The following is a 53,578-nucleotide window of genomic DNA, read 5'->3' as shown; positions in this document are numbered from 1 at the left end:
GGGTAACCCTTCAGGTTCGTTCCGCCAGGCTCGGCCGGGGCTTCACTGAAGCCCCGGCCGGGAACCGGCAGACAAACAGGAGATAGACGTGATCCAGCAGGAGTCGCGACTGCGTGTCGCCGACAACACTGGTGCCAAGGAGATCCTTTGCATCCGTGTTCTCGGTGGCTCCGGTCGCCGCTACGCGGGCATCGGTGACGTCATCGTCGCCACCGTCAAGGATGCGATCCCCGGTGGCAACGTGAAGAAGGGTGACGTCGTCAAGGCGGTCATCGTTCGCACCGTCAAGGAGCGCCGCCGCCAGGACGGCTCGTACATCCGCTTCGACGAGAACGCCGCCGTCATTCTGAAGAACGACGGCGACCCTCGCGGCACCCGTATCTTCGGCCCCGTGGGCCGTGAGCTGCGCGAGAAGAAGTTCATGAAGATCATCTCGCTCGCGCCGGAGGTGCTGTAAGCATGAAGATCAAGAAGGGCGACCTGGTCCAGGTCATCACCGGTAAGGACAAGGGCAAGCAGGGCAAGGTCATCGCGGCCATGCCCAGCGAGAACCGTGTCCTGGTCGAGGGTGTCAACCGGGTCAAGAAGCACACCAAGGCTGGCCAGAACCAGGCCGGTGGCATCGTGATCACCGAGGCCCCGGTCCACGTCAGCAACGTTCAGCTGGTTGTGGAGAAGGACGGCAAGAAGGTCGTCACCCGCGTCGGTTTCCGCTTCGACGACGAGGGCAACAAGATCCGCGTTGCCAAGCGCACGGGTGAGGACATCTGATGGCTACCACTCCGCGTCTGAAGACGAAGTACCGCGAGGACATCGCGGGCAAGCTGCGTGAAGAGTTCTCCTACGAGAACGTCATGCAGATCCCCGGCCTCGTCAAGATCGTCGTGAACATGGGTGTCGGCGACGCCGCCCGTGACTCGAAGCTGATCGACGGTGCCATCCGCGACCTGACGACGATCACCGGCCAGAAGCCGGCCGTCACGAAGGCCCGCAAGTCCATCGCGCAGTTCAAGCTGCGCGAGGGTCAGCCGATCGGCTGCCACGTCACCCTCCGTGGTGACCGCATGTGGGAGTTCCTGGACCGTACGCTGTCGCTCGCGCTGCCGCGTATCCGTGACTTCCGTGGCCTGTCGCCGAAGCAGTTCGACGGCCGTGGCAACTACACCTTCGGTCTCACGGAGCAGGTCATGTTCCACGAGATCGACCAGGACAAGATCGACCGTACCCGGGGTATGGACATCACCGTGGTCACCACGGCGACCAACGACGACGAGGGCCGCGCGCTCCTTCGTCACCTCGGCTTCCCCTTCAAGGAGGCGTAAGCGAGATGGCGAAGAAGGCTCTCATCGCGAAGGCTGCCCGCAAGCCCAAGTTCGGTGTGCGTGCGTACACCCGCTGCCAGCGCTGCGGTCGCCCCCACTCCGTGTACCGCAAGTTCGGCCTGTGCCGCGTCTGCCTTCGTGAGATGGCTCACCGTGGCGAGCTGCCGGGCGTGACCAAGAGCTCCTGGTAATTCCCTCCAGTCCGTAAGGACTTGGGGAAGTTCCAGAGACTCTCGGTAAGCATCTGGTCGGCGGATGCCCGGCCGCGCATGCCTTAGGCTTGTGTGGTTGGGCGTCCGCCGCCCATAACGACTTACTACGCCGTAGGTCCCCGCACCGCACCCGTCCCGCCTCTGAGCGGGGAGAGGGATGGCGCATACAGGAAACCCCGGCGAGAGAGGCCGAAGGCCACTTCATGACCATGACTGACCCGATCGCAGACATGCTCACGCGTCTGCGTAACGCTAACTCGGCGTACCACGACACCGTCGTGATGCCGCACAGCAAGATCAAGTCGCACATCGCGGAGATCCTCAAGCAGGAGGGTTTCATCACCGGCTGGAAGGTCGAGGACGCCGAGGTCGGCAAGAACCTCGTCCTCGAGCTGAAGTTCGGGCCGAACCGTGAGCGCTCCATCGCGGGCATCAAGCGGATCTCGAAGCCCGGTCTGCGCGTGTACGCGAAGTCCACCAACCTGCCGAAGGTCCTCGGTGGCCTGGGCGTGGCGATCATCTCCACGTCGCACGGTCTCCTGACCGGCCAGCAGGCAGGCAAGAAGGGCGTAGGTGGGGAAGTCCTCGCCTACGTCTGGTAGTCGGGAACGGAGGAAAAGCAATGTCGCGAATCGGCAAGCTCCCCATCCAGGTTCCCGCCGGTGTGGACGTCACCATCGATGGCCGCACGGTTGCGGTGAAGGGCCCCAAGGGTCTGCTCACCCACACCGTCGCCGCGCCGATCGAGATCGTCAAGGGTGAGGACGGCGTTCTGAACGTCACCCGTCCGAACGACGAGCGTCAGAACAAGGCCCTGCACGGCCTGTCCCGCACGCTGGTGGCGAACATGATCACCGGCGTGACCCAGGGATACGCCAAGGCCCTCGAGATCAGCGGTGTCGGTTACCGCGTGGCCGCGAAGGGCTCCGACCTGGAGTTCCAGCTCGGCTACAGCCACCCGATCCTGGTCACGGCGCCCGACGGCATCTCGTTCAAGGTCGAGTCCCCGACCAAGTTCTCGGTCGAGGGCATCGACAAGCAGAAGGTCGGCGAGGTCGCCGCCAACATCCGCAAGCTGCGGAAGCCCGACCCGTACAAGGCCAAGGGTGTCAAGTACGCCGGCGAGGTCATCCGCCGCAAGGTCGGAAAGGCTGGTAAGTAGCCATGGCATACGGTGTGAAGATCGCCAAGGGCGACGCGTACAAGCGCGCTGCCAAGGCTCGCCGCCACATCCGCATCCGCAAGAACGTCTCGGGTACGGCGGAGCGTCCGCGCCTCGTCGTGACGCGTTCGAACCGCAACATCGTTGCTCAGGTCATCGACGACCTCAAGGGTCACACCCTTGCGTCGGCGTCGACCCTGGACGCTTCGATCCGCGGTGGCGAGGGCGACAAGAGCTCCCAGGCCCAGGCCGTCGGCGCGCTCGTCGCCGAGCGTGCCAAGGCCGCGGGTGTCGAGACCGTCGTCTTTGACCGCGGTGGCAACCGATACGCCGGGCGCATTGCCGCTCTGGCTGACGCCGCCCGCGAAGCCGGGCTGAAGTTCTAAGCCCCGGTTCCGGGACTCACGGACGTAACAGAGAGAGGTAATCCAATGGCTGGACCCCAGCGCCGCGGCAGCGGTGCCGGTGGCGGCGAGCGGCGGGACCGGAAGGGTCGCGACGGTGGCGCTGCCGCCGAGAAGACCGCTTACGTTGAGCGCGTTGTCGCGATCAACCGTGTCGCCAAGGTTGTCAAGGGTGGTCGTCGCTTCAGCTTCACCGCGCTCGTCGTGGTGGGTGACGGTGACGGCACCGTAGGTGTCGGTTACGGCAAGGCCAAGGAAGTTCCCGCGGCCATCGCCAAGGGCGTCGAGGAAGCCAAGAAGAACTTCTTCAAGGTTCCCCGTATCCAGGGCACCATCCCGCACCCGATCCAGGGCGAGAAGGCGGCCGGCGTTGTCCTGCTGAAGCCTGCTTCCCCCGGTACCGGTGTTATCGCCGGTGGCCCGGTGCGCGCCGTTCTGGAGTGCGCCGGCGTTCACGACATCCTGTCGAAGTCGCTCGGCTCCGACAACGCGATCAACATCGTGCACGCGACCGTGGAGGCCCTGAAGGGCCTGCAGCGTCCCGAGGAGATCGCGGCTCGCCGTGGTCTGCCGCTCGAGGACGTCGCCCCCGCGGCCCTGCTTCGTGCGCGCGCTGGGGCGGGTGTCTGATGGCCCGCCTCAAGATCACGCAGACGAAGTCGTACATCGGCAGCAAGCAGAACCACCGCGACACCCTTCGTTCGCTCGGGCTCAAGCGCCTGAACGACGTGGTCGTCAAGGAGGACCGCCCCGAGTTCCGCGGAATGGTGCACACCGTCCGCCACCTCGTGACGGTTGAGGAGGTTGACTAATGGCTGAGACCAATCCGCTGAAGGCCCACAACCTCCGTCCCGCCCCCGGCGCCAAGACCGCGAAGACCCGTGTGGGTCGCGGTGAGGCGTCGAAGGGTAAGACGGCCGGTCGTGGTACCAAGGGCACGAAGGCCCGCTACCAGGTTCCGCAGCGCTTCGAGGGTGGGCAGATGCCCCTCCACATGCGCCTGCCGAAGCTGAAGGGCTTCAAGAACCCGTTCCGCACCGAGTTCCAGGTTGTCAACCTGGACAAGCTCGGTGCCCTCTACCCCGAGGGTGGAGAGGTCACGGTGGCCGACCTGGTCGCCAAGGGCGCGGTTCGCAAGAACAGCCTCGTCAAGGTCCTGGGCCAGGGCGAGATCTCCGTGGCGCTGACGGTTTCGGTTGACGCCGTCTCCGCCTCCGCCAAGGAGAAGATTGCCGCCGCAGGCGGCACCGTGACCGAGCTCGTCTAAGACGAACTCTGTGACAAATAGCTAGAAACCCGACCGGGGATGCCTCACATATGGGGCATCCCCGGTCGGTCGTTCCACGGGGGGCGCAGTCGCCGGTAAGGTGGCCTGCACCTTTGCTCGTACGTATTCGTCGATCCTTCAGACCGTCACCTCTGACGCAGTAGCGCGGGGGTCGCAGGAGGCACCGTGCTCACCGCGTTCGCCCGGGCGTTCAAGACGCCCGACCTGCGCAAGAAGCTGCTCTTCACGCTCGGCATCATCGTGCTGTATCGGCTCGGGTCCCACATCCCGGTACCCGGCGTGAGCTACAAGAACGTTCAGATCTGTGTGGACCAGATGGGGAGCAGCAACAGCCTCTTCGGCCTGGTCAACATGTTCAGCGGCGGTGCGCTGCTGCAGATCACGATCTTCGCGCTCGGCATCATGCCGTACATCACGGCGAGCATCATCCTGCAGCTGCTGACCGTGGTCATCCCGAAGCTGGAGAACCTCAAGAAAGAGGGCCAGTCCGGCACGGCGAAGATCACTCAGTACACGCGCTATCTGACGGTCGCGCTCGCGATCCTCCAGGGCACCGGCCTGGTCGCCACCGCGCGTACCGGCGCCCTCTTCGGCAGCTGCCCGGTCGCTCGCGAGATCGTCCCCAACCACTCGATCTTCACCACCATCACCATGGTGATCACCATGACCGCCGGTACCTGTGTCGTCATGTGGCTCGGTGAGCTCATCACCGACCGCGGCATCGGCAACGGCATGTCCATCCTGATGTTCATCTCGATCGCGGCCGGCTTCGTCGGCGCCCTCTGGACCATCAAGCTCCAGGGCAAGATCGCTGATGGCTGGGTGGAGTTCGCCGTCGTCATCCTGGTGGGCCTCGCGATGGTGGCCCTGGTGGTCTTCGTCGAACAGGCGCAGCGCCGGATCCCGGTCCAGTACGCGAAGCGCATGATCGGCCGCCGTGCTTACGGCGGTACGTCCACCTACATCCCGCTCAAGGTGAACCAGGCCGGTGTCATCCCGGTCATCTTCGCCTCGTCGCTGCTGTACATCCCGGCGCTGATCGTGCAGTTCAGCGGATCGACGGCCGGCTGGGCCAACTGGATCCAGAAGCACTTCGTCAAGGGCGACCACCCGTACTACATCGCCACCTACTTCCTCCTGATCGTCTTCTTCGCGTTCTTCTACGTGGCGATCTCGTTCAACCCCGAGGAAGTTGCGGACAACATGAAGAAGTATGGTGGGTTCATCCCGGGCATCCGCGCCGGCCGGCCCACCGCCGAGTACCTGAGCTACGTACTCAACCGGATCACCTGGCCGGGGTCGCTGTACCTGGGTCTGATCGCTCTTGTGCCGACAATGGCGTTGGCCGGCTTCGGAGCGAACCAGAACTTCCCGTTCGGCGGGACGAGCATCCTCATCATCGTGGGTGTGGGTCTGGAAACCGTGAAGCAGATCGAGAGCCAGCTCCAGCAGCGCAACTACGAAGGGTTCCTCCGCTGATGCGAATCGTCCTCGTCGGGCCTCCCGGTGCGGGCAAGGGAACGCAGGCCGCGTTCCTTGCCAAGAACCTGTCGATCCCGCACATCTCCACGGGCGACCTCTTCCGCGCCAACATCAGCCAGAACACCGAGCTGGGCCGGCGCGCGAAGGCGTTCATGGACGCCGGTGAGCTCGTCCCGGACGAGATCACCATCGGCATGGCCAAGGACCGGATGGAGCAGCCGGACGCCAAGGGCGGGTTCCTGCTCGACGGCTTCCCGCGCAACGTCGCCCAGGCCGAGGCGCTCGACGCCACGCTCAAGGAAGCGGGCATGAAGCTCGACGCCATCCTCGACCTGGAGGTCGAGGAGGACGAGGTCGTCAAGCGCATCGCCGGCCGGCGCATCTGCCGCAAGGATTCCGCGCACGTCTTCCACGTGATCTACGCGGCCCCCAAGGCCGAGGGCGTCTGCGACCACTGCGGCGGCGAGCTGTACCAGCGCGACGACGACTCCGAGGCCACGGTCCGCAACCGGCTGGAGGTCTACCACACGCAGACCGAGCCGATCATCGACTACTACAAGGCCCAGGGCCTGCTGGTGACCATCTCCGCCCTCGGCGAGGTGCAGGAGATCACCAAGCGGGCGATGGACGCCCTGAAGAAGTAGTCACTCCAGTTCGTGACCGACAGTACGGCCGCGGTGTCCTTCGGGGCGCCGCGGCCGTCTGCGTGGCACGGTGGCGTGTGACGTCAGCCAATAATTGAGGTACCACAGCGGAGAGCAACCACCTCCGCGAAAGCGGCGGCGGTTTGGCCGCAGAAGAGGGAAGGCCCAGTTTCATGGTTCAGCTGAAGACCCCCGAGCAGATCGCGAAGATGCGGGAGGCAGGGCTGGTCGTCGCCGCGATCCACGCGGCGACCCGTGAGGCGGCCGTGCCGGGCTCCACGACCCGGGACCTGGACATGGTGGCCCGGAAGGTGATCGCCGACGCCGGGGCGAAGTCGAACTTCCTCGGGTACGGCGGCTTCCCGGCGACCATCTGCACCTCGGTGAACGAGGTCGTCGTCCACGGCATCCCGGACGACAAGACGGTCCTGAAGGACGGCGACGTCATCTCCATCGACGCCGGCGCGATCGTGGACGGCTGGCACGGCGACGCGGCCTACACGGCCTTCGTGGGCACCGGTCACGCTCCGGAGCTGATCGAGCTGTCCAGGGTAACCGAGGAGTCGATGTGGGCCGGCATCGCGGCCATGAAGCTCGGCAACCGCCTGGTGGACATCTCGAAGGCGATCGAGGGCTACATCAAGCGCCAGCCGCGGCCGGCGACCGGTGAGCACAGCCTCGGCAAGTTCGGGATCATCGAGGACTACGGCGGCCACGGCATCGGTTCCGAGATGCACATGGACCCGCACCTGCTGAACTACGTCTCGCGCAAGCGGGGCAAGGGCATCAAGCTGGTCCCGGGCCTGTGCCTGGCGATCGAGCCGATGGTCTCCCTGGGCACCGCCCAGACGGAGGTCCTGGCGGACGACTGGACGGTCATCACCACGGACGGCACCTGGTCCTCGCACTGGGAGCACTCGGTAGCCCTGACGGAGGCCGGCCCGATCGTCCTGACCAGCCCGGACTGCGGCAAGGCCAAGCTGGCGGAGTACGGGGTCACGACCGCCCCCGACCCGCTGGGCTGAGCAGGAGGACCCCCTCGGGCGGTCCTCGGTTAATGATCTAGACTCATGGGCAAACTTTCCGGATTCGTCTTTCTGGGTGCCCTGACGTAGACTGACTCGTCGGCTCGCGTGCATTTCCATGCCTGTGAGCCGATCAAGGTAGCCGATTCGAAAGGCGAAGCGTGGCCAAGAAGCAAGGTGCCATCGAGATCGAGGGCACCGTGATCGAGTCCCTCCCGAACGCCATGTTCAAGGTGGAACTCCAGAACGGTCACAAGGTCCTCGCGCACATCAGCGGCAAGATGCGTATGCACTACATCCGCATCCTTCCCGATGACCGGGTCGTTGTGGAGCTGTCTCCGTACGACCTGACGCGTGGCCGGATCGTCTACCGATACAAGTAGATCTTGTCCTCACTCCTGCCTGGGCGTCCGTCCCGGTGCGGGTGGTGGCACTGACCCGGAGAACCTCACCAACATGAAGGTCAAGCCGAGCGTCAAGAAGATCTGCGACAAGTGCAAGGTGATCCGCCGTCACGGCCGGGTCATGGTCATCTGCGACAACCTGCGCCACAAGCAGCGCCAGGGCTGACGCACGCCGACCGACCTGCACTACGCAGTTCTTCGCGCGACGTAAGAAAACGTACATAAGCAGAACCCGCCCAGCCCCCAGGGGCCGGCGGCACCTCCGGCGGGGGCCGGGGACCCGGACGTACCACCACCCATTCGGGTGGTCGGCGGTCGGGAGCGGTTCTGTTGCAGACCCCCGAACACACAGGAGCCATTGAATGGCACGCGTTTCCGGTGTTGACATCCCGCGCGAAAAGCGTGTGGAGATCGCACTCACCTACGTCTTCGGTATCGGGCGCACCCGGTCCAAGGAGATCCTCGCCTCCACCGGCGTGAACCCGAACACCCGCGTTCGTGACCTGGCCGAAGAGGACCTCGTCAAGATCCGCGAGTACGTGGACGCCAACCTCCGTACCGAGGGTGACCTCCGCCGCGAGATCCAGGGCGACATCCGCCGCAAGATCGAGATCCAGTGCTACCAGGGCATCCGCCACCGTCGTGGCCTGCCGGTGCACGGTCAGCGCACCAGCACGAACGCGCGTACCCGCAAGGGCCCGCGTCGCGCGATCGCCGGTAAGAAGAAGCCGGGCAAGAAGTAGTCCTGTTCAGCGGTCTTGCGCTGTAGGACCGACCACCTCCCGTAGGAGTAAGAGATGCCCCCCAAGGGTCGTCAGGGCGCTGCCAAGAAGGTGCGCCGCAAGGAAAAGAAGAACGTCGCTCACGGGCACGCCCACATCAAGAGCACGTTCAACAACACCATCGTTTCGATCACGGACCCGTCCGGCAACGTGATCTCCTGGGCCTCCGCCGGCCACGTCGGCTTCAAGGGCTCGCGCAAGTCCACCCCCTTCGCCGCGCAGATGGCCGCCGAGTCGGCCGCCCGCCGCGCGCAGGAGCACGGCATGCGCAAGGTTGACGTCTTCGTCAAGGGTCCGGGCTCCGGCCGCGAGACCGCGATCCGCTCCCTCCAGGCCACCGGCCTCGAGGTCGGCTCGATCCAGGACGTCACCCCCACCCCGCACAACGGCTGCCGCCCGCCGAAGCGCCGCCGCGTCTGACGCAGCGGACGCACCTGTGCGTTCTTGAGTGTCCGGGCGGTGCGCTCCCTTCGGGGGACGTACCGCCCGTACCCTTGTAGTCCGCGGCCTCCCGGCCGCACCCGTCGGGCGTCAAATAGTGGGCGTCCACGACTGAAGGAACAGACATGCTTATCGCTCAGCGTCCTTCGCTGACCGAAGAGGTCGTCGACGAGTACCGCTCGCGGTTCGTGATCGAGCCGCTGGAGCCGGGCTTCGGCTACACCCTCGGCAACTCCCTGCGCCGTACCCTCCTGTCCTCCATCCCGGGTGCCGCTGTCACCAGCATCCGCGTGGACGGCGTCCTGCACGAGTTCACCACCGTGCCGGGCGTCAAGGAAGACGTCACGGACATCATCCTCAACATCAAGCAGCTGGTCGTCTCCTCGGAGCACGACGAGCCGGTCGTGATGTACCTGCGCAAGCAGGGTCCCGGCCTGGTCACCGCTGCCGACATCGCGCCCCCGGCCGGTGTCGAGGTGCACAACCCGGACCTGGTCCTCGCCACGCTCAACGGCAAGGGCAAGCTGGAGATGGAGCTGACCGTCGAGCGCGGTCGCGGCTACGTCTCCGCCGTCCAGAACAAGCAGCTGGGCCAGGAGATCGGCCGCATCCCGGTCGACTCCATCTACAGCCCGGTCCTCAAGGTCACCTACAAGGTCGAGGCGACCCGAGTCGAGCAGCGCACCGACTTCGACAAGCTGATCGTCGACGTCGAGACCAAGCAGGCCATGCGCCCGCGCGACGCCATGGCGTCCGCCGGCAAGACCCTGGTCGAGCTGTTCGGTCTGGCCCGCGAGCTCAACATCGACGCCGAGGGCATCGACATGGGCCCGTCCCCGACGGACGCCGCCCTGGCCGCCGACCTGGCGCTGCCGATCGAGGAGCTGGAGCTCACCGTTCGGTCGTACAACTGCCTCAAGCGCGAGGGCATCCACTCCGTGGGTGAGCTCGTCGCCCGCTCCGAGGCCGACCTGCTCGACATCCGCAACTTCGGTGCGAAGTCGATCGACGAGGTCAAGGCGAAGCTGGCCGGCATGGGCCTGGCCCTCAAGGACAGCCCGCCCGGATTCGACCCGACCGCCGCCGCCGACGCCTTCGGCGCCGACGACGACGCGGACGCCGGTTTCGTCGAGACCGAGCAGTACTGAGAAAGCTTGCGGGGGGCTCACGCCCCCCGCACCCACCCTCTCGCGACCGCCTGAGGGAACTGACACCGGTACCTGACACGGCCGGTGCAGATTTGAAGGAGTAACAATGCCGCGTCCCGCAAAGGGTGCCCGCCTGGGCGGCTCCGCCGCGCACGAGAAGCACCTCCTCGCGAACCTCGCGAAGGCCCTCTTCGAGCACGGCCGCATCACCACCACCGAGGCCAAGGCCCGCCGCCTGCGTCCCTACGCCGAGCGTCTGGTCACCAAGGCCAAGAAGGGCGACATCCACAACCGTCGCCTGGTGCTGCAGACGATCACGGACAAGAGCATCGTGCACACGCTGTTCACCGAGATCGCCCCGCGCTACGAGAACCGCCCCGGTGGTTACACGCGCATCACCAAGATCGGCAACCGTCGTGGCGACAACGCCCCGATGGCCGTGATCGAGCTGGTCGAGGCCCTGACCGTGGCCCAGCAGGCCACCGGTGAGGCCGAGGCCGCCACCAAGCGCGCCGCGAAGGACGCCGAGGCCGTGGCCGAGGCTCCCGCCGCCGAGGAGACCAAGGAGGCCTGATCCCGTCCCGGGATCGAGCTTGCTTGATCGGCTCTGAACGGGCCCGCCCCTTCCGGGGGCGGGCCCGTTCTGCATTGCTGTGCTTCTGAGAGGATCTGTCACGTGAGTGACGAGGTGGAGCCCGGGCACGTCCGGGTACGGCTGGACCTGAGCTACGACGGCAAGGACTTCTCCGGCTGGGCGAAGCAGCGCACGCTGCGCACCGTCCAGGGCGAGCTGGAGAGCGCCCTGCAGACCGTGATGCGGCTCAAGGAACCGGTCGAGCTGACCGTGGCCGGACGCACCGACGCCGGGGTGCACGCGCGCGGGCAGGTCGCGCAGTTCGACCTGGCCGAGGAGGTGTGGGCCGAGCACCACGACAAGCTGCTGCGCCGCCTCGCCGGCCGACTGCCGCACGACGTACGGGTGTGGAGGGCCGCCGAGGCCCCCGAGGGCTTCAACGCGCGGTTCTCGGCCATCTGGCGCCGCTACGCCTACCGCGTCGGCGACCACAAGGCGGGCGTGGACCCGCTGCGCCGCGGGCACGTGCTGTGGCACCAGTGGCCGCTGGACGTGGACGCCATGAACGAGGCCGCCGCCGCGCTGGTCGGCGAGCACGACTTCGCCGCGTACTGCAAGAAGCGCGAGGGCGCCACGACCATCCGTACGCTCCAGCAGCTCAGCTGGGAGCGCGGGGAGGACGGCATCGTCACGGCGACGGTGCGGGCCGACGCGTTCTGCCACAACATGGTCCGCTCGCTGGTCGGGGCCCTGCTCCACGTCGGCGACGGACACCGGCCGGTCGAGTGGCCCGGGCAGGTGCTGGCGGCCGCCGTACGGGACTCCTCGGTGCACGTGGTCAAGCCGCACGGGCTGACCCTGGAGGAGGTCGGCTACCCGGCGGACGAGCTGCTGGCCGCCCGCAGCAAGGAGGCGCGGAACATGCGCACGCTCCCCGGCAAGGGCTGCTGCTAAGGGCTGTCCCGTAATCTCCGGCGGGCACGGCACCTCGCTGCGTTGTCGGAACGCCCGAATACGCCCAGTACGGGGGCGCCCCTCCGCCTTGCGACGCACCGCATCCGACGCCGTGCGCCGATCCACCGGGGAGTACGGGACAGCCCTTAGCCGGACACCCCCCTAAACGGTTTGGGCCCGGCGCCGCCCGACCGGGACAATGCCCGGCATGGGACATCTCGAAGCCAGCCACCTGGAGTACTACCTTCCCGACGGGCGGGTCCTGCTCCCCGACGTCTCCTTCCGCGTGGGGGAGGGGTCGGTGGTGGCCCTGGTGGGGGCGAACGGCGCCGGCAAGACCACCCTGCTGAAGCTGATCTCGGGCGAGCTCCAGCCGCACGGCGGCGGGGTCGCCATCAGCGGCGGCCTCGGGGTGATGTCGCAGTTCGTCGGCTCGGTCCGGGACGAGACGACCGTACGGGACCTGCTGGTCTCGGTGGCGCAGCCGCGGATCCGGGAAGCGGCGAAGGCCGTGGACCACGCCGAGCACCTGATCCTGACGGTCGACGACGAGGCCGCGCAGATGGCGTACGCGCAGGCGCTCAGCGACTGGGCCGACGTACAGGGCTACGAGGCGGAGACCCTGTGGGACGTGTGCACCACGGCCGCACTGGACATCCCGTTCGACCGGGCCCAGTACCGCGAGGTGCGCACGCTGTCGGGCGGTGAGCAGAAGCGGCTGGTGCTGGAGGCGCTGCTGCGCGGGCCGGACGAGGTGCTGCTGCTCGACGAGCCGGACAACTACCTCGACGTCCCGGGCAAGCGCTGGCTGGAGGAGCAGCTGAAGGCCACCCGCAAGACGGTGCTCTTCGTGTCGCACGACCGGGAGCTGCTGTCCCGGGCCGCCGAGAAGATCATCAGCCTGGAGCCGAGCCCGACGGGTACGGACGTCTGGGTGCACGGCGCGGGCTTCGACACGTACCACCAGGCCCGCAAGGAGCGCTTCGCCCGCTTCGAGGAGCTCAAGCGCCGCTGGGACGAGGAGCACGCCCGCCTGAAGGCCCTGGTCCTGCGGCTGCGCAACCAGGCCGCGAGCAGCCCGGACATGGCCTCGCGCTACCGCGCGATGCAGACCCGCTTCCAGAAGTTCGAGGAGGCCGGCCCGCCGCCGGAGCCGCCGCGCGAGCAGGAGATCAAGATGCGGCTCAAGGGCGGCCGCACGGGCGTGCGCGCGCTGACCGTGGAGAACCTGGAGCTGACGGGGCTGATGAAGCCCTTCTCGCTGGAGGTCTTCTACGGCGAGCGGGTCGCGGTGCTCGGCTCGAACGGCTCCGGCAAGTCGCACTTCCTGCGGCTGCTGGCGGGCGAGGACGTCAAGCACACCGGCGACTGGAAGCTGGGCGCACGGGTGCTTCCCGGCCATTTCGCGCAGACCCACGCCCACCCGGAGCTGTTCGGGCGCACGCTCGTCGACATCCTGTGGACGGAGGCGGCGAAGCCGCTGGGTCCGGCCATGGCGGTGCTGCGCCGCTACGAGCTGGAGCGCCAGGGCGAGCAGAAGTTCGAGAAGCTCTCGGGCGGCCAGCAGGCGCGTTTCCAGATCCTGCTGCTGGAGCTGGCCGGGACGACGGCGCTGCTGCTGGACGAGCCGACGGACAACCTCGACCTGGAGTCGGCGGAGGCCCTGCAGGACGGCCTGGAGTCGTACGAGGGGACCGTGCTGTGCGTGACGCACGACCGCTGGTTCGCCCGGACCTTTGACCGTTATCTGGTCTTCGGTTCGGACGGTGTCGTGAGGGAGACTCGGGAGCCCGTCTGGGACGAGCGCAGGGTCGAGCGCAAGCGCTGACCGGGTGCCGTGTCCGGCGGACGGGGTCCGGCGCGGTCGGCCGAAGCCGCTGAGGCCCCTTGGGGCCGAGGGGTGCGAGGGTGGCGGTGTGGATGGGTCTCGGGAGCCCGTCCGGGACGAACGCAGGGTCGAGCGCAAGCGCTGAGGGGGAGTGCCGTGGGGCTGCGGCCGAGCATCTGGCTCATGCGGTGGCGGCAGCCGTCCACGGCGGGCCGGGTGACCGCGTGGCTGCTCGGGCCGGCCCCGCGGCCGTGGCGGGTGCTCTCCGCCGGGATCCTGCTGGCCATCGCCGTCTCCACGAGTCTGCGGGCGAACTGGGGCTCCGACAACGCCTTCGTGGTCAAGGCCGCGCGGACGCTGCTGGACGGCGGCTCCCCGTACGAGGACAAGCGGTTCCTGTACCTGCCCAGCGCGGTGCTGATGGCGGTGCCCGAGGCGCTCCTGCCGCGGGAGGCGCTGCGCTGGCTGCTTCCGGCCGGGATGTCCGGGTTGCTGGGGGCGGGCTGGTTGGCCGCGCTGAAGCTGTTCTCGGTGCCGTTGTGCTCGCGGCTGGCGGTGGGCGGGTTCGCGGTCCTGGCCCTGGCCTACAAGCCGTACGTGAACCTGGTGCTGATCGGGAACTGGACGGCGGTCTCGGCGGCCGCGCTGCCCTTCGCGCTGCTGCTCGCGCACCGCGGGCGGTGGGCGGCGGCCGGGCTGGTGGTGGGGCTGGCGATCGCCTGCAAGCCGATGCTGGTGCCGATCGGGCTGCTGTTCCTGCTGGCCGGGCGGTGGCGGGGGCTGGCGGTGGCGGTGCTGGTGCCGCTGGGGATGTCCCTGGCGGGGGCGCTGGTGATGCCGAGCCCGTCGCTGTTCTTCACCAAGACGCTGCCGTTCCTCTTCCAGGGGCAGGACTCCTACGCGCTGCCCTGGGACGCCTCGCCGATCGCGGTGCTGCCGCGGCTGGGGGTGCCCCAGCCGGTGGCGGTGGTGCTGGCCTTCGCGGGGGCCGGGGCCGGGCTGTGGGCGGCGTGGGCGCGCTGGCGGCGGCCGGATCCGGAGGGTGACGGCGGTGAGCTGAGGCTCGTGGAGACGGCCTGCACGGTGATGCTCGCCGCATTCCTGGTCTCGCGGCCCTCCTTCGACCACTACCTGCTGGTGGTGCTGCCGCTGCTGCTGGCCTCGGGGGTGCGGGCGGGCTCGATGCCCCGCTCGCCCTGGTTCTGGCTGGCCCTGACGCCCCAGATGGCGTTGGTTCCGTGGCCGGACGAGCTGGCCCGCAAACGGCGTGCGTTCAAGGACTGCGCCACCCTCTGCGGGCTCGCGGGTCTGCTGGTGCGTCGTGCACTGCGCTCCGTACGGGTTACTCTGGAACCCGTAACAACTGCGGGGTCCCCATCCAGGACCGAACCGGAGTGCGCCGCGACGCCAGCAGAATCGGCATCGCGGACCGCGTTTTGACCCGTACGGGTCTGCTTGGGTATCCTGCTGGTTTGTTATGCGTATTGGCTTTCTCATTCTCACGTGAAAGGGCCTTACGCCGGTCCACCGGACCGATGACCAGCAGTTGGCCGTTCACACGGGTTGCGTCCCCGAAGTGAACGAGGGCTGTCGTGATCGTCCGTGGTGACCCTGTCAGGACCCTTCCCGCGGGGCTTGCGCCCTATGGGATGACCCACCACTGAAGAAGCGAAGGCATACGCGTGCGTACGTACAGCCCCAAGCCCGGCGACATCTCGCGCCAGTGGCTCGTCATCGACGCCCAGGACGTCGTCCTCGGCCGTCTGGCGACCCAGGCCGCTGCCCTCCTGAAGGGCAAGCACAAGCCGACTTACGCCCCCCACATGGACATGGGCGACTTCGTCATCATCATCAACGCCGACAAGGTTCACCTGTCCGGCAACAAGGCTTCCCAGAAGATGGCGTACCGCCACTCCGGCTTCCCGGGCGGTCTGCGCTCCGTGCGCTACGACGACCTCCTGGCGAACAACCCGGAGAAGGCCGTCGAGAAGGCCGTCAAGGGCATGCTCCCCAAGAACACCCTGGGCCGTCAGATGCTCTCGAAGCTGAAGGTCTACTCGGGCGACCAGCACCCGCACGCTGCCCAGCAGCCGGTGCCGTTCGAGATCACCCAGGTCGCGCAGTAGTTCCGGCCACCCCCTAAGACGTAGAGAATTCTGAGGAGCATCGTGGCCGAGACCACCGCCGAGACCCCCGTCGACGAGTTCGAGGGCGTCGAGGAGTACACCACCGAGTCGGACGTCGTCGTCGAGGGCGACTACACCTCCGAGTCGCTTGCCGGTCGCTTCGGTGACCCCCAGCCGGCCGCCGGCCTGGGCCGTCGCAAGAACGCCATCGCCCGCGTCCGGATCGTTCCGGGCACCGGCAAGTGGAAGATCAACGGTCGCACCCTTGAGGACTACTTCCCCAACAAGGTGCACCAGCAGGAAGTCAACGAGCCCTTCAAGCTCCTCGAGCTTGACGGCCGCTACGACGTCATCGCCCGCATCGCGGGTGGCGGCGTCTCCGGTCAGGCCGGCGCCCTGCGCCTCGGCGTGGCCCGCGCGCTGAACGAGGCGGACGTGGACAACAACCGCCCGGCGCTGAAGAAGGCCGGCTTCCTCTCCCGCGACGACCGTGCGGTCGAGCGCAAGAAGGCCGGTCTCAAGAAGGCCCGTAAGGCTCCGCAGTACAGCAAGCGTTAATCTGCGCCTGCTGTTCAGCAACGAAACCGCCCCGGCAGCACTCTCCGTGCTGCCGGGGCGGTTCGTTTACCGCCAAAAGCGGCAAACAACTGTCACTAGCGGTCACCAAGCGAAGCTTGAACTCGGGAGGACAACAGTGGGACGACTCTTCGGGACGGACGGTGTACGAGGCGTCGCCAACGCGGATCTGACGGCTGAGCTCGCGCTCGGCCTCTCCGTGGCGGCCGCACATGTACTGGCCGAGGCGGGCACCTTCGAGGGGCACCGGCCCACGGCGGTGGTCGGCCGCGACCCCCGCGCGTCGGGCGAGTTCCTGGAGGCCGCGGTCGTCGCCGGCCTCGCCAGCGCCGGCGTGGACGTCCTGCGCGTCGGTGTGCTGCCCACCCCGGCGGTGGCGTATCTCACCGGTGCGCTGGGTGCCGACCTCGGCGTGATGCTCTCCGCGAGCCACAACGCCATGCCCGACAACGGCATCAAGTTCTTCGCGCGCGGCGGCCACAAGCTCGCCGACGAGCTGGAGGACCGCATCGAGTCCGTGTACGAGGAGCACCGCACGGGCGCGCCCTGGCAGCGCCCCACCGGCTCCGGCGTCGGCCGCGTCTCCGACTACGACGAGGGCTTCGACAAGTACGTCGCCCACCTCATCGGGGTCCTCCCCAACCGCCTCGACGGCCTGAAGGTCGTCCTGGACGAGGCCCACGGCGCGGCCGCGTACGTCTCGCCCGAGGCCTTCACCCGGGCCGGCGCGGAGGTCGTCACGATCGGCGCCGAGCCCGACGGCCTGAACATCAACGACGGCTGCGGCTCCACCCACCTGGACCTGCTGAAGCAGGCCGTGGTCGAGCACGGCGCCGCCTTCGGCATCGCCCACGACGGCGACGCGGACCGCTGCCTGGCGGTGGACGGCACCGGCGCCGAGGTCGACGGCGACCAGATCCTCGCCGTCCTGGCGCTGGCCATGCGCGAGGCCGGGCAGCTGCGCGGGAACACCGTGGTCGGCACCGTCATGTCCAACCTGGGCTTCAAGCTCGCCATGGAGGCCGAGGGCATCCAGGTCGTGCAGACCGGAGTCGGCGACCGGTACGTGCTGGAGTCCATGAAGGAGCACGGCTACGCCCTGGGCGGCGAGCAGTCCGGCCACGTGATCATCCTCGACCACGCGACGACCGGCGACGGCACCCTGACCGGCCTGATGCTGGCGGCGCGCGTCGCGGCCACCGGGCGCACGCTGGCCGACCTGGCCGGGGTCATGCAGCGGCTGCCGCAGATCCTGATCAACGTCCCGGACGTGGACAGGTCCCGCGTCGCCACCTCGGGCGAGCTGGCCGCGGCCGTCGCCGACGCCGAGCGCGAGCTGGGCTCCACGGGCCGGGTGCTGCTGCGCCCGTCCGGCACCGAGCCGCTGGTGCGCGTGATGGTGGAGGCCGCCGACATCGAGCAGGCCCGCACGATCGCCGGGCGGCTCGCGGACGCGGTGAAGTCGGCGCTCGGATAGCCCTTACCCCGCGCTGTTCCGTGGCGCACCCGGCGGGCGGATCATCCGTGCGTGCTGGGTGCGCCACAGCAGTTTCCAGCCGATGAGGGTCAGCGAGCCGGAGACGATGATGCCGAGCAGGTTCAGCAGCAGCTGCTCCGCCGAGCCCCACATCTGGCCGAACTCCCCGTAGCTCAGCGCCACGGCCGCGTTCGCGCCGGCCGGGACCGTGGTCACCGAGATCGCCACCCCCACCAGCGCCCCCGACTTCGCCGACGTCAGCGACAGCATCCCGGCCACGCCGGCGAGCACCGCCACGACGAAGGAGAACGGGTCGGGCTGCCAGATGAAGCTGGTGTTCGGCCGGGGCCTGTCGAGCATCCCCGGGTGGAACAGGCCGAGCGCGTCCATGGCCAGGCTGAACACGGTCGTCGCCACGATCGCGGCGGCGAAGCCGACCAACAGGGCGACCAGCGAGCGCCACGCCGCCTTCGGGGCGCGCCGCACCATCCCCGTGCAGATCCCGGCGAGCGGCCCGAATTCGGGGCCGACGGCCATCGCGCCGACGATCAGGATCGCGTTGTCGAGCACCACACCGCAGGCCGCGATCATCGTGGCGACGATCATGAAGGCGCTGTAGGTGATCGTGAGGGTCGACTCCTCGTGGGTCGACTCGGCGAGCTGCTCCCAGACCACCGCGTCCGCGGCCTCGCCCGGGGCCTCCTCCTCCGCCTCGTCGGCGCGTGTGGAGATGGAGAGGTCGATGTTCTCGACGGCGATGGACCCGCTCCGGTCGATGCCGAGGGAGCGCATCTCCTGGAGCAGCTCGTCGGCCGACTCGCGCGCCACGTCGCACAGCACCAGGTCGCCCTCGGGGTCGCGGGCGGCGCCCTCCAGTACGACCAGATGGGTGGTGCCGACGGTCTGCCCGATCAGCTCCACCACCCGCTGGGTGAGGTGGTGCGGGGCGATCATCCTCAGGTGCAGCATGGCCGCACCCTAGTGCTACAGCTTGCGCAGGCTCAGCTTCTGCACCTTGTGGTCGGGTCCCTTGCGCACGACGAGGGTGGCGCGGCCGCGGGTGGGGGCCACGTTCTCCAGCAGGTTGGGCTTGTTGATGGTCCGCCACATCGTCTGCGCGTACTCCAGGGCCTCCTCCTCGGAGACCTGGGTGTACTTGCGGAAGTAGGAGAAGGGGTTCTGGAACGCGGTCTCGCGCAGCTTCCGGAACCGGTTGAGGTACCAGCGCTCGATGTCCTCGGGGCGCGCGTCCACGTACACGCTGAAGTCGAAGTAGTCGGCGAGGCCGACGCGGGTACGGCCGTCCTTGCCGGGCAGCGCGGGCTGCAGGACGTTGAGCCCCTCGACGATGAGGATGTCCGGGCGGCGTACGACGAGCTGCTCGCCCGGCACGATGTCGTAGATCAGGTGCGAGTAGACCGGGGCCTTGACCTCGTCCTTGCCCGCCTTGATGTCGGCGACGAAGCGGGTCAGCGCCCGGCGGTCGTAGGACTCCGGGAAGCCCTTCCGGGAGGTCAGGCCGCGGCGCTGGAGCTCCTTCATCGGGTACAGGAAGCCGTCCGTGGTGACCAGCTCGACGCGGGGGTGCTCGGGCCAGCGGGCCAGGAGCGCCTGGAGCAGACGGGCCACGGTGGACTTGCCGACGGCTACGGAGCCGGCGACGCCTATGACGAAGGGGGTGCCCTGCTGGGCGCCGTGGCCGTTGCCGGCGTCGCCGAGGAAGGTGTTCAGGGTGCCGCGGAGGTTGCTGGTGGCGCCGACGTACAGGTTCAGCAGGCGGGAGAGCGGCAGGTACACGTCCCGCACCTCGTCGAGGTCGATGACGTCGCCCAGGCCCCGCAGCCGCTCCACCTCCTCGGCGGTCAGGGGCAGCGGGGTCCGCTCGCGCAGGGCGCTCCACTCGGCCCGGGTGAGGTCGACGTACGGTGAGGCGTCCTGGGCCCTGCGGGGGCCGGGGCGCTCCGTTGCGTGGTCCGGCGTACAACGCGTCGGCGAGGTGATCACACCGCCATTGTCGGGGCTCAGGGGCGCTCGTGGGTGGTGGGGTCGGTCACGTGTGGGGTGGCCGCCGGGAGAACAGCGGGTGGCGGCGGCCGGGCGGGGCCGCGACGGGTTGTACAGGCGTACATGTCGATCGGAGGCCCGCCCGGTCTCGTGCGCATCACGATTGGGCCGGATCACCCGAAAACCCGTTCGCGTGATCGATTGAACGCCGTACATTGTTCGTCGCCGTGGCGCCGACCTGCGTCCTGACGGCGTTCTTGTTCTTGGGGGAGATTCTTCGTGCGTACCGCGTTCGTCCGCCGTGCCGTCCTGACCGCCTCGGCCGTGTCCCTGAGCCTGCTGGCCACCGCCTGCGGCTCCGACTCCGGTGACTCCGGCAAGAAGGACGACGCCAAGGCGAGCCCGCAGCAGTCCGCCCCCGCGGCGGCCGGGGCCAAGGGGAAGTCCGCCGCCGAGCTGGCTCCGCTGCTGGTCGCCCAGGCCGACCTGCCCGAGCACAAGGTCGAGGCGGACGCGGCGGCGAAGGCCGCGGCCGGGGCGAACGCCAACGCCGACAAGGCCGAGTGCAAGCCGCTGGTCCAGCTCCAGACCCTGGTGCCGCTCGGCAAGCCGGCCGGCACCGCGACGATCGCCGCGACGGAGAAGCCGAAGAAGCCGTCCGAGGGCGCGAGCCTGGACGACAAGCTCGACGCGCTCAAGGGCGGCCTGGCCGTCACCCGCACCTCGGTCGGGCTCGCCTCGTACGACGGCAAGGGCGCCGAGGAGGCCTTCGGCGCGCTGAAGACCGCGAGCACGGCCTGCGCGGGCGGCTACACGGTCACCCAGGACGCCGAGACCACCAAGATCGAGAAGGTCGCCCCCTCCGCCGCGGTCGCCGCCGGTGACGAGGCCGTGGCCTACAACACCGTGATGGACCTGAAGGACGGCGAGAAGGCCACGATGCAGTTCGTGGTCGTGCGCAAGGGCAACACCCTGGCCACCTTCTACGCGATGAACCTGACGGGTGCGGCCGCCCAGCCCAAGGCGGTCGTGGAGGCGCAGGTCAAGAAGCTCGGATGAGAGGCGTCCGCGCGCGGCGCGCGGCCGCACTGGGAGCCTCGGCGGTCTCCGGTCTGACGCTGGCCCTGCTGGCCACCGGATGCGGGACGGCCCGGCCGGGAATGGTGGTGGAGATCGTGCCGGCGGAGCTGCCCGCCGGCGCGGCCGACCACGCGTCGAAGGGGAAGGGGCAGGAGCCCCCGGCCCGGCTGATCGTGGCGCAGGGGGACCTCGTGGACCACAGGGTCAGCCCCGAGGGGGCGGACAGCGCCCTGGTGAGCGTGGACCGGCCGGAGTGCCGGGAGCTGGCCCACGCGGCCACGGGGTTCCTGCCGACCGGCCGGACCGGCTGGGCCAAGGCCTCGGTGGTCGCCGTACCGGCGCCGCTGCCGCAGGACGCCACGGAACGGCAGAAGCGGGCGGCCGCCCAGGACGCGGCCAGCTCGACCGTGACGGTGGTGACCCTCGGCTCGTACGCGGGGAACGCGGCCGGCGGGCACTTCGCCGAGGTGCGGGCCGCCGGCGAGGCCTGCACGGCCGGCTACTCCGTGACGGCGGACGGGGAGACCGTCAAGGTGACGCGGGTCGTCCCGCACGCCGCGCACGGCGGCGACGAGGCGGTCGGCTACACGGTGGAGGCCGAGCGCGACGGCGAGCGCTACGCCACCGAGCTCGTGGTGGTGCGCAAGGGCGGCACGCTCGCGAACTTCCTGGCCGGCCGGACCTCCGGGGCGGCGGAGCTGGCGGCTCCGGTGGTCGAGGCGCAGCTGCGCAAGCTGGGCTGAGGGCCGTCGGACGGCGGATTCGAAAACATCGTCAACCCCGCTCCGGTGGATTCGCCGGGGCGGGGTTTTCGTCTTGTTCGGGTACGGGGCAGACGGGCGGCCACGGCGTACGCTGCCGCCTATGTGCGGAATTGTGGGTTACGTAGGGGCGCAGTCTGCGCTCGATGTGGTCATCGCCGGACTGAAGCGGCTGGAGTACCGCGGCTACGACTCGGCCGGGGTCGCCGTGCTCGCCGACGGGGCCCTCGCCAACGTCAAGAAGGCCGGGAAACTCGTCAACCTGGAGAAGGAGCTGGTCAGCCGGCCGCTGCCGGCCGGCTCCACGGGCCTCGGGCACACCCGGTGGGCGACCCACGGCGGGCCCACCGACGTCAACGCCCACCCCCACCTGGACAACTCCGGCCGGGTGGCGGTCGTGCACAACGGCATCATCGAGAACTTCGCCGCGCTGCGCGCCGAACTCGCCGAGCGCGGGCACCGGCTGGAGTCCGAGACGGACACCGAGGTGGTGGCGCACCTGCTGGCCGAGCGCTTCGAGGCGGCCGGCGGTGCCGGTGGACGCGGCCTCGCGGAGGCGATGCGGCAGGTGTGCCGACGGCTGGAGGGCGCGTTCACCCTGGTCGCGGTGCACGCGGACGAGCCGGACGTGGTGGTCGGCGCGCGCCGGAACTCCCCCCTGGTGGTGGGCGTTGGAGAGGGCGAGAACTTCCTCGCCTCGGACGTGGCCGCGTTCATCGCCCACACCCGGTCCGCGATCGAGCTGGGGCAGGACCAGGTCGTCGAACTCCGCCGCGACGGGGTCACGGTGACCGGCTTCGACGGTGCGCCCGCGACCGTGCGGGCGTACCGGGTGGACTGGGACGCCTCGGCGGCCGAGAAGGGGGGCTATGACTACTTCATGCTCAAGGAGATCGCCGAGCAGCCGAAGGCCGTCGCCGACACGCTGCTGGGCAGGATCGACGCGAGCGGCCTGCTGACCCTGGACGAGGTGCGCATCCCCGCCTCGGTGCTCCGGGAGGTCGACAAGGTCGTGATCGTGGCCTGCGGTACGGCCTACCACGCGGGCATGATCGCGAAGCTGGCCATCGAGCACTGGACCCGCATCCCGTGCGAGACGGAGCTGGCCAGCGAGTTCCGCTACCGCGACCCGATCCTCGACCAGCGGACCCTGGTGATCGCGATCTCGCAGTCCGGCGAGACCATGGACACCCTGATGGCGCTGCGGCACGCGCGCGAGCAGGGCGCCAAGGTGCTGGCCGTCTGCAATACGAACGGCTCGACCATCCCCCGCGAATCGGACGCCGTGCTCTACACGCACGCCGGTCCTGAGGTGGCCGTCGCCTCCACGAAGGCGTTCCTGACGCAGCTGGTCGCCTGCTACCTCGTCGCGCTGTACCTCGGGCAGGTACGGGGCACGAAGTGGGGCGACGAGATCCGGGCGGTGATCCGGGAGCTGTCGGACATCGCCGCGGCGGTGGACACCGTACTGGAGACGATGGAACCGGTACGGGCCCTTGCGCGCTCCCTCGCCGACAAGGACACCGTGCTCTTCCTCGGCCGCCACGTCGGCTACCCGGTGGCGCTGGAGGGCGCGCTCAAGCTCAAGGAGCTGGCGTACATGCACGCCGAGGGCTTCGCGGCGGGCGAACTCAAGCACGGGCCGATCGCGCTGATCGAGAAGGACCTGCCGGTGGTGGTCGTCGTGCCGTCGCCGCGCGGGCGCTCGGTCCTGCACGACAAGATCGTCTCCAACATCCAGGAGATCCGGGCGCGCGGGGCGCGCACCATCGTGATCGCGGAGGAGGGCGACGAGGCCGTGGTCCCGTACGCCGACCACCTGATCCGGATCCCGGCGACCCCGACGCTCCTCCAGCCGCTGGTGGCGACGGTGCCGCTCCAGGTGTTCGCGTGCGAGCTGGCTACGGCGCGCGGCAACGAGGTGGACCAGCCGCGTAATCTCGCGAAGTCGGTGACCGTGGAGTGAGCGAAGAGCAGTTGGGGTTGTCGTTGTGATTGTCGGTGTGGGGATTGACGTTGCCGAGATCGAACGGTTCGGCGCGGCTCTGGAGCGGACGCCGCAGATGGCCCGGCGTCTCTTCCTCGAATCCGAGTTGACGCTGCCGGGCGGCGAGCGGCGCGGTACCGCCTCGCTCGCCGCCCGGTTCGCGGCCAAGGAAGCCCTGGCCAAGGCTCTGGGGGCGCCCGGCGGGCTGCTGTGGACCGACGCCGAGGTGTACGTCGAGGACACGGGGCAGCCCCGGCTGCGGGTGTCCGGCACGGTCGAGGCCCGGGCGCGGGCGCTCGGGGTGAAGTCCTGGCACATCTCGCTCAGCCACGACGCCGGCGTCGCGTCGGCGGTGGTGATCGCCGAAGGTTAGTCCATGCGTACTGCCTACAGCGTGGAGACCGTACGGGCCGCCGAGCGCGAGCTGATGGCGCGGCTGCCGGAGGGCGCCCTGATGGCCCGGGCGGCGGCCGGACTGGCCGCCGTGTGCGCGGAGTTGCTGGCGCGGCGCCGGGGCCGGGTCTACGGGTCCCGGGTCGTGCTGCTGGCCGGCCCCGGGGACAACGGCGGCGACGCGCTGTACGCGGGCGCCCGGCTGGCGCGGCGCGGGGCCGCGGTGACGGCGGTGCCGATGGACCCGGCGCGGATCCACCCCGGCGGGCTGGCCGCGCTGCGGGCCGCCGGGGGACGGGTCGCGGAGTCGGTCCCCGCGCGGGCGGACCTCGTACTGGACGGGCTCACCGGGATCGGCGGCCGGGGCGGGCTGCGGCCGGCGGCGGCCGCGCTGGCCGAGCGGATCCCGGCGGGGGCGCTCGTGGTCGCCGTGGACCTGCCGAGCGGGGTGGACGCGGACACCGGGGAGGTCGCGGGCCCGGCGGTGTCGGCCGACGTGACGGTCACCTTCGGCGCGTACAAGCCCGGGCTGCTGATCGACCCCGGGGCCTCGCGGGCGGGCGCGGTGCGGCTCGTCCCCATCGGTCTGGAGCTGCCGGCCCCGGCGGAGCTGGAGGCGCTCCAGCACGCCGACGTGGCGAGGCTGCTCCCGGTGCCGGGGGCGTCGAGCGACAAGTACCGGCGGGGCGTGGTCGGGGTCGTCGCCGGGTCGGAGCAGTACCCGGGTGCGGCCGTGCTCGCCGTGGCGGGGGCCCTGCGGGGCGGCGCGGGCGCGGTGCGGTACGTGGGCCCGGCGGCGGACGCCGTACTGGCGCGCTACCCGGAGGTGCTGGTCGGGCGGGGGCGGGTGCAGGCCTGGGTGGTCGGCCCCGGGCTGGGGTCCGGGCGGGCCGCCGAGGTCGAACGGGCCCTGGCGGACCGGGACGTGCCCGTGCTGGCCGACGCGGACGGGCTGCGCGGGCTGGACCCGGCGGTGGTGCGTTCACGCCGGGCGGCGACCCTGCTGACCCCGCACGCGGGGGAGGCGGCGGCGCTGCTGGGGGTGGCGCGGGAGGCGGTGGAGGCGGGGCGGCTGGCCGCGGTGCGGGAGCTCGCGGGGCGGTACGGGGCGGCGGTGCTGCTGAAGGGGTCCACGACGCTGGTCGCCTCCGGCGGTGGCGGCGGTGCGGTGCGGGTGAATCCGACGGGTACGCCCTGGCTGGCCACCGCGGGCAGCGGGGACGTGCTGTCCGGGCTGGCGGGGGCGCTGCTGGCCGGTGGGCTGGGCGGGGTGGACGCCGGGGCGGTGGCCGCCTACCTGCACGGGCTGGCCGGGCGGCTGGCCGCCGGGGGTGCGCCGGTGGTGGCGCAGGAGGTCGCGGCCGCGCTGCCGGAGGCGTGGCGCTCCGTACGGGCCTGACCCCGGCCGGGCGGGGCCGCTGCGCGGGCTGCTCCCGGCCCCGGCCTCCGCCCGTTCCCCGGGGCTCCGCCCAGGACCCGCCCAGGACCCGCCCAGGACCCGCCGGGGGCTCCGCCCGCAGGCCCCCGCGCCTCGAACGCCGGCGGGGCCGGGAGGTGCTGCGGGGTGGGAGAGCGGGCGAGTGGGGCAAGGCGGGCGAATCATGCCCGATCACCGGCCCGTACGGGTTCTGAGAGACTGTGGGCGATGAACGAGACACCGATGCGCGTGTACGCCGAGATCGATCTTGACGCGGTACGGGAGAACGTGCGCGCCCTGCGCGCGCGGGCGCCCCGGGCCAAGCTGATGGCCGTCGTCAAGTCGAATGCCTACGGGCACGGTGCCGTCCAGTGCGCCCGCGCAGCCCAGGAGGCCGGTGCCACGTGGCTCGGCACCGCCACCCCCGAGGAGGCGCTCGCCCTGCGCGCCGCCGGCATCGAGGGCCGGGTCATGTGCTGGCTCTGGACCCCCGGCGGGCCCTGGCGGGAGGCCGTCGAGGCCGACGTCGACGTGTCCGTCAGCGGGATGTGGGCCCTGGACGAGGTCCGGGCCGCCGCCCGCGCGGCCGGCCGTACCGCCCGCATCCAGCTCAAGGCCGACACCGGTCTCGGCCGCAATGGCTGCCAGCCCGCCGACTGGGCCGAGCTGGTCGGCGCGGCCGTCGCCGCGCAGGCCGAGGGCACCGTCCGGGTCACCGGGGTCTGGTCCCACTTCGCCTGCGCCGACGAGCCCGGCCACCCCTCCGTCCGGCTCCAGCTCGACGCCTTCCGCGACATGCTGGCCTACGCGGAGAAGGAGGGCGTCGAGCCCGAGGTCCGGCACATCGCCAACTCGCCCGCGACGCTCACCCTCCCCGAGAGCCACTTCGACCTGGTGCGCACCGGGATCGCCGTCTACGGCGTCTCCCCCTCGCCCGAGCTCGGCACCCCCGCCCAGCTCGGGCTGCGCCCCGCCATGACCCTCAAGGCCTCACTCGCACTGGTCAAGACGGTCCCCGCCGGGCACGGCGTCAGCTACGGCCACCACTACGTCACCGAGTCCGAGACGCACCTCGCGCTCGTCCCCGCCGGCTACGCCGACGGCGTCCCGCGCAACGCCTCCGGCCGCGGGCCGGTGCTCGTGGGCGGCAAGGTCCGGCGGGCCGCCGGGCGGATCGCCATGGACCAGTTCGTCGTGGACCTCGGCGAGGACCTCGCCGAAGCCGGCGACGAGGCCGTCCTGTTCGGGGACGCCGAGCGCGGCGAACCGACCGCCGAGGACTGGGCTCAAGCGGCGCACACGATCGCGTATGAGATCGTCACCCGTATCGGAGGCAGGGTGCCCCGGGTCTACCTCGGCGGGTGACGCGGGCCGAGTGAGGGCGGCGACGTCGTGAGCGAGAACTGGCGCAAGGCCGGCTGGGCCGGCGCCGCCATCGGTGTGCTGGCGGCGGGCGCCGCGGCCGGTGTCGCGGTCGAACGGATCACCGTGGGGCGCGGCATCCGGATGAAGGCGCGCCTCGCCCTCGACGCCGCCGGGGACTTCGGCTCCCTGCGCGGGACCGAGGGCGGCTGCCGCGCCGAGGACGGCACCGAGCTCTACTACGAGGTCGACGAACCGCCCGCGGACGGCAAGAAGCGCCGGCTGCGGCGCAAGAACCCGGCGGAGGGCGCCACCGTCGTCTTCTGCCACGGCTACTGCCTCTCCCAGGACTCCTGGCACTTCCAGCGCGCCGCCCTGCGCGGGGTCGTCCGCTCCGTGTACTGGGACCAGCGCAGCCACGGCCGCAGCGCCCGGGGCCTGGCCCAGGCCGACGGCGAGCCGGTGACCATCGACCAGCTCGGCCGCGACCTGAAGGCCGTCATCGACGCCGCCGCACCCGAGGGCCCGCTCGTCCTCGTCGGCCACTCCATGGGCGGCATGACCCTCATGGCCCTCGCCGAGCAGTTCCCCGAGCTGGTCCGCGACCGGGTGCTCGGCGTGGCCCTGGTCGGCACCTCCAGCGGCCGCCTCGACGAGGTGACGTACGGGCTGCCCTCCGTCGGACTGGGCGCGGTGCGCCGCATCCTGCCCGGGGTGCTGAAGGCGCTCGGCTCCCAGGTCGAGCTCGTGGAGAAGGGCCGCCGGGCCACCGCCGACCTCTTCGCCGGCATGATCAAGATGTACTCGTTCGGCTCCCGGGACGTCGATCCCGGTGTGGCGCGCTTCGCCGAGCGGCTGATCGAGGCGACCCCGATCGACGTGGTCGCGGAGTTCTACCCGGCCTTCCAGACCCACGACAAGAGCGCCGCCCTCCAGCGGTTCGCGGACATCCCCGTCACCGTCGTCGCCGGGGACCGGGACATGATCACCCCGGCCGCGCACAGCGTGACCATCAAAGAGCAGCTCCCGGCCGCCGAGCTGGTGGTGCTGGAGGACACCGGGCACCTGATGATGCTGGAGCGCCCCGACATCGTGACCGGGCTGCTGACCGGCCTGCTGGCGCGCACCGGAGCCGTCCCCGCAGCGGCTAACGTTGGGGGACATGGAAGAAGTACCGCGGGAAGCGCCGCGCAGCCCGGCCGCTGAGGCCCTGGCCGAGGCCGCCGCAGAAACCCTGATCACCGTCGACTCGCCCGCCTCCATGCAGGAGCTGGGCCGCAGGATCGCCGGCCTGCTGCGCCCGGGCGACCTGGTCCTGCTGACCGGCGAACTCGGCGCCGGCAAGACCACCCTGACCCGCGGGCTGGGCGAGGGCCTGGGCGTGCGCGGGGCCGTGACCTCGCCGACCTTCGTGATCGCCCGGGTGCACCCGTCCCTGGGCGACGGTCCGCCGCTGGTGCACGTGGACGCGTACCGCCTCGGCGGCGGGCTCGACGAGATGGAGGACCTGGACCTCGACGTCTCGCTGCCCGAGTCCGTGGTCGTCGTGGAGTGGGGCGACGGCAAGGTCGAGGAGCTCTCCGACGACCGGCTGCACGTGGTGATCGGGCGAGCCGTCGGCCACGAGGAGGTCCTGGACGACGTGCGCGAGGTCGCGCTGCGCGGCGTCGGCGCGCGCTGGGCGGGCTCGGAGCTGGCGGGGCTGGCGGCGCGGTAGCCGCCGCGACGCCGTGGTTCCGGCCACCGTTCCGACAACGTACCGACAACTCGTCGGGAAAACATTGCGTTGGCGCAGCATCGCGTGATGACATGGTACCGAGCGCTGGTTAGGTGTGCCTAAGTACGGCGTCCCGGGGTCTCAGGAGGCAGCCATGTCGGCAGCAGGAGCAGAGCGAGCGCCCGTCGTGTCCATGCGGGCCCTGCTCGCGGCGGGCGTGGCCGCCACGGCGGTGTCCACGCCGCCCGCGCGCGCGGAGGCCGAACCCGAACCGGGAGCCGGGCCCGAAGCGGACGCGGAACGGGCCGCCCCGGAGCCGGAAGCGGCCTGATACCCACGTTCGGGTGAATCACACCGCGTGTGCGAGCCGCGCCGCGTGAGGCGTTCCCGCGCGGGGAACGCCGTGGGGAGTGCCCTGGCGGGGTGCCGTCAGGCGACGACGACGACCTTCGCGCCGATCGTCGCGAAGGCCCAGATCGCGTCACCGTCCGCGCGCGCCATGCGGATGCCGCCGGCCTTCTTCGTGGTGTCCGGCTCCGGCATCGAACCGTCCACGCGGGCGCTGAACCCGATCGCGATCCCGTCCGTGCTGGCGAACCGCACGACGTGCTCGATCGGCACCCCGTCCGTGCCGGTGACCGTGCCCGCGCGCGAGCTGACGGCGTAGCTGCCCGGCACCGGGTGCACCGTGCTCGGCATGACCGTGAAGCTGCGCGGCTCCTTGCCGTCCTCCGCGACCAGCCACACCCGCCTCTGGGACACCGAGTACACGACCCGCGCTCCCGTCCCGGAGTCGGCCGGCACCGCCGCGGGCTTCGCCGGGTCCTGCTTCGCGGGGGCCTGCGCCGGGGGCGCGGCCGGAGCCTGCGGGCCCGCCTTGGCGGGAAGCGCGGGCGCGGTCGCGGAGGCCTGGTAGCCCAGGAAGCCGATCGCGGCGATCGCCGCCGCGGTGAGCCCGGCCACGATTCCCGAGCTGCTGCGTGCCACCTTGCTCCACCTCTCCGCGCCTCGGGCCGTCGAACTCTCGGGCGACCCGCGTGTGTACCCGGTCGAAAGGTAGCAGCCGGGCCCCGCACCGACCGGCCGCAAGGCCCTGGGGCCGGGGAGTCGTAGGCTGTTCGCGTGCTCTTGCTCGCCGTAGATACCGCCACGCCCGCCGTCACCGTCGCCCTGCACGACGGGGAATCCGTCCTCGCAGAGTCGAACCAGGTCGACGCACGCCGCCACGGGGAGCTCCTGCTGCCCTCCGTGGACCAGGTCCTCGCCGAGGCCGGGGTCAAGCTCGAAGCCGTCACCGGCATCGTCGTCGGCGTAGGCCCCGGCCCCTACACCGGGCTCCGCGTCGGCCTCGTCACCGCCTCCACCTTCGCCGCCGTCCTCGGCGTCCCGGTGCACGGCCTGTGCACCCTCGACGGCCTCGCGTACGCCGCCGGCACCGCCGGGATCGAGGGCCCCTTCACCGTCGCCACCGACGCGCGGCGCAAGGAGGTCTACTGGGCGCGCTACGAGGACCCGCGCACCCGCGTCGGCGAGCCCGCGGTCGACCGCCCGGCCGACATCGCGGAACGGGTCGCCGGCCTCCCGGCCGTCGGCCAGGGCGCCACGCTGTACCCGGACGTCTTCCCGGACGCGCGCGGCCCCGTGCACCAGTCGGCCGCGGCGCTGGCCGCCCTGGCCGCCGAACGGCTCGCGGCGGGGGAGGCGTTCCTGCCCCCGGCCCCGCTCTACCTGCGCCGCCCCGACGCGCAGGTGCCCAAGAACTACAAGGTGGTCACCCCGCAGTGACCGCCCCGACCGCAGTGCTCCGCGAGATGCGCTGGTGGGACATCGAACCGGTGCTGGAGCTGGAACACGAGCTGTTCCCCGAAGACGCCTGGTCGGCCGGGATGTTCTGGTCCGAACTCGCCCACGCGCGCGGCCCGCGGGCCACCCGCCGCTACGTCGTCGCCCAAGAGCCCGGCACCGGCCGCATCGTCGGCTACGCCGGACTGGCCGCCGCCGGCGACCTGGGCGACGTACAGACCATCGCGGCCGCCAAGGACCAGTGGGGCACGGGCCTCGGCGCCCGGCTCCTCACCGACCTGCTGCGCGCCGCCACCGCCTTCGAATGCGCCGAGGTGCTGCTGGAGGTACGGGTGGACAACACCCGCGCCCAGCGGCTCTACGAGCGGTTCGGCTTCGAGCCGATCGGCTTCCGGCGCGGCTACTACCAGCCCGGGAACGTCGACGCGCTCGTGATGCGCCTGACCGACCCGGCACAGACCAGAACCGAAAACCCTGAGAGCAGTGAGAGCAATGGCTGACGAACCGCTCGTCCTCGGTATCGAGACCTCCTGCGACGAGACCGGCGTCGGCGTCGTCCGCGGCACCACCCTGCTGGCCGACGCGATCGCGTCGAGCGTCGACGAGCACGCCCGCTTCGGCGGGGTCGTGCCCGAAGTGGCCTCCCGCGCGCACCTGGAGGCGATGGTCCCCACCATCGAGCGCGCCCTGAAGGAAGCCGGGGTCAGCGCCCGGGACCTCGACGGCATCGCCGTCACGGCCGGCCCGGGCCTCGCGGGGGCGCTGCTGGTGGGCGTCTCGGCGGCGAAGGCGTACGCGTACGCGCTCGGCAAGCCGCTGTACGGGGTGAACCACCTCGCCTCCCACATCTGCGTCGACCAGCTGGAGCACGGGCCGCTGCCCGAGCCGACCATGGCGCTGCTGGTCTCCGGCGGGCACTCCTCGCTGCTGCTCGCCCCGGACATCACCAGCGACGTACGGCCGCTCGGCGCGACCATCGACGACGCGGCGGGCGAGGCCTTCGACAAGATCGCGCGCGTGCTCCAGCTCGGCTTCCCCGGCGGTCCGGTCATCGACCGGCTGGCGAAGGAGGGCGACCCGAAGGCGATCAACTTCCCGCGCGGTCTGACCGGCCCGCGCGACGCGGCGTACGACTTCTCCTTCTCCGGCCTGAAGACGGCGGTCGCCCGCTGGATCGAGGCCAAGCGCAACGCGGGCGAGGAGGTGCCGGTGCGCGACGTGGCGGCGTCCTTCCAGGAGGCCGTGGTGGACGTGCTGACGCGCAAGGCGATCCGCGCCTGCAAGGACGAGGGCGTGGACCACCTGATGATCGGCGGCGGCGTGGCGGCCAACTCCCGGCTGCGCTCGCTCGCGCAGGAGCGCTGCGACGACGCGGGGATCATCCTGCGGGTGCCGCGGCCGAAGCTGTGCACCGACAACGGCGCGATGGTGGCGGCGCTGGGCGCGGAGATGGTCAAGCGCAACCGGCCGGCCTCCGACTGGGACCTGTCGGCGGACTCCTCGCTGCCGGTGACGGACCCGCACGTGCCGGGCACGTCGCACGAGCACCCGCACGACCACGGCCACTCGCACGACCACGACCACGTACACGAGCTCAGCAAGGACAACCTCTACTCGTGAGCACCGTCGCGCTGATGTGGGAGGCCCGGGCCGTCGACGGCCGGGGCAACGAACTCATGGAGTGGGCCCGGGCGCAGGTCCTGGCCCGGGAGCCGGTGCGCCGCGAGGTGCTGCGCGCCCCGCAGGAGCGGGTGCTCGTGATCACCTGGTGGGAGGTCCCCGAGGGCCTGGCGGCGGACCTGCCCGAACTGCCCGAGCCGGCCGCGGACCTGATCACCCGGGCGGTGCACCGCTGGCGGTTCGAGTCGGTGGAGGCCACGGGCGCCGGCTGAGGCGCTGGTCGGGGCGGTGGTCGAGGAGTGCTGCGGCGAAGCTCGAAGGGCCGCGGTTAGGGTCATGCCCATGCCGAGACTTCCTGGCCGTGAGCTACCGCCCCCGCCGCCGCCCGCGCACCTGCGCGAGTGGCTGGACGAGGGCGTCGTACGGGCCGACCGCGCGCGTTTCCTCGCGGACCTGAGCCGGCGCAGCCTGGGCCCGGGGCGGCTGCTGTCGCTCTGGGGCGTCGCGGCGGCCTTCGCGCTGGGCTGGACCCTGGCCGGCCTGGCCGTGACGGCCTTCGCGGCGGGCGGCGGTCCCGGCCTGCTCGGCGGCGTCGTGTGCTCCGCGGCGGGGGCCGCCGTACTGCTGTGGGCCGGGCTCTGCTTCGAGCGGGGCGTCCGGCAGGAGCGGCGGATACGGCAGCTGCTGTGCGCCTGGGTCCTGGCGGACCGTGACCCCGAGGCCGACGCCCGCCTGCGCGCCCCGGCCCGCGGCGCGGTGTGGCTGACGGCCTCTCTGGCCCTGGGCGGCTTCGGCCTCTGGCTGGCGTTCGCATCGGCGTCCGGGGCGCGGCCGGGCACGGACACGTACGGGGAGGTGGCGTACTTCACGGGATTCGGCATGATCCTGTGGATCACCGCCCTCCTGGGCCTGGCCAAGACCGCGGCGTACCACCGCTGGACCCGCACACCGGCCCCGGCCGCTCAGGGGCGCGGGCAAGCCGGGGCCGCTCCCACGACGGTGCCGCCGAACGATCCGGTGCCGGCCGGCACATCCAGCCTCGCCGGCGTCTGAGGCGCGGAGCCCCCGGACACCGGCCGCTCATGCGGCGGGGCGGCACGGGATCCCCGTCACCCCCGGCCAGGGGAAGGGTGTCCGATCAGCATCGAGGGCGCCCCCGCCACCCGCGTCAGGAAGACCGTCGCGGAGTTCGGCCCCTGCGGTTTGACCTTCTTGCGGAGCTCCTCCGGCTCGATCGCTGACCCCCGCTTCTTCACCGTCAGGATCCCGACCCCCCGCTCCCGCAGCAGCGCCTTCAGCTTCTTCAGCCCGAACGGCAGCACGTCCGTGATCTCGTACGCCGTCGCGTACGGCGTCTCCCGCAGCTCGTCGGCCGTGATGTACGCGATGGTCGGGTCGATGAGCCGCCCGTCAAGCTGACCGGCCACCTCCGCGACGAGGTGCGCGCGGATCACCGCCCCGTCGGGCTCGTACAGCCAGCGCCCGACCGGTCCCGCCTCCGGGTCCGGCAGCGGCTCGGCGGTGTCCAGCCCGACCGGCCCCGGCAGCAGGGTGGCCCGTACCGTGCCGGGGGCGGTGCCGAACCACAGCACGGCCTCCTTCACGTCCCCGTGGTCGGAGATCCACTCGGCCTCCGCCTCCGGCGGTACCGCCTCGTGCGGGATACCGGGCGCGATCTTGATGGCGGCGAACTCCGCCGCCCGCGCCGCCTCGACCGCCCACGACAGCGGCGGCGAGTACGACTCGGGGTCGAAGATCCGCCCGCGCCCGCCCCGTCGCGCGGGGTCGATGAAGACGGCGTCGTACGCGGACACGTCCACCGCCGTCACGTCCGCCTCCCGGACCTCGATCAGGTCCGCCAGCCCCAGCGCCTCGGCGTTGGCCCGCGCGACGGCCACCGTCAGCGGGTCGAGGTCCACCGCCAGCACCCGGATGCCGCGCCGCGCGAGCGCCAGCGCGTCCCCGCCGATCCCGCAGCACAGGTCCGCGACGCTCCGTACGCCCAGCCCGGCGAGCCGTTCCGCCCGGTACGCGGCCACCGACGCGCGGGTGGCCATCTCCCCGCCGCCGGGCGTGAAGTACATCCGGAAGGCGTCCTCGGCCCCGAACTTCGCCACCGCCCGCTGCCTCAGCCGGGCCTGGCCCAGCGCGGCCGACACCAGCCCGGCGGGGTGCTCGCGGCGCAGCCGGGTGGCCACGGCCAGCTCCTGGGCGGGGTCGTAGTCGCGGAGGGAGTCGAGGAGGGCGCGGCCCTCGGGGGCGAGGAGCGCGGCGAAGTCTTCGGGGGTCACCGGTTCATTGTGGGCCAGCCGGTGGAAGGCGGGCGTCCGGCCGTGGTGTCGCCCGGGGCGCGGAGCCGCGTGGTGGAAGGATCCGCTGCTATGCAGCTTGTACGACAAAAGGGAAATAATTCGCAGTTTGGTCACCGGCCCGTGGGGCACCCGCGCGGCCGGTACGGGGTGGCCCTGGCCGCACTGCTGGTCGCCGCCCTGGGCACGGGGTGCGGGGCCACGGAGCCCGAGAAGCCGGCCAAGGGCAAGCCCGGCCAGGGGGCGGAGGCGGGCGGCGCGGCCGGTGCGCTCGCCAACTCCGCCGAGAAGCTCAAGGCCGCCCAGCAGGCCCGGATCGCCGCCGCGAAGAAGTGGCGGCTGGCCAAGACGCCGCTCCTGGCCCCGGCCGCACCGAAGGCGAAGCCGGAGATCACCACGCGCGAGGGCTTCGAGGTCGAGGACCAGGACGAACTGCCCCCGGTCTTCACCACCGTCCCGACCGAGGACAAGGTCGTCTTCCTGACCGTGGACGACGGGGCCGAGAAGGACCCCGAGTTCATCAGGATGATGAGCGAGCTGAAGATCCCCTACACGGCGTTCCTCAGCGACTACCTGGTGCGCGACAACTACCCCTACTTCAAGGAGATGCAGGCGGCGGGCGTCACCCTGAACAACCACACCCTCAACCACCGCTACATGCCCGGCCTCTCGTACGAGCAGCAGCGCGAGGAGATCTGCGGCCAGCAGGACACCATCCAGAAGCAGTTCGGCAAGCGGCCCTCGCTGTTCCGCCCGCCGTACGGCAACTACAACCAGGACACGCTGAAGGCCGCCAAGTCCTGCGGCATCAAGGCGGTTCCGCTGTGGAACGCCGAGGCGTTCGTGAACCGGATGGACTACCGCGAATGGGACCGAGACCTCCATCCCGGTGACATCATCCTCACGCACTTCCGGGGCCGGGAGGACTGGAAGGGCACGATGCCTGACATGATCCGTCATGTCATGAAGACCGTCACGGACAAGGGATATGCCGTGGCCCGCCTGGAGGACTACTTGTGAGGTACGCGCGCCGGTTGGTAGCCGGGACGCTGACGGCCGGCGCGCTCGCGCTCTCCCTGACGGGATGCGGGAACAGCGTGGATCCCATCGAACGGCTGGGCCGCAAGACCGCGCCGGACAGCGCGTCCCCGTCGTCCTCCCCGTCCGCACCGGCCCCCGCGGCGAGCTCCGCGCAGGCCGGCACGGCGGGGGACGAGGCGTACCGCAAGTGGGGCCTGAAGGCCCCCGTCCAGTACGCCCCCAAGCCGGCGCAGAAGCCCCAACTCCCCAAGGCCGCCCCGGGCAGGGCGGCCGTGCTGGACCGAATACCCGTCGCGCCGACGGAGAAGGTCGTCTTCCTCACCTTCGACGACGGCGCGGAGAAGGACCCCGAGTTCCTGAAGATGGCGGCCGACCTGAAGCTGCCGATCAGCATGTTCCTGACGGACAACGTGGCCTCCTCGGACTACGGCCACTTCGAGAAGCTCCGCGACAACGGCTCCGGCAGCACCGTGAACAACCACACCCTGACGCACCCGAACCTCCGCACCCTGCCCTTCGCGGCGCAGAAGAAGGAGATATGCGGGCAGCAGGACCACCTGGAGAAGCGCTTCGGCAAGCGGCCCCCGCTCTTCCGCCCGCCGTTCGGGAACTACAACGACGACACCCTCAAGGCCGCCGCCGAGTGCGGGGCCCCGACGGTGGTCCTGTGGCGGGCGTCGATGCAGATCAACGACTTCCAGTACGCGGAGGGCTCCGCCCTCAAGCCGGGTGACATAGTCCTGGCCCACTTCCGCGGCCCGTCCGAGCTCAAGGGCGCGACGGAGACCCAGATGACGACCCGGATGCTCCAGCGGATACAGGACCAGGGCTACAAGATCGGCCGCCTGGAGGACTACCTCTAAGGGGTGTCCTGCCCTTCGGAGCATGCCGGGTCGGCGCGTGGCTTCACGGTTCGGGCCCGCTGTCTCCCCCTCGACCCCCCGGGGTGCCAGCGGGGGTGGGGAACGGTGTCCGGCCCGGGCGGTATCAGGGAGGGTTCAGGGGTTTCCCGTCAGTCCCATCGTCCTTCCGGGGCGGGCCGGTCCCTCAAGGGCGCTCCCTTCGGTCGCGTCGCTACGCGATGTCGCTTCGCTCCACCCTTGACCGACCGTCCCGCCCCGGAAAGCCGAAAGACTGCCGGGGAACCCCCAAAAGAACGGCACGGTCGACAGGGAAGGGACGGGTCTCTCAGCGACGAGACGAGGGACCGGGCCATGCCCCGCCGGGCATCCGGGCCCTCAGCAGCCGAGATCCCGGACCGGGGGCGCGGCTACCTGCACGAGAGGTTGATCAGAGCCCCCCGGGAAGCCCCCGAGCGCGCCAGATCGCTACGCGCTCCTCATCTCTCGGCGTCCGACGACCGCCTTGGGCCGATACCCGCACCACATGACGAAAAGAGCGCTGTGGGAAGCGGTCGGACGCAGCAGATCGCCGCGCGCTCCCCTCTTCTCGGCGTCCGACGGCCGCGTAGGGCTGACACCTGCACCACATGACGAACAGGGCAGCTCAGGGGCTGCCAAGCGCATCAGATCGCCGCGCGGTCCTCGTCGGCCGGCTCGGCCGTCAGGATGGCGAGGAGGCCGGGGAAGCGGGCCTCGATGTCGGCTCGACGCAGGCCTGCCATCCGGCTATTGCCCCGGTCGACCTGGTGGATCAGGCCGGCTTCCCGCAGGGTGCGGAAGTGGTGGGTGACCGTCGCCTTCGAGACCGGCAGCGAGAAGGAGGCGCAGGTGCGCGCAGTGCCTTCGGGGGCGACGGCCAGCTCGCGCACCACACGGCGGCGCAACGGATCGGCGAGCGCGGACAGCACTCTGCCGAGCTCGATCTCGTCGACGGTCGGATGACCCTCGTCGTCGGGCATGGTGACCCCCTTCCTTAGGTATGGATTGGATCTTACCTCTGGCGGCTGCTAGCGTCAGGTAGGTACGAAAGCAGTCGTACCTACCTGTGGGGGAGAACCCTGATGGACCAGCTCGTCACACTCATTGGCGTCGCCCGCCCCAAGCCGGAACGCGCCCAGGAGCTCATGGAGCTGCTGCTCTCCTTCGTCGAGCCCACCCGGCAGGAACCGGGCTGCCTGGAGTACCACTTCCACGAGGACCGAGAGGAGCCCGGCGTCTTCGTGTTCTACGAGGTGTGGCGCAGCCAGGCCGACCTGGACGCCCACCTGGAGCTCCCGCACCTGCGGGACTTCTGGGAGCGTCGGATGGACTACCTGGCCACTGATCTGGAGATCCGCTTCGTGGACATGCGCAGCCCTCACGGCCACTAGTCGTTTGGTGCGGCCGTCAGCCCCGGACGGCCGTCAGCCGCCGAGGTCAGAGGAGCGCGTAGCGATCCGATGCGCCTGGAGGCTTGCTGGGCTGCTCTGTTCGTCATTTGGTGCAGGTACCAGCCCAAGCCGGCCGCCGGACGCCGGGAAAAGGGCAGCGCGTAGCGATCCGACGCGCCCACGCGCTTGCCTCGCTGCTCTGATCAACATTTGGTGCAGGTACCAGCCCAAGCCGGCCGCCGGACGCCGAGACGGGAGGAGCGCGTAGCGATCTGCTGCGCCTGGGTGCTCCGCAGGGGGCTCTGATCAACCTCTCGTGCAGGTAGCCGCGCCCCGGCCCGGGATCTCGGTTGCTGAGGGCCCGGATGCCCGGCGGGCCGGGGCCCGGTCCCTCGTCTCATCGCTGAGAGACCCGTCCCTCCCCCTTGGACCGTGCCGTTCTTTTGGGGGTTTCCCGGCAGTCTTTCGGCTTTCCGGGGCGGGACGGTCGGTCAAGGGTCGCCGAAGGCGATCACGCAGTGACGCGACCGAAGGGAGCGCCCTTGAGGGACCGGCCCGACACGGAAGGACGATGGGACTGACGGGAACCCCCCAAACCGGCCATGAGACCGCCCAGGGGGCTACCGCTCACCCGGCCCACCGGCCCACCGGCCCCCCCCGCACCCCTCAGCGGACCCCTGCCCCCGCCCCCGCCCCCGCCCCCGCCACCACCGGGGTGATCGTCGTTTCCGCCGGGCCGTGGGCGTCGGCTTCGCGTTGGCGTTCCGCGCTGTCGCTGATGCGCAGGAGCAGGGCGATCATGATCCAGTTGGCCAGCAGGGACGAGCCGCCCTTCGCCAGGAAGGGGAGGGCCTTGCCGGTCAGGGGGATCAGGCCCGTCACGCCGCCGGCGACCACGAAGACCTGGAGCGCCAGTGCCGCCGCCAGGCCCACCGCCAGCAGCTTGCCGAACGGGTCCCGCGCGGCCAGTGCCATGCGCAGGCCCCGCTGCACGAGCAGGGCGTAGATGATCAGTACGGCCATGACCCCGGCCAGGCCGAGTTCCTCGCCCACCGTCGTCAGGATGAAGTCGCTGCGCCCCGCGAACTTGATCAGCTCCGGGTGCCCCATCCCCAGGCCGGTGCCCGAGACGCCGCCGGTGCCGAAGCTGAACAGGGCCTGGGCGGACTGCTCCGAGTTCAGGCCCGGCGGGGGGTTCGGCGAGTAGATCGCCAGGGGGTTCAGCCAGGCGGCGACGCGCGCCTTGACGTGGGGTTCCGTCGAGCCCACGACGAAGGCGCCCACGGCCGCCATGAGCAGGCCGCACACGATCCAGCTGGTGCGCTCGGTGGCCACGTACAGCATCACCACGAAGACGCCGAAGAAGATCAGTGACGTACCGAGGTCGCGCTCGAAGACGAGCACGAGCAGCGAGATGATCCACACCGTGATGATCGGCCCGAGCTGCCGCATCGGCGGCAGCCGCATGCCCAGGAACTTCCGCCCCGTCAGTGCCAGGGAGTCGCGGTGGATGACCAGGTACCCCGCGAAGAAGATCGCGATCATGATCTTCACGAACTCGCCGGGCTGGAGCGAGAAGCCGAAGAGGATGATCCAGCGCTTGGCGCCGTACGTGTCCGCGCCGAAGAACGCCGGTGCGATCAGCAGCACCAGCGCGACGGCCATCGTGATGTAGATGAAGCGCTGGAGCAGCCGGTGGTCGCGCAGCAGCGCCACCACCAGGATGCAGGCGGCGACCCCGACCACCGTCCACATCAGCTGGTCGGGCGCGTTGGCCACGGAGTCGAACCGCTCTATGTAGCCCTGGTCGAGCCGGTGGATGAGCACCAGCCCGAGCCCGGTCAGCAGCATCGCGAGCGGGAAGATCAGCGGGTCCGCGTACGCCGCGAACCGGCGGATGCCCAGGTGTCCCACCAGTGACAGCAGCGTCATGCTGATGACGAAGCTGGTGAGGTGCTGCGGCAGCTCGCCGTTCATGGCCAGCCCGGCGCTGACGTGGCCGAAGACGGCGATGGCGATGACCAGGAGGAGGAGCAGCGCTTCGGTGCGGCGGCGGGCGCCCGCCACCGTCAGGGGCCTCAGTCCACGCACGGGATACCGCCGCCGTCGATGGCGCCCTTCTCCGGCTGTGGCGGAGGCGGGGCGGATGACGGGGCGGATGACGGGGAAGGGGGAGAGGAGGGAGAAGAGGACGGCGCGGCGTCCGGCGCACCCGGGGTCGTCGCAGTGGTCGACCGGGGACCGATCTGCTCGGCAATGAGGCGCTTTATCTTCATATCATCTACGACGTTGATGTCCTCCCCATGGTTCCTTCCGAAGCCCTCGACGGGGAGTGTCGTGAACCGCACTTTGCCCCCGGACAGGTTCTTCGCCTGCTTCACGAAGGACAGCAGGTCCCACCCCGCGTCCGTCACGACGTCCTCTTTCGCCGTGTCGATCAGCTTGAGCAGCTTCACCGGGTCCGTGAAGGTCCCGGCCGAGTTCAGCTTCTGCGTCGCACCCGCGAGGAAGGCCTGCTGCCGCTTCGTCCGGTCCAGGTCGCCCATCGCCAGCCCGTGCCGCTGCCGTACGAAGGCCAGGGCCTGCTGACCGTTCAGGGTCTGCCGGCCCGCCGGGAAGTCCGCGCCCGAGTACGTGTCCTTCACCGGCTTCTTCAGGCACACCGGTACGCCGCCCAGCGCGTCCGCGAGGTGGTGGAAGCCGGCCAGGTTCAGCTCGGCGAAGTGGTCGACCGGGACGCCCAGGAAGTTCCGCACCGTCTCGATCTGTGCCCTGCGCCCCGCCTCGCGCCCCTCCCGCTCCAGCCGGCGCCGGTCCTTCACGCCGTCCCGGGAGAGCTGTTCCTCCTTGGCGGCCTTCGCCAGCCCGTACGCCTTCTTGATCTTGTCCTTGTGGCCCGGCCCCTGCCCCGCGATCTCCACGAAGTCGTCGCGCGGTATCGAGAACGCCTTCGCCTCGCCGCCGTCGCCCGGTACGTGCAGCAGGATCACGGTGTTCGCGTTGTAGCCGCCGATGTCCGAACTCCCCGCGTGCAGCTTGTCGAGGATCTCCTCGGGCAGCGGGTCGCCGTTCTGGTCGCGCCGGCTGTCCAGGCCCATGAGCAGGATGTTCACATCGCCGTGCGCCGACTTCTCGGCGCCGTCCAGGGCCTTGGAGCTGGCGATGCCCGAAGCGAGGTCGTGGTAGACGTACCAGGCGCCGCCGCCCGCCGTCACCGTCAGCGCGCAGCCCGTGATCAGCAGCGTGCGCCCGAGCCTCCGGCGCCGTGAGGGCCTGCGGTGGCCGGTCCCGCTCCGTGTCCGTGCAGCGCTCATACCGCTCGATCCTGGCGCAGCGGCGCTGAAGGAATCCTGAGGAGGCGGTGCCCTCGGCGACGCCCTCAGCGGCGGCCGTCCGCCGGGACGTGCAGCTCCAGCCGCGAGCCCCCGCCCTGCGCGCCCAGGGCGCGTACGTCGCCCCCGTGGGCCCGCGCGATCTCCCGGGCGATGGCCAGGCCCAGCCCGGTGCCGCCGCTGGCCCGGCCCCGGTCCGCGTCGAGGCGTACGAACCGCTCGAAGACCCGGTCGCGGTCCGCCTCCGGGATCCCCGGGCCGTCGTCGGCCACTTCCAGCACCGCCCGACCGTCCCGCGCGGCGGCCCGCACCACGACCTCGGCGTCCGCGTACCGCAGGGCGTTGTCCACCAGGTTGGCCAGGGCCCGCTCCAGCCGCGCCGGATCCCCGTACGCCGGCACCGGCGCGGGCGCCTCCAGCCGCAGCGGCACCCGGGGCGCGGGCCTCCGCGCCGCGTCCTCCGCGGCCAGCAGCGCGAGGTCCACCGGCTCGGGGCGGGGCGCGGGTCCGCCGTCGAGGCGGGACAGGAGCAGCAGGTCGGCGGCGATCCGCTGGAGCCGCTCGGTGTCGGCCAGCGCGGCGGCGACCGACGCCCGGTCGGGGCGCGGCATGGCGAGGGCCACCTCCAGCCGGGAGCGGACGGCTGCGAGCGGGTTGCGCAGCTCGTGCGAGGCGTCGGCGGTGAACTGGCGCTGCCGGGCGTCGGAGCGCTCCAGCCGGTCGAGGGTGTCGTTGACGGTCCGGGCCAGCTGGGCGATCTCGTCGCCGCCGCCGGGGTCGGGGACGCGCCGGTCCAGCTCGCTCGCGGTGACGGCGGCCAGCCCGGTGCGGATCGCGGTGACCGGGCGCAGCGCGCGGCCGGTGGCCCACCAGGCCAGGGCCGCCGCGAAGGCCGTCAGCGGGGGAGCGCCGGAGAGGAAGCCGGTGGCGACGGCGCGGGTGGCGTCGTCGACGTCGCCGAGCACGGTCACCGCGTACACGGTGTGCGGATCGTGCGCGCCCGGCGGGCCGGGGGCCTCGACCGCGACGACCACGTGCCGCTGCGCGCCGGGACGCGCGGGCGGCAGTACGGCCGAGCGGGAGTCCTGGCCGGGGCCGGGGCGCAGCCCGTCGAGGCGCGGGGGGTCCTTGGGCGCTCCGGCGGCGGTGCTGGCGACGTCGCGGCCGCGGGCGTCCCGTACGAGGACCAGGTCGACCCCGCCGTCGGGCGCGGGCAGCCGGCCGCCGGGCGGGAGGGTCCGGGTGTCGAGCTGGGCGGCGACCTTGCGCGCGGCGAGCTCGGTGCGGCCGGTGGTGTTGTCGAGGAGGTTGGTGCGCATGAGGCTGTAGAGCCACAGCCCGCCGGCGGTGAGGACCGCGGCCATCGCGAGGGCGGCGGCGAGGGCGGTCCGCGCGCGGAGGTTGCCGACGAGCGGGCCGCGCGGCCCCCTACCCACCGTCGGGCGCCATGCGGTAGCCGGTGCCGTGGACGGTGAGGATGGAGCGGCGGCCGAAGGGGGCGTCGATCTTCCTGCGCAGGGAGGAGACGTAGACCTCGACGATGTTCGGGTCGATGCCGTGCGGGGCGTCCCAGACCTCGTCGAGGACGTCCTGCTTGGCCACGGCCCGGCCGGGGCGCCGCATCAGGCAGGCGAGCACGCCGATCTCCCGGGCGGTGAGCTCGATGTCGTGGCTCCCGCGGCGGCAGCGGCGGTCCAGCGGGTCGAGGAAGAGGTCCCCGGCCCGGAGCACGGCGGGTTCGGGGGCGGCGGCGCGGCGGGCGAGGGCGCGCAGGCGGGCGGCCAGCACCAGGAAGGAGAAGGGCTTGGTGAGGTAGTCGTCGGCGCCGGCGTCGAGCCCCTCGGCTTCGTCGTGCTCGCCGTCCCGGGCGGTCAGCATCAGGACGGGGGTGGGGTCGCCGTGGGCCCGCATCCGCGCGCATATCTCGGCGCCGCCGGGACCGGGGAGCATCAGGTCGAGCAGGACGACGTCGTACGGGCCGCCGGTGAGGGCCAGTTCGAGGCCGCGGTGGCCGTCGTGGGCGACCTCGACGCGGTGGCCCTCGGCGGACAGGCCCTGGCGGAGGGATTCGGCCAGGTTCTCTTCGTCTTCGACCACGAGGATGCGCACGCCCCAAGCCTCACATACCGGGCAGTGGCCCCCCGGGCCCCAGGGCGCGGCGGCCCGGTCCCGGCCGGGTCGGGGTTCAGCCGAACGGGGGGTTCGGCGGCCGGAATACGTGGAACCAGTGGACCGTGTTGGCACTCCGCTTGACCGAGTGCTAATCGCCGGAATAGTCTCGCACCTGGCACTCGCCCCCGGTGAGTGCCAACACAGCGACAGGCAGGTCCGGCACCCGCGACGACGGATCGACCTGGTCGCCACCTCAGACAGTTAACCCCGGATCTCCGAAGGGGGAGGTCGGATCGTGACGACCGCCAGCTCCAAGGTTGCCATCAAGCCGCTTGAGGACCGCATCGTGGTCCAGCCGCTCGACGCCGAGCAGACCACGGCCTCCGGCCTGGTCATCCCGGACACCGCGAAGGAGAAGCCCCAGGAGGGCGTCGTCCTCGCGGTCGGCCCGGGCCGCTTCGAGGACGGCCAGCGTCTCCCGCTGGACGTCAGCGTCGGCGACATCGTGCTGTACAGCAAGTACGGCGGCACCGAAGTGAAGTACAGCGGCGAGGAGTACCTCGTCCTCTCGGCTCGCGACGTGCTCGCGATCGTCGAGAAGTAATTCGCTTCAAGAAGTTTGCTTGAGCTGCGCCCCTGGTCACCCCGCTGATTTGCCGGGCGGCGAGGGGCGCGGTTCGTTAAACCCGAGTTTTCGAGAGGGCTGAACCGCTCCCATGGCGAAGATCCTGAAGTTCGACGAGGACGCCCGTCGCGCCCTCGAGCGCGGCGTCAACAAGCTTGCCGACACGGTCAAGGTGACGATCGGCCCCAAGGGCCGCAACGTCGTCATCGACAAGAAGTTCGGCGCCCCCACCATCACCAACGACGGTGTCACCATCGCCCGCGAGGTCGAGCTGGACGACCCGTACGAGAACCTGGGCGCGCAGCTCGTGAAGGAGGTGGCGACCAAGACCAACGACATCGCGGGTGACGGCACCACCACCGCCACCGTGCTGGCCCAGGCGCTGGTCCGCGAGGGTCTGCGCAACGTCGCCGCCGGCGCCTCCCCGGCCGCCCTGAAGAAGGGCATCGACGCCGCGGTCAAGGCCGTGTCCGAGGAGCTCCTCGCGACCGCCCGCCCGATCGAGGACAAGTCCGACATCGCCGCCGTGGCCGCGCTCTCCGCGCAGGACTCGCAGGTCGGCGAGCTCATCGCCGAGGCGATGGACAAGGTCGGCAAGGACGGTGTCATCACCGTCGAGGAGTCCAACGCCTTCGGCCTGGAGCTGGAGTTCACCGAGGGCATGGCCTTCGACAAGGGCTACCTGTCTCCCTACATGGTCACCGACCAGGAGCGTATGGAGGCCGTCCTCGACGACCCGTACATCCTGATCAACCAGGGCAAGATCTCCTCCATCCAGGACCTCCTGCCGCTGCTGGAGAAGGTCATCCAGGCGGGTGGCTCCAAGCCGCTGCTGATCATCGCCGAGGACGTCGAGGGTGAGGCCCTCTCCACCCTCGTCGTCAACAAGATCCGCGGCACCTTCAACGCGGTCGCCGTCAAGGCCCCCGGCTTCGGTGACCGCCGCAAGGCGATGCTCCAGGACATGGCCACCCTCACCGGTGCCACCGTCATCGCCGAGGAGGTCGGCCTCAAGCTCGACCAGGCCGGTCTGGACGTCCTCGGTTCCGCGCGCCGCGTGACCATCTCCAAGGACGACACGACCATCGTCGACGGTGGCGGCAGCCACGAGGAAGTCACCGGTCGCGTCAACCAGATCAAGGCCGAGATCGAGTCCACGGACTCCGACTGGGACCGCGAGAAGCTGCAGGAGCGCCTGGCGAAGCTCGCCGGCGGCGTCTGCGTCATCAAGGTCGGCGCCGCCACCGAGGTGGAGCTCAAGGAGAAGAAGCACCGCCTCGAGGACGCCATCTCCGCCACCCGCGCCGCGGTCGAGGAGGGCATCGTCTCCGGCGGTGGCTCCGCGCTCGTCCACGCCGTCAAGGTCCTGGAGGGCAACCTCGGCCTGACCGGCGACGAGGGCACCGGCGTGTCCGTGGTCCGCCGCGCCGCCGTCGAGCCGCTGCGCTGGATCGCCGAGAACGCCGGCCTCGAGGGCTACGTCATCACCTCGAAGGTCGCCGAGCTCGACAAGGGCCAGGGCTTCAACGCCGCCACCGGCGAGTACGGCGACCTGGTCAAGGCCGGCGTCATCGACCCGGTCAAGGTCACCCGCTCCGCCCTGGAGAACGCCGCCTCCATCGCCTCCCTGCTGCTCACGACCGAGACCCTGGTCGTCGAGAAGCCGGCCGAGGAAGAGGCCGACGCCGGTCACGGCCACGGTCACGGCCACAGCCACTGACGCGTCCGCGCGCTTCGACGAGAAGGCCCCCGTCCCGCCGTTCACACGGTGGGACGGGGGCCTTCCCGTCTGCCGGGGCCGCCTGAGCGGCCGTCACTCCATAACGCCCAGCTGCCGCATCACGGCCATGGCGTCGTAGTGCCACCAGCCTTCCTTGATCATCCCGTCCTGACATCGGAAGACCGTGGTGCCGGTCATCGTGCAGGTCTTGCCGGTCGGGGCGACGCCCATGAACTCGCCCTTGTGCTTGCCGGTCCAGGTCCACAGCGTGGTGACGTAGTCGTCCTGCGCCATCTGGGCGTCACGGGTGAAGGTGAAGTCGAAGGCGGCGCGCCACATCTCGGTGTCATCGCGGATCGCGGCGTAGCCGTGCTTGTCCTCGGGGTTGGAGATGTCGTGGTCGTGGTAGTCCGGGGCGAAGATCTCCTCGATGACGGACATGTCGCCCTTCATCGCGATGTCGTCGTACATCCGGTTCACCAGCAGGGTGTTGAGGTGCTCGTCGCGGACCGTGTCGAGGTTGGTGAACGTCGGCATGCCGTCGCACAAGGCCATCATCTCGTGGAACATCCGGTCCGTCTCGGGGAGGTCGGAGTTCTTCATGGCCTCCTCGTACGAAGGGAACTCGACGAAGTTCACGTAGTGGTCCGTCTGTTCGCGGTCCTTGGCCACGATGCTGTGGGTGACCGTGCGCTTGCCCTGGCTCTGGGCGACGTACTTGTCCAGCAGGTCGTTCATCGCCTCGGGCTGGTGGGTCCTGTAATCAACCAGTTGTACGAATGTCATGGTGGGCTCCCGTGCTGGGTGGACATGTCCAGTTTAGGGAGGATTCACCCGTTCGGCCCGGTCTACCGGCGGGTCACTGGGGCCCGTACTTGCGTCCCGTACGGGAGGACACCCCGCCGAGCAGCCCGCGCGGCGTCAGCTTCACCACGCCCATCAGCGCCTTGTAGCGCGGGTCCGGGATCGACACGGTCTTGCCGCGCGCCAGGTCGGCCAGTGCGGCGGTGACCAGCTTGTCCGCGTCGAGCCACAGCCAGCCCGGGATGTTGTCCGTGCCCATGCCGGCCCGCTGGTGGAACTCGGTCCGCACGAAGCCGGGGCACAGGGCCATCAGGCGGACCCCGGACCCGCCGAGGTCCCGCGCCGCGCCCTGGGTGAACTGCACGACCCAGGCCTTGCTGGCGCCGTAGGTGCCGCGCGGCACGAAGGCGGCCACCGAGGCCACGTTGACGACCCCGCCGCGGCCGCGCGAGCGCATCGACTCCGTCGCCGCCGAGGTCAGCCGCAGCACCGCCTCGATGTGCACCTTCAGCATGGTCAGCTCGTCGGCCATGGAGACTTCCAGGTAGCGGCCCTTGTTGCCGAAGCCCGCGTTGTTGACGAGCAGGTCCACCGGGTGAGTGCGGTCGCCGAGCCGGGTCTCGACGGCCTTGATGCCCTCCTCGGTGGAGAGGTCGGCGGCCAGTACCTCGGCCTCGATGCCGTGCCGGTCGTGCAGTTCGGTGGCCTGTTCGGCGAGCCGCTTGGTGTCGCGGGCCACCAGTACGAGGTTGTGGCCCTGGGAGGCGAGCCGCCGGGCGAAGGCGGCGCCGATGCCCGCCGTGGATCCAGTGATCAGCGCAGTCGTCATGTGCGCAAAATAGCCGCCCGCGCCGACGCGCGTACTTCCGCGGGCACGTGCGTGCGATCCCGTGTTCCCCGGGTGCCGCTGCGCGGGCGCGCGGGCGGGCCGCGCCGGGGCCCCTTCCCAAAGCGGCGGCTGGGGAATTGGCGTCGTGGTCAAAGTCGGCCTTATGCTCGAAGGGTGATCGAGGCACGCCACCTCCGGATCCTGCGCGCTGTCGCCGGGACCGGTTCCTTCTCCGCCGCCGCCCGCGAGCTCGGCTGTACCCAGCCCGCCGTCTCCCAGCAGATGAAGGCCCTGGAACAGTCGGCCGGGACCCCGTTGCTGGTGCGCGCCGGCCGCGAGATGCGGCTGACCCAGGCCGGCGAGGCCCTGGTGCGGCACGCCGCCGGGATCCTGGCCGGGCTGACGGCCGCCGAGGAGGAGGTCGCGGCCATCGCCGGGCTGCGGGCCGGCCGGGTCCGGCTCGTCTCCTTCCCGAGCGGCAGCTCCACGCTGGTGCCCACCGCGCTCGCGGCGATGCGCGCCGAGCACCCGGGTACGCGCATCTCCCTGGTAGAGGCGGAGCCGCCGAGGTCGGTGGAGATGCTGCGCGAGGGCGACTGCGACGTGGCGCTGGCCTTCCGCTACGGCGCGGACGGGCCCGCGGCGGGTGCGGCGGGCAGCGCGGCCGAGTGGGAGGACCTGGTGGTCACCCCGCTGCTGACCGACCGGCTCGTCGGGCTGGTTCCCGAGGGTCACCGGCTGGCGGGCGCGGAGCGGGTGGGGATGGCCGAGCTGGCCGACGAGCCGTGGATCGCGGGCTGTCCGCGCTGCCGCCGTCATCTGGTGGAGGTGTGCGAGGGCGCGGGCTTCACCCCGCGGATCGACTTCGCCACCGACGACTACCCCGCCGTGGTCGGGCTGGTCGGGGCGGGGCTGGGGGTGGCGGTGCTGCCGGAGCTGGCGGTGGAGTCCGTACGGGCCAAGGGCGTGAGCACCCTGGCCGTGGAGCCGGCCGTGGAGCGGGAGGTCGTGGCGCTGACCCTGCCGGACCTGGCGCGCGTACCGGCGGTGGCGGCGACCCTGGGTGAGCTGGTGCGGGCCGCCGCCCGCTGACCGTACGGGGGCGTACGGCCGGACGGGTGACGGCCCGGACCCGAGCCGTGGCGGCGCGCCCGGGAGCGCGCACGGATGTGAGGGAACGTTCCTTCGGATGTCTCTTCGGCTGGGTGCGTGCTTCGGGCGGGCCGGCCGTCAGTGCGGCGGGACGGGGCCGATCGTGCTGGAGGCGGGGATCAGGCGGTGCCGTGCGCGGCCCATCAGCTCCTCGCGTTCGTCCTCGGTGAGCCCTCCCCACACCCCGTAGGGCTCTCGGACGGCGAGTGCGTGCGCGGCGCATTCCGAACGCACCGGGCAGCGCATGCAGACCTCTTTAGCCGAGGCCTCGCGCGCACTCCTGGCCGCGCCCCGCTCGCCTTCCGGGTGGAAGAAGAGGGAGCTGTCGACCCCGCGGCAGGCGGCCAGCAGCTGCCAGTCCCAGAGGTCGGCGTTCGGTCCGGGGAGGCGGGAGAAATCTGCCATTGGTAGTCCTCTTGGTGCCGGGTACTACGCGGATACGGTCCATGTCTCCACACCTACTGTCGTAGTAGATGTAAATATGACTCATTGGGACCCTAGCCTCAGACACATGGCAAACGGAAGGAAAGCCGCCAAATAGGGCATAGCTCCAGATGGAGGACAGTTGGCTCGTGGCTCCGGCGTGGTGATCGCTTCCTCACGTAGAGTGCCGAAGGTGTCCGTCCGACCCGTAACTCTTTCGAGTGACCATCGTTGAGAGAGCGAGTGCGGTTGAAACGAGAAGTTCCCGGACAGGTGTCCGAGGGCATCGACCGCACAGGTGACGATACGTACCAGCCTGGAGGCTCAAGGTGACGCGCATCAGCAGCTGCGGAGGGCGGTCATGACTTCCGTCCTCGTCTGCGACGACTCCCCGCTTGCCCGAGAGGCGCTCCGTCGCGCGGTTGCCACCGTGCCCGGCGTCGAGCGTGTGACGACGGCTGCCAACGGCGAGGAAGTCCTCCGCCGCTGGGGTGCCGACCGCTCCGACCTGATTCTGATGGATGTACGGATGCCCGGCCTGGGCGGTGTCGAGACGGTCCGCCGGCTCCTGTCCGCCGACCCGGGTGCCCGCATCATCATGCTCACGGTCGCCGAGGATCTGGACGGGGTGGCCCTCGCGGTCGCCGCCGGCGCCCGCGGCTACCTGCACAAGGACGCCTCGCGCGCCGAGCTGCGGGCCACGGTCACCCAGGCGCTCGCCGACCCCACCTGGCGGCTGGCCCCGCGCCGGCTCCGCTCGGCCGAGATGGGGGCCGCCCCCACCCTGACCGCGCGCGAGATCCAGGTGCTGGAGGGCATGAGCCACGGCCGGTCCAACGCGGAGATCGGGCGCGAGCTCTTCCTCTCCGAGGACACGGTCAAGACCCACGCCCGCAGGCTGTTCAAGAAGCTCGGCGCCTCGGACCGGGCGCACGCCGTGGCACTCGGCTTCCGCTGGGGTCTCGTCCGCTGACGCGGCACCGGCGGCCGGCGGCGGCCGCGGTCCCGTCCGCCGGTGGCGGACGGGGCGGCAGGCGTCCGCCGGTGCCGCCGGGACGGAAGCCGCGGAAGTCCCGCCGCACCCGGTGTTGCGCCGGGGATTGGCGGGGCACAATCCGGGGGACGTGTCGCTTCGGGCGCGATGCCGCATCCTTGATGGTGTGCCGCATTCTTGGAGAGGTCGAGTCCCCCGGGACGACGATTCGGGCCGAGCGGAGGGGAGGGCGCAAATGATGAGTTCCGGCGCACCCGCTCATAACGCTTCGATGCACAACACGGACCGCGGTGCCGCGAACGCTCCCGCGCCAAGGCACCATGGATTGATGCGCGACGACGAGGCCCTGGGGTCACCCGCGGCCACAGGCCCCACCGGCGCCGCCAAAGGCGGCAACGCCGGGGCCGTCAGCGCGCTCGTACGCCGAGCCGTCGAGGGGGACGAGCAGGCCACGCACGATCTCCTGGCCTTCGTGCACCCCCTCGCCCTGCGCTACTGCCGCACCCGGCTGTCGCGGCTCCCGGGTGATGCCCGTCACTTCGTGGAGGACCTCGCGCAGGAGGTCTGCGTCGCCGTGCTGATGGCGCTGCCCCGCTACCGGGACACCGGCAGGCCCTTCGAGGCCTTCGTCTTCGCCATCGCCGCGCACAAGGTCGCCGACCTCCAGCGGGCCGCCATGCGGCACCCGGGGAGCACGGCCGTGCCCTCCGACGAGATGCCGGAGCGGCCGGACGACTCGCTCGGCCCCGAGGAGCGGGCGCTGCTCAGCAGCGACGCCGCCTGGGCCAAGAAGCTCCTCGCGAACCTCCCGGAGAACCAGCGCGAGCTGCTCGTCCTGCGGGTGGCCGTCGGGCTGACCGCGGAGGAGACCGGCCAGATGCTCGGAATGTCCCCGGGAGCGGTGCGCGTCGCCCAGCACCGGGCCCTCAGCAGGCTGCGCGCGCTCGCCGAGCAGTGACCCCCTGCGGAGGGGCGGGTTCCGTTTCGTGACGTTTTCTGTCGTAGGAAACGACGAAAATTGCGGTTGACCTTGGTCGTGGAATGAGACGCCCCGGGATCCCGTTAGCATGGACATCCGCGCTGAGCAAGACCATTTGGAAGGTGTCATGACCGCCGACGGAGTACCCGACAAATTCGCCACGCTCGGACTGACCTACGACGACGTGCTGCTGCTGCCGGGCGCGTCGGACATGGCTCCTGACGAGATCGACACCTCTTCCCTCATCTCGCGCAACGTCCGGGTGAACGTTCCGCTGCTGTCCGCCGCCATGGACAAGGTCACCGAGTCCCGCATGGCCATCGCGATGGCCCGCCAGGGCGGCGTGGGCGTGCTGCACCGCAACCTCTCCATCGCCGACCAGGCCAACCAGGTCGACCTGGTCAAGCGCTCCGAGTCCGGCATGGTCACCGACCCGATCACGGTGCACCCGGACGCGACGCTGCGCGAGGCCGACGAGCTCTGCGCCAAGTTCCGCATCTCCGGCGTCCCGGTCACCGACTCCGCCGGCAAGCTGCTGGGCATCGTCACCAACCGCGACATGGCCTTCGAGTCGGACCGCAGCCGCCAGGTGCGCGAGGTCATGACCCCGATGCCGCTGGTCACCGGCAAGGTCGGCATCTCCGGCGTGGACGCCATGGAGCTGCTGCGCCGCCACAAGATCGAGAAGCTTCCGCTGGTCGACGACGCGGGCATCCTCAAGGGCCTCATCACGGTCAAGGACTTCGTCAAGGCCGAGAAGTACCCGAACGCCGCCAAGGACAAGGACGGCCGCCTGCTGGTCGGCGCCGCCGTCGGCGTCGCCGGCGACGCGTACGAGCGCGCCCAGGCCCTGATCGAGGCGGGCGCCGACTTCATCGTCGTCGACACCGCCCACGGCCACTCCCGCCTGGTCGGCGACATGGTCGCCAAGATCAAGTCGAACTCCTCCGTCGACGTCATCGGCGGCAACGTCGCCACCCGCGACGGCGCCCAGGCGCTCATCGACGCCGGCTGTGACGGCATCAAGGTCGGCGTCGGCCCCGGCTCCATCTGCACCACCCGCGTCGTCGCCGGCATCGGCGTCCCGCAGGTCACCGCGATCTACGAGGCCGCCGTCGCCGCCAAGGCCGCGGGCGTCCCCGTCATCGGCGACGGCGGCCTCCAGTACTCCGGCGACATCGCCAAGGCCCTCGTCGCGGGCGCCGACACCGTGATGCTCGGCTCGCTGCTCGCGGGCTGCGAGGAGTCCCCGGGCGAGCTGCTCTTCATCAACGGCAAGCAGTTCAAGTCGTACCGCGGCATGGGCTCGCTCGGCGCGATGCAGTCCCGCGGCGACCGCAAGTCCTTCTCCAAGGACCGCTACTTCCAGGAGGGCGTGGGCGGCGACGACAAGCTCATCCCCGAGGGCATCGAGGGCCAGGTCCCCTACCGCGGCCCGCTCTCCGCGGTCGTCCACCAGCTGGTCGGCGGCCTGCGCCAGTCGATGTTCTACGTCGGCGGCCGCACCGTCCCCGAGCTCCAGGACCGGGGCCGCTTCGTCCGGATCACCTCGGCGGGCCTCAAGGAGAGCCACCCGCACGACATCCAGATGACGGTGGAAGCACCGAACTACAGCCGCAAGGGCTGAGCACGACGATCGCCCGAGGGGGCGGGCCCGGCCGGGCCCGCCCCCTCGGGCGTGTCCGGGGTCGTCCGTACAGCGGTCACCGGAACGCGGCCCCCCGCCGTTCGGGGATACTGGACGGGCAGACCCAGAGGAAAGGCCACCACACGTGACTGAGATCGAGATCGGGCGCGGCAAGCGCGGCCGCCGGGCGTACGCCTTCGACGACATCGCCATCGTCCCCAGCCGGCGTACGCGGGATCCGAAGGAGGTCTCGATCGCCTGGCAGATCGACGCGTACCGCTTCGAGCTCCCCTTCCTGGCCGCCCCCATGGACTCGGTGGTCTCCCCGCAGACCGCGATCCGCATCGGCGAGCTCGGCGGCCTCGGCGTGCTGAACCTCGAAGGCCTGTGGACCCGCTACGAGGACCCGCAGCCGCTGCTCGACGAGATCGCGGAGCTGGACGAGCAGTCCGCCACCCGCCGTCTCCAGGAGATCTACTCCGCCCCGATCCAGGCGGACCTGATCCGGCAGCGCATCAAGGAGGTGCGCGACTCGGGCGTCGTCACCGCCGCCGCGCTCTCCCCGCAGCGCACGGCCGAGTTCTCCAAGGCCGTCGTCGACGCGGGCGTGGACATCTTCGTCATCCGCGGCACCACCGTCTCGGCCGAGCACGTCTCCGGCGCCGCCGAGCCGCTGAACCTCAAGCAGTTCATCTACGAGCTCGACGTCCCGGTCATCGTCGGCGGCTGTGCCACCTACACGGCGGCCCTGCACCTGATGCGCACCGGCGCCGCGGGCGTCCTCGTCGGCTTCGGCGGCGGCGCCGCGCACACCACGCGCAACGTGCTCGGCATCCAGGTCCCGATGGCCACCGCCGTCGCGGACGTGGCCGCGGCCCGCCGCGACTACATGGACGAGTCCGGCGGCCGCTACGTCCACGTCATCGCCGACGGCGGCGTGGGCTGGTCCGGCGACATCCCGAAGGCCGTGGCCTGCGGCGCCGACGCCGTGATGATGGGCTCCCCGCTGGCCCGTGCCACCGACGCCCCAGGCAAGGGCAACCACTGGGGCATGGAGGCCGTCCACGAGGACGTGCCGCGCGGCAAGAAGGTGGACCTCGGCACCGTCGGCACCACCGAGGAGATCCTCACGGGCCCGTCGCACACCCCGGACGGCTCGATGAACTTCTTCGGCGCGCTCCGCCGCTCGATGGCCACCACGGGCTACAGCGAGCTCAAGGAGTTCCAGCGCGTCGAGGTCACGGTCGCGGACTCGCAGCACAGCCGCTGACCCTTTGCGTACGCCGGAGGGGGGGGGGGGGGGGGGGGGGGGGGGGGGGGGGGGGTGGGGGGGGGGGGGGGGGGGGGGCTTTTGTTGTTTTTTTGC

At 70.9% G+C, this 53,578-nt stretch carries 61 protein-coding genes; 49 read left to right on the top strand and 12 right to left on the bottom strand.

Translation table 11 applies throughout. The features are described from left to right. Positions 1-88: 88 nt before the first annotated feature. The 25 genes from rplN to glmM all read left to right on the top strand — a co-directional run bounded on the left by rplN (position 89) and on the right by glmM (position 17,849). Entirely contained in the window at positions 89-457 is a 369-nt protein-coding gene (gene rplN, locus ACZ7IF_RS12425; protein WP_003956455.1) for a 50S ribosomal protein L14, read from the top strand. A gap of 2 nt (positions 458-459) precedes the next feature. Next, positions 460-771 carry a 50S ribosomal protein L24 gene (gene rplX, locus ACZ7IF_RS12420; protein WP_388934833.1) on the top strand — a complete coding sequence of 104 codons (312 nt, stop codon included), beginning with the start codon at positions 460-462 and terminating at the stop codon, positions 769-771. Next, positions 771-1,322: a 50S ribosomal protein L5 gene (rplE, locus tag ACZ7IF_RS12415; protein WP_030298216.1), complete on the top strand. Its 552-nt coding sequence runs from the start codon at positions 771-773 to the stop codon at positions 1,320-1,322. Before rplX ends, rplE begins: the two co-directional genes overlap by 1 nt. Before the next feature lie 5 nt (positions 1,323-1,327). After that, positions 1,328-1,513, top strand: coding sequence for a type Z 30S ribosomal protein S14 (locus tag ACZ7IF_RS12410; protein ID WP_003956452.1), 186 nt, complete (start codon positions 1,328-1,330; stop codon positions 1,511-1,513). 224 nt (positions 1,514-1,737) lie between these two features. Then, positions 1,738-2,136, top strand: a complete 399-nt coding sequence (rpsH, locus tag ACZ7IF_RS12405) for a 30S ribosomal protein S8 (protein WP_007265911.1) — start codon at positions 1,738-1,740, stop codon at positions 2,134-2,136. Between the two features lie 20 nt (positions 2,137-2,156). Beyond that, the gene (gene rplF, locus ACZ7IF_RS12400) at positions 2,157-2,696 is read left to right on the top strand and encodes a 50S ribosomal protein L6 (RefSeq protein WP_007265912.1); all 540 of its coding nucleotides are present in this window, start codon (positions 2,157-2,159) and stop codon (positions 2,694-2,696) included. Between the two features lie 2 nt (positions 2,697-2,698). Next, positions 2,699-3,082: a 50S ribosomal protein L18 gene (rplR, locus tag ACZ7IF_RS12395; RefSeq protein WP_007265913.1), complete on the top strand. Its 384-nt coding sequence runs from the start codon at positions 2,699-2,701 to the stop codon at positions 3,080-3,082. Positions 3,083-3,127: 45 nt separating this feature from the next. Beyond that, positions 3,128-3,730 carry a 30S ribosomal protein S5 gene (rpsE, locus tag ACZ7IF_RS12390; protein WP_007265914.1) on the top strand — a complete coding sequence of 201 codons (603 nt, stop codon included), beginning with the start codon at positions 3,128-3,130 and terminating at the stop codon, positions 3,728-3,730. Further along, positions 3,730-3,912, top strand: coding sequence for a 50S ribosomal protein L30 (gene rpmD, locus ACZ7IF_RS12385; RefSeq protein ID WP_005313525.1), 183 nt, complete (start codon positions 3,730-3,732; stop codon positions 3,910-3,912). The genes rpsE and rpmD overlap by 1 nt, the downstream gene beginning before the upstream one ends. Next, complete coding sequence (gene rplO, locus ACZ7IF_RS12380; protein ID WP_401247064.1) at positions 3,912-4,367, top strand: 50S ribosomal protein L15; 456 nt, start codon at positions 3,912-3,914, stop codon at positions 4,365-4,367. The genes rpmD and rplO overlap by 1 nt, the downstream gene beginning before the upstream one ends. A 186-nt stretch (positions 4,368-4,553) precedes the next feature. Next, the gene (gene secY / locus ACZ7IF_RS12375) at positions 4,554-5,867 is read left to right on the top strand and encodes a preprotein translocase subunit SecY (RefSeq protein WP_470967973.1); all 1,314 of its coding nucleotides are present in this window, start codon (positions 4,554-4,556) and stop codon (positions 5,865-5,867) included. Next, the gene (locus tag ACZ7IF_RS12370) at positions 5,867-6,514 is read left to right on the top strand and encodes an adenylate kinase (RefSeq protein WP_470967967.1); all 648 of its coding nucleotides are present in this window, start codon (positions 5,867-5,869) and stop codon (positions 6,512-6,514) included. Before secY ends, ACZ7IF_RS12370 begins: the two co-directional genes overlap by 1 nt. 173 nt (positions 6,515-6,687) lie before the next feature. Beyond that, a complete protein-coding gene (gene map / locus ACZ7IF_RS12365) occupies positions 6,688-7,539 on the top strand; it encodes a type I methionyl aminopeptidase (RefSeq protein ID WP_470967961.1) in 852 nt (283 codons plus the stop codon). 161 nt (positions 7,540-7,700) lie between these two features. Next, on the top strand, positions 7,701-7,922 hold the full coding sequence (gene infA, locus ACZ7IF_RS12360; RefSeq protein ID WP_003956442.1) for a translation initiation factor IF-1: 222 nt from the start codon (positions 7,701-7,703) through the stop codon (positions 7,920-7,922). A gap of 73 nt (positions 7,923-7,995) precedes the next feature. Next, entirely contained in the window at positions 7,996-8,109 is a 114-nt protein-coding gene (rpmJ, locus tag ACZ7IF_RS12355; RefSeq protein WP_003956441.1) for a 50S ribosomal protein L36, read from the top strand. A 196-nt stretch (positions 8,110-8,305) separates the two neighbouring features. Continuing rightward, positions 8,306-8,686 carry a 30S ribosomal protein S13 gene (gene rpsM / locus ACZ7IF_RS12350; RefSeq protein WP_007265919.1) on the top strand — a complete coding sequence of 127 codons (381 nt, stop codon included), beginning with the start codon at positions 8,306-8,308 and terminating at the stop codon, positions 8,684-8,686. A 54-nt stretch (positions 8,687-8,740) separates the two neighbouring features. Beyond that, positions 8,741-9,145: a 30S ribosomal protein S11 gene (gene rpsK / locus ACZ7IF_RS12345; protein ID WP_003956432.1), complete on the top strand. Its 405-nt coding sequence runs from the start codon at positions 8,741-8,743 to the stop codon at positions 9,143-9,145. Positions 9,146-9,291: 146 nt separating this feature from the next. Further along, positions 9,292-10,314 carry a DNA-directed RNA polymerase subunit alpha gene (locus tag ACZ7IF_RS12340; protein WP_007265920.1) on the top strand — a complete coding sequence of 341 codons (1,023 nt, stop codon included), beginning with the start codon at positions 9,292-9,294 and terminating at the stop codon, positions 10,312-10,314. Between the two features lie 106 nt (positions 10,315-10,420). After that, complete coding sequence (gene rplQ / locus ACZ7IF_RS12335) at positions 10,421-10,888, top strand: 50S ribosomal protein L17 (protein ID WP_030298228.1); 468 nt, start codon at positions 10,421-10,423, stop codon at positions 10,886-10,888. A gap of 102 nt (positions 10,889-10,990) precedes the next feature. After that, positions 10,991-11,842 (top strand): tRNA pseudouridine(38-40) synthase TruA, encoded by an 852-nt coding sequence (truA, locus tag ACZ7IF_RS12330; RefSeq protein ID WP_470967957.1) that lies wholly within the window; start codon positions 10,991-10,993, stop codon positions 11,840-11,842. A gap of 199 nt (positions 11,843-12,041) precedes the next feature. Continuing rightward, a complete protein-coding gene (locus ACZ7IF_RS12325) occupies positions 12,042-13,670 on the top strand; it encodes an ABC-F family ATP-binding cassette domain-containing protein (protein ID WP_470967953.1) in 1,629 nt (542 codons plus the stop codon). 183 nt (positions 13,671-13,853) lie between these two features. Next, the gene (locus ACZ7IF_RS12320; protein ID WP_470967946.1) at positions 13,854-15,110 is read left to right on the top strand and encodes a glycosyltransferase family 87 protein; all 1,257 of its coding nucleotides are present in this window, start codon (positions 13,854-13,856) and stop codon (positions 15,108-15,110) included. Positions 15,111-15,352: 242 nt separating this feature from the next. Next, a complete protein-coding gene (rplM, locus tag ACZ7IF_RS12315) occupies positions 15,353-15,796 on the top strand; it encodes a 50S ribosomal protein L13 (protein ID WP_362460589.1) in 444 nt (147 codons plus the stop codon). 42 nt (positions 15,797-15,838) lie between these two features. Then, on the top strand, positions 15,839-16,354 hold the full coding sequence (gene rpsI, locus ACZ7IF_RS12310; RefSeq protein WP_361913690.1) for a 30S ribosomal protein S9: 516 nt from the start codon (positions 15,839-15,841) through the stop codon (positions 16,352-16,354). A 136-nt stretch (positions 16,355-16,490) separates the two neighbouring features. Then, positions 16,491-17,849: a phosphoglucosamine mutase gene (glmM, locus tag ACZ7IF_RS12305; RefSeq protein WP_470967934.1), complete on the top strand. Its 1,359-nt coding sequence runs from the start codon at positions 16,491-16,493 to the stop codon at positions 17,847-17,849. 3 nt (positions 17,850-17,852) lie between these two features. Here the strand turns inward: glmM and ACZ7IF_RS12300 are convergent, their stop codons facing one another. Both ACZ7IF_RS12300 and coaA read right to left on the bottom strand, forming a co-directional pair. After that, positions 17,853-18,818 (bottom strand): DUF389 domain-containing protein, encoded by a 966-nt coding sequence (locus tag ACZ7IF_RS12300; RefSeq protein WP_470967931.1) that lies wholly within the window; start codon positions 18,816-18,818, stop codon positions 17,853-17,855. Between the two features lie 15 nt (positions 18,819-18,833). Continuing rightward, positions 18,834-19,853 carry a type I pantothenate kinase gene (gene coaA / locus ACZ7IF_RS12295; protein WP_470967928.1) on the bottom strand — a complete coding sequence of 340 codons (1,020 nt, stop codon included), beginning with the start codon at positions 19,851-19,853 and terminating at the stop codon, positions 18,834-18,836. A gap of 279 nt (positions 19,854-20,132) precedes the next feature. On the opposite strand from coaA, the gene ACZ7IF_RS12290 reads away from it, so the two are divergent. The 9 genes from ACZ7IF_RS12290 to ACZ7IF_RS12250 all read left to right on the top strand — a co-directional run bounded on the left by ACZ7IF_RS12290 (position 20,133) and on the right by ACZ7IF_RS12250 (position 28,901). Beyond that, a complete protein-coding gene (locus ACZ7IF_RS12290) occupies positions 20,133-20,912 on the top strand; it encodes a hypothetical protein (RefSeq protein ID WP_470967921.1) in 780 nt (259 codons plus the stop codon). Beyond that, positions 20,909-21,676 (top strand): hypothetical protein, encoded by a 768-nt coding sequence (locus tag ACZ7IF_RS12285; protein WP_470967916.1) that lies wholly within the window; start codon positions 20,909-20,911, stop codon positions 21,674-21,676. The genes ACZ7IF_RS12290 and ACZ7IF_RS12285 overlap by 4 nt, the downstream gene beginning before the upstream one ends. A gap of 121 nt (positions 21,677-21,797) precedes the next feature. Then, a complete protein-coding gene (glmS, locus tag ACZ7IF_RS12280) occupies positions 21,798-23,660 on the top strand; it encodes a glutamine--fructose-6-phosphate transaminase (isomerizing) (protein ID WP_470967911.1) in 1,863 nt (620 codons plus the stop codon). Between the two features lie 25 nt (positions 23,661-23,685). Further along, entirely contained in the window at positions 23,686-24,054 is a 369-nt protein-coding gene (locus ACZ7IF_RS12275) for a holo-ACP synthase (RefSeq protein ID WP_470967904.1), read from the top strand. A 3-nt stretch (positions 24,055-24,057) separates the two neighbouring features. Beyond that, complete coding sequence (locus ACZ7IF_RS12270; RefSeq protein WP_470967901.1) at positions 24,058-25,473, top strand: NAD(P)H-hydrate dehydratase; 1,416 nt, start codon at positions 24,058-24,060, stop codon at positions 25,471-25,473. A gap of 246 nt (positions 25,474-25,719) precedes the next feature. Beyond that, the gene (alr, locus tag ACZ7IF_RS12265; protein WP_470967897.1) at positions 25,720-26,856 is read left to right on the top strand and encodes an alanine racemase; all 1,137 of its coding nucleotides are present in this window, start codon (positions 25,720-25,722) and stop codon (positions 26,854-26,856) included. A gap of 27 nt (positions 26,857-26,883) precedes the next feature. Then, positions 26,884-28,059, top strand: a complete 1,176-nt coding sequence (locus ACZ7IF_RS12260; protein WP_470967890.1) for an alpha/beta fold hydrolase — start codon at positions 26,884-26,886, stop codon at positions 28,057-28,059. Beyond that, positions 28,016-28,570 carry a tRNA (adenosine(37)-N6)-threonylcarbamoyltransferase complex ATPase subunit type 1 TsaE gene (gene tsaE, locus ACZ7IF_RS12255; protein ID WP_470967885.1) on the top strand — a complete coding sequence of 185 codons (555 nt, stop codon included), beginning with the start codon at positions 28,016-28,018 and terminating at the stop codon, positions 28,568-28,570. The genes ACZ7IF_RS12260 and tsaE overlap by 44 nt, the downstream gene beginning before the upstream one ends. A gap of 154 nt (positions 28,571-28,724) precedes the next feature. Further along, positions 28,725-28,901: a hypothetical protein gene (locus tag ACZ7IF_RS12250; RefSeq protein ID WP_470967881.1), complete on the top strand. Its 177-nt coding sequence runs from the start codon at positions 28,725-28,727 to the stop codon at positions 28,899-28,901. 98 nt (positions 28,902-28,999) lie between these two features. On the opposite strand, the gene ACZ7IF_RS12245 is transcribed toward ACZ7IF_RS12250, so the two are convergent. Next, the gene (locus ACZ7IF_RS12245; protein ID WP_470967875.1) at positions 29,000-29,557 is read right to left on the bottom strand and encodes a L,D-transpeptidase; all 558 of its coding nucleotides are present in this window, start codon (positions 29,555-29,557) and stop codon (positions 29,000-29,002) included. A gap of 135 nt (positions 29,558-29,692) precedes the next feature. On the opposite strand from ACZ7IF_RS12245, the gene tsaB reads away from it, so the two are divergent. From tsaB to ACZ7IF_RS12220, 5 genes are all read left to right on the top strand, one after another. Then, positions 29,693-30,355, top strand: coding sequence for a tRNA (adenosine(37)-N6)-threonylcarbamoyltransferase complex dimerization subunit type 1 TsaB (gene tsaB, locus ACZ7IF_RS12240; RefSeq protein ID WP_470967868.1), 663 nt, complete (start codon positions 29,693-29,695; stop codon positions 30,353-30,355). After that, a complete protein-coding gene (rimI, locus tag ACZ7IF_RS12235; RefSeq protein WP_470967865.1) occupies positions 30,352-30,873 on the top strand; it encodes a ribosomal protein S18-alanine N-acetyltransferase in 522 nt (173 codons plus the stop codon). The genes tsaB and rimI overlap by 4 nt, the downstream gene beginning before the upstream one ends. Then, a complete protein-coding gene (gene tsaD, locus ACZ7IF_RS12230; RefSeq protein WP_470967862.1) occupies positions 30,866-31,993 on the top strand; it encodes a tRNA (adenosine(37)-N6)-threonylcarbamoyltransferase complex transferase subunit TsaD in 1,128 nt (375 codons plus the stop codon). The genes rimI and tsaD overlap by 8 nt, the downstream gene beginning before the upstream one ends. Beyond that, entirely contained in the window at positions 31,990-32,265 is a 276-nt protein-coding gene (locus ACZ7IF_RS12225) for a hypothetical protein (protein ID WP_470967859.1), read from the top strand. Before tsaD ends, ACZ7IF_RS12225 begins: the two co-directional genes overlap by 4 nt. Before the next feature lie 70 nt (positions 32,266-32,335). Further along, positions 32,336-33,046 carry a hypothetical protein gene (locus tag ACZ7IF_RS12220; protein WP_470967856.1) on the top strand — a complete coding sequence of 237 codons (711 nt, stop codon included), beginning with the start codon at positions 32,336-32,338 and terminating at the stop codon, positions 33,044-33,046. 56 nt (positions 33,047-33,102) lie between these two features. Here ACZ7IF_RS12220 and ACZ7IF_RS12215 read toward each other — a convergent pair whose 3' ends face one another. Beyond that, on the bottom strand, positions 33,103-34,284 hold the full coding sequence (locus tag ACZ7IF_RS12215) for a THUMP-like domain-containing protein (protein ID WP_470967852.1): 1,182 nt from the start codon (positions 34,282-34,284) through the stop codon (positions 33,103-33,105). Between the two features lie 90 nt (positions 34,285-34,374). Between ACZ7IF_RS12215 and ACZ7IF_RS12210 the strand changes: the two genes are divergently transcribed. Both ACZ7IF_RS12210 and ACZ7IF_RS12205 read left to right on the top strand, forming a co-directional pair. Continuing rightward, a complete protein-coding gene (locus tag ACZ7IF_RS12210; protein ID WP_470967849.1) occupies positions 34,375-35,322 on the top strand; it encodes a polysaccharide deacetylase family protein in 948 nt (315 codons plus the stop codon). A gap of 14 nt (positions 35,323-35,336) precedes the next feature. Then, positions 35,337-36,206 carry a polysaccharide deacetylase family protein gene (locus tag ACZ7IF_RS12205; protein ID WP_470968213.1) on the top strand — a complete coding sequence of 290 codons (870 nt, stop codon included), beginning with the start codon at positions 35,337-35,339 and terminating at the stop codon, positions 36,204-36,206. Positions 36,207-36,868: 662 nt separating this feature from the next. On the opposite strand, the gene ACZ7IF_RS12200 is transcribed toward ACZ7IF_RS12205, so the two are convergent. Further along, the gene (locus ACZ7IF_RS12200; protein ID WP_470967844.1) at positions 36,869-37,204 is read right to left on the bottom strand and encodes an ArsR/SmtB family transcription factor; all 336 of its coding nucleotides are present in this window, start codon (positions 37,202-37,204) and stop codon (positions 36,869-36,871) included. A gap of 102 nt (positions 37,205-37,306) precedes the next feature. Here ACZ7IF_RS12200 and ACZ7IF_RS12195 point away from each other — a divergent pair, with 102 nt between their 5' ends. Then, positions 37,307-37,615, top strand: a complete 309-nt coding sequence (locus ACZ7IF_RS12195; protein WP_470967840.1) for a putative quinol monooxygenase — start codon at positions 37,307-37,309, stop codon at positions 37,613-37,615. 666 nt (positions 37,616-38,281) lie between these two features. On the opposite strand, the gene ACZ7IF_RS12190 is transcribed toward ACZ7IF_RS12195, so the two are convergent. The 4 genes from ACZ7IF_RS12190 to ACZ7IF_RS12175 all read right to left on the bottom strand — a co-directional run bounded on the left by ACZ7IF_RS12190 (position 38,282) and on the right by ACZ7IF_RS12175 (position 43,056). Beyond that, positions 38,282-39,706, bottom strand: coding sequence for an FtsW/RodA/SpoVE family cell cycle protein (locus ACZ7IF_RS12190; protein ID WP_470967836.1), 1,425 nt, complete (start codon positions 39,704-39,706; stop codon positions 38,282-38,284). Then, positions 39,694-40,929: an LCP family protein gene (locus ACZ7IF_RS12185; RefSeq protein ID WP_470967833.1), complete on the bottom strand. Its 1,236-nt coding sequence runs from the start codon at positions 40,927-40,929 to the stop codon at positions 39,694-39,696. Before ACZ7IF_RS12185 ends, ACZ7IF_RS12190 begins: the two co-directional genes overlap by 13 nt. A 65-nt stretch (positions 40,930-40,994) precedes the next feature. Next, the gene (locus ACZ7IF_RS12180; RefSeq protein WP_470967829.1) at positions 40,995-42,383 is read right to left on the bottom strand and encodes a sensor histidine kinase; all 1,389 of its coding nucleotides are present in this window, start codon (positions 42,381-42,383) and stop codon (positions 40,995-40,997) included. Continuing rightward, positions 42,376-43,056: a response regulator transcription factor gene (locus ACZ7IF_RS12175; protein WP_470967825.1), complete on the bottom strand. Its 681-nt coding sequence runs from the start codon at positions 43,054-43,056 to the stop codon at positions 42,376-42,378. Before ACZ7IF_RS12175 ends, ACZ7IF_RS12180 begins: the two co-directional genes overlap by 8 nt. 298 nt (positions 43,057-43,354) lie before the next feature. Here ACZ7IF_RS12175 and groES point away from each other — a divergent pair, with 298 nt between their 5' ends. Together groES and groL are read left to right on the top strand one after the other, a co-directional pair. Further along, the gene (gene groES, locus ACZ7IF_RS12170; RefSeq protein ID WP_030230757.1) at positions 43,355-43,663 is read left to right on the top strand and encodes a co-chaperone GroES; all 309 of its coding nucleotides are present in this window, start codon (positions 43,355-43,357) and stop codon (positions 43,661-43,663) included. A 112-nt stretch (positions 43,664-43,775) separates the two neighbouring features. Further along, positions 43,776-45,404, top strand: a complete 1,629-nt coding sequence (gene groL, locus ACZ7IF_RS12165; RefSeq protein ID WP_470967822.1) for a chaperonin GroEL — start codon at positions 43,776-43,778, stop codon at positions 45,402-45,404. Positions 45,405-45,497: 93 nt separating this feature from the next. Here groL and ACZ7IF_RS12160 read toward each other — a convergent pair whose 3' ends face one another. Both ACZ7IF_RS12160 and ACZ7IF_RS12155 read right to left on the bottom strand, forming a co-directional pair. After that, entirely contained in the window at positions 45,498-46,190 is a 693-nt protein-coding gene (locus tag ACZ7IF_RS12160; RefSeq protein WP_470967815.1) for an ester cyclase, read from the bottom strand. A 73-nt stretch (positions 46,191-46,263) separates the two neighbouring features. Then, complete coding sequence (locus ACZ7IF_RS12155) at positions 46,264-47,037, bottom strand: SDR family NAD(P)-dependent oxidoreductase (RefSeq protein WP_470967809.1); 774 nt, start codon at positions 47,035-47,037, stop codon at positions 46,264-46,266. Between the two features lie 174 nt (positions 47,038-47,211). On the opposite strand from ACZ7IF_RS12155, the gene ACZ7IF_RS12150 reads away from it, so the two are divergent. Beyond that, complete coding sequence (locus ACZ7IF_RS12150) at positions 47,212-48,129, top strand: LysR family transcriptional regulator (RefSeq protein ID WP_470967804.1); 918 nt, start codon at positions 47,212-47,214, stop codon at positions 48,127-48,129. A 138-nt stretch (positions 48,130-48,267) separates the two neighbouring features. Here the strand turns inward: ACZ7IF_RS12150 and ACZ7IF_RS12145 are convergent, their stop codons facing one another. After that, positions 48,268-48,594, bottom strand: a complete 327-nt coding sequence (locus ACZ7IF_RS12145; RefSeq protein ID WP_030298281.1) for a WhiB family transcriptional regulator — start codon at positions 48,592-48,594, stop codon at positions 48,268-48,270. Between the two features lie 379 nt (positions 48,595-48,973). On the opposite strand from ACZ7IF_RS12145, the gene ACZ7IF_RS12140 reads away from it, so the two are divergent. The 4 genes from ACZ7IF_RS12140 (at position 48,974) to ACZ7IF_RS12125 (ending at position 53,482) form a co-directional block, all read left to right on the top strand. Next, positions 48,974-49,585: a response regulator transcription factor gene (locus ACZ7IF_RS12140; RefSeq protein WP_003948568.1), complete on the top strand. Its 612-nt coding sequence runs from the start codon at positions 48,974-48,976 to the stop codon at positions 49,583-49,585. Positions 49,586-49,934: 349 nt separating this feature from the next. Beyond that, the gene (locus ACZ7IF_RS12135) at positions 49,935-50,564 is read left to right on the top strand and encodes a sigma-70 family RNA polymerase sigma factor (RefSeq protein ID WP_405979143.1); all 630 of its coding nucleotides are present in this window, start codon (positions 49,935-49,937) and stop codon (positions 50,562-50,564) included. 148 nt (positions 50,565-50,712) lie between these two features. Further along, positions 50,713-52,212, top strand: coding sequence for an IMP dehydrogenase (gene guaB, locus ACZ7IF_RS12130; RefSeq protein WP_470967799.1), 1,500 nt, complete (start codon positions 50,713-50,715; stop codon positions 52,210-52,212). 145 nt (positions 52,213-52,357) lie between these two features. After that, positions 52,358-53,482 carry a GuaB3 family IMP dehydrogenase-related protein gene (locus tag ACZ7IF_RS12125; RefSeq protein WP_470967794.1) on the top strand — a complete coding sequence of 375 codons (1,125 nt, stop codon included), beginning with the start codon at positions 52,358-52,360 and terminating at the stop codon, positions 53,480-53,482. Positions 53,483-53,578 lie beyond the last annotated feature (96 nt).

The organism is Streptomyces sp. NPDC037421, assembly GCF_055602105.1.
Note: the sequence above shows the minus strand (reverse complement) of the source record. Positions and strands in the feature narration are given on the sequence as shown.

Excerpts from the sequence above, each read along its gene's own strand:
- tsaD (WP_470967862.1), top strand. The coding sequence starts at position 30,866 with ATGGCTGACGAACCGCTCGTCCTCGGTATCGAGACCTCCTGCGACGAG.
- rpmD (WP_005313525.1), top strand. The coding sequence starts at position 3,730 with ATGGCCCGCCTCAAGATCACGCAGACGAAGTCGTACATCGGCAGCAAG.
- rplR (WP_007265913.1), top strand. The coding sequence starts at position 2,699 with ATGGCATACGGTGTGAAGATCGCCAAGGGCGACGCGTACAAGCGCGCT.
- ACZ7IF_RS12320 (WP_470967946.1), top strand. The coding sequence starts at position 13,854 with ATGCGGTGGCGGCAGCCGTCCACGGCGGGCCGGGTGACCGCGTGGCTG.
- ACZ7IF_RS12410 (WP_003956452.1), top strand. The coding sequence starts at position 1,328 with ATGGCGAAGAAGGCTCTCATCGCGAAGGCTGCCCGCAAGCCCAAGTTC.
- ACZ7IF_RS12250 (WP_470967881.1), top strand. The coding sequence starts at position 28,725 with ATGTCGGCAGCAGGAGCAGAGCGAGCGCCCGTCGTGTCCATGCGGGCC.
- rpsK (WP_003956432.1), top strand. The coding sequence starts at position 8,741 with ATGCCCCCCAAGGGTCGTCAGGGCGCTGCCAAGAAGGTGCGCCGCAAG.
- glmS (WP_470967911.1), top strand. The coding sequence starts at position 21,798 with ATGTGCGGAATTGTGGGTTACGTAGGGGCGCAGTCTGCGCTCGATGTG.
- ACZ7IF_RS12325 (WP_470967953.1), top strand. The coding sequence starts at position 12,042 with ATGCCCGGCATGGGACATCTCGAAGCCAGCCACCTGGAGTACTACCTT.
- rplE (WP_030298216.1), top strand. The coding sequence starts at position 771 with ATGGCTACCACTCCGCGTCTGAAGACGAAGTACCGCGAGGACATCGCG.
- guaB (WP_470967799.1), top strand. The coding sequence starts at position 50,713 with ATGACCGCCGACGGAGTACCCGACAAATTCGCCACGCTCGGACTGACC.
- ACZ7IF_RS12185 (WP_470967833.1), bottom strand. The coding sequence starts at position 40,929 with ATGAGCGCTGCACGGACACGGAGCGGGACCGGCCACCGCAGGCCCTCA.
- ACZ7IF_RS12195 (WP_470967840.1), top strand. The coding sequence starts at position 37,307 with ATGGACCAGCTCGTCACACTCATTGGCGTCGCCCGCCCCAAGCCGGAA.
- rplQ (WP_030298228.1), top strand. The coding sequence starts at position 10,421 with ATGCCGCGTCCCGCAAAGGGTGCCCGCCTGGGCGGCTCCGCCGCGCAC.
- ACZ7IF_RS12210 (WP_470967849.1), top strand. The coding sequence starts at position 34,375 with ATGCAGCTTGTACGACAAAAGGGAAATAATTCGCAGTTTGGTCACCGG.
- rpsE (WP_007265914.1), top strand. The coding sequence starts at position 3,128 with ATGGCTGGACCCCAGCGCCGCGGCAGCGGTGCCGGTGGCGGCGAGCGG.
- ACZ7IF_RS12270 (WP_470967901.1), top strand. The coding sequence starts at position 24,058 with ATGCGTACTGCCTACAGCGTGGAGACCGTACGGGCCGCCGAGCGCGAG.
- map (WP_470967961.1), top strand. The coding sequence starts at position 6,688 with ATGGTTCAGCTGAAGACCCCCGAGCAGATCGCGAAGATGCGGGAGGCA.
- rpsM (WP_007265919.1), top strand. The coding sequence starts at position 8,306 with ATGGCACGCGTTTCCGGTGTTGACATCCCGCGCGAAAAGCGTGTGGAG.
- ACZ7IF_RS12145 (WP_030298281.1), bottom strand. The coding sequence starts at position 48,594 with ATGGCAGATTTCTCCCGCCTCCCCGGACCGAACGCCGACCTCTGGGAC.
- ACZ7IF_RS12140 (WP_003948568.1), top strand. The coding sequence starts at position 48,974 with ATGACTTCCGTCCTCGTCTGCGACGACTCCCCGCTTGCCCGAGAGGCG.
- ACZ7IF_RS12155 (WP_470967809.1), bottom strand. The coding sequence starts at position 47,037 with ATGACGACTGCGCTGATCACTGGATCCACGGCGGGCATCGGCGCCGCC.
- rplX (WP_388934833.1), top strand. The coding sequence starts at position 460 with ATGAAGATCAAGAAGGGCGACCTGGTCCAGGTCATCACCGGTAAGGAC.
- ACZ7IF_RS12285 (WP_470967916.1), top strand. The coding sequence starts at position 20,909 with ATGAGAGGCGTCCGCGCGCGGCGCGCGGCCGCACTGGGAGCCTCGGCG.
- ACZ7IF_RS12135 (WP_405979143.1), top strand. The coding sequence starts at position 49,935 with ATGCGCGACGACGAGGCCCTGGGGTCACCCGCGGCCACAGGCCCCACC.
- rpsH (WP_007265911.1), top strand. The coding sequence starts at position 1,738 with ATGACCATGACTGACCCGATCGCAGACATGCTCACGCGTCTGCGTAAC.
- ACZ7IF_RS12200 (WP_470967844.1), bottom strand. The coding sequence starts at position 37,204 with ATGCCCGACGACGAGGGTCATCCGACCGTCGACGAGATCGAGCTCGGC.
- ACZ7IF_RS12370 (WP_470967967.1), top strand. The coding sequence starts at position 5,867 with ATGCGAATCGTCCTCGTCGGGCCTCCCGGTGCGGGCAAGGGAACGCAG.
- ACZ7IF_RS12160 (WP_470967815.1), bottom strand. The coding sequence starts at position 46,190 with ATGACATTCGTACAACTGGTTGATTACAGGACCCACCAGCCCGAGGCG.
- rpmJ (WP_003956441.1), top strand. The coding sequence starts at position 7,996 with ATGAAGGTCAAGCCGAGCGTCAAGAAGATCTGCGACAAGTGCAAGGTG.
- groL (WP_470967822.1), top strand. The coding sequence starts at position 43,776 with ATGGCGAAGATCCTGAAGTTCGACGAGGACGCCCGTCGCGCCCTCGAG.
- ACZ7IF_RS12220 (WP_470967856.1), top strand. The coding sequence starts at position 32,336 with ATGCCGAGACTTCCTGGCCGTGAGCTACCGCCCCCGCCGCCGCCCGCG.
- ACZ7IF_RS12300 (WP_470967931.1), bottom strand. The coding sequence starts at position 18,818 with ATGCTGCACCTGAGGATGATCGCCCCGCACCACCTCACCCAGCGGGTG.
- ACZ7IF_RS12340 (WP_007265920.1), top strand. The coding sequence starts at position 9,292 with ATGCTTATCGCTCAGCGTCCTTCGCTGACCGAAGAGGTCGTCGACGAG.
- rplF (WP_007265912.1), top strand. The coding sequence starts at position 2,157 with ATGTCGCGAATCGGCAAGCTCCCCATCCAGGTTCCCGCCGGTGTGGAC.
- alr (WP_470967897.1), top strand. The coding sequence starts at position 25,720 with ATGAACGAGACACCGATGCGCGTGTACGCCGAGATCGATCTTGACGCG.
- tsaE (WP_470967885.1), top strand. The coding sequence starts at position 28,016 with ATGGAAGAAGTACCGCGGGAAGCGCCGCGCAGCCCGGCCGCTGAGGCC.
- rplO (WP_401247064.1), top strand. The coding sequence starts at position 3,912 with ATGGCTGAGACCAATCCGCTGAAGGCCCACAACCTCCGTCCCGCCCCC.